The sequence below is a fragment of the Paenibacillus sp. JNU01 genome, assembly GCF_059130585.1.
Map to the genome: position 1 here is coordinate 346,028 of NZ_CP169723.1, position 57,671 is coordinate 403,698.

General features: G+C 43.9%; 51 protein-coding genes and 2 pseudogenes (2 of these 53 running past the window's edge). 36 read left to right on the top strand and 17 right to left on the bottom strand.

Annotation, left to right across the window (positions count from 1 at the left end; translation table 11 throughout):
* Nucleotides 1–565, bottom strand: the beginning of a protein-coding gene (metE, locus tag NLBNIHML_RS01385) for a 5-methyltetrahydropteroyltriglutamate--homocysteine S-methyltransferase (RefSeq protein WP_494353573.1). 1,730 nt of this gene lie to the left of the window's left edge; 565 of the gene's 2,295 nt are visible here — the first part of the coding sequence; it begins with the start codon at nt 563–565; its stop codon lies beyond the left edge, outside the window.
* Between the two features lie 192 nt (nt 566–757).
* On the opposite strand from metE, the gene NLBNIHML_RS01390 reads away from it, so the two are divergent.
* Both NLBNIHML_RS01390 and NLBNIHML_RS01395 read left to right on the top strand, forming a co-directional pair.
* Nucleotides 758–1,381: a DUF8426 domain-containing protein gene (locus NLBNIHML_RS01390; RefSeq protein WP_494353574.1), complete on the top strand. Its 624-nt coding sequence runs from the start codon at nt 758–760 to the stop codon at nt 1,379–1,381.
* Between the two features lie 205 nt (nt 1,382–1,586).
* The gene (locus tag NLBNIHML_RS01395; RefSeq protein ID WP_339261081.1) at nt 1,587–2,075 is read left to right on the top strand and encodes a GNAT family N-acetyltransferase; all 489 of its coding nucleotides are present in this window, start codon (nt 1,587–1,589) and stop codon (nt 2,073–2,075) included.
* Nucleotides 2,076–2,200: 125 nt separating this feature from the next.
* Here the strand turns inward: NLBNIHML_RS01395 and NLBNIHML_RS01400 are convergent, their stop codons facing one another.
* Together NLBNIHML_RS01400 and NLBNIHML_RS01405 are read right to left on the bottom strand one after the other, a co-directional pair.
* Nucleotides 2,201–2,566 (bottom strand): winged helix-turn-helix transcriptional regulator, encoded by a 366-nt coding sequence (locus NLBNIHML_RS01400; RefSeq protein ID WP_339302517.1) that lies wholly within the window; start codon nt 2,564–2,566, stop codon nt 2,201–2,203.
* A 213-nt stretch (nt 2,567–2,779) separates the two neighbouring features.
* The gene (locus NLBNIHML_RS01405; protein WP_339242573.1) at nt 2,780–3,592 is read right to left on the bottom strand and encodes an undecaprenyl-diphosphate phosphatase; all 813 of its coding nucleotides are present in this window, start codon (nt 3,590–3,592) and stop codon (nt 2,780–2,782) included.
* Nucleotides 3,593–3,803: 211 nt separating this feature from the next.
* Between NLBNIHML_RS01405 and NLBNIHML_RS01410 the strand changes: the two genes are divergently transcribed.
* A complete protein-coding gene (locus tag NLBNIHML_RS01410) occupies nt 3,804–4,832 on the top strand; it encodes an ABC transporter substrate-binding protein (protein ID WP_494353575.1) in 1,029 nt (342 codons plus the stop codon).
* A 129-nt stretch (nt 4,833–4,961) separates the two neighbouring features.
* On the opposite strand, the gene NLBNIHML_RS01415 is transcribed toward NLBNIHML_RS01410, so the two are convergent.
* Nucleotides 4,962–5,867, bottom strand: coding sequence for an AraC family transcriptional regulator (locus NLBNIHML_RS01415; RefSeq protein WP_494353576.1), 906 nt, complete (start codon nt 5,865–5,867; stop codon nt 4,962–4,964).
* Between the two features lie 242 nt (nt 5,868–6,109).
* Here NLBNIHML_RS01415 and NLBNIHML_RS01420 point away from each other — a divergent pair, with 242 nt between their 5' ends.
* Nucleotides 6,110–6,688, top strand: coding sequence for a TetR/AcrR family transcriptional regulator (locus NLBNIHML_RS01420; RefSeq protein WP_494353577.1), 579 nt, complete (start codon nt 6,110–6,112; stop codon nt 6,686–6,688).
* Nucleotides 6,689–6,840: 152 nt separating this feature from the next.
* On the opposite strand, the gene NLBNIHML_RS01425 is transcribed toward NLBNIHML_RS01420, so the two are convergent.
* Entirely contained in the window at nt 6,841–7,257 is a 417-nt protein-coding gene (locus NLBNIHML_RS01425; RefSeq protein ID WP_339242579.1) for a MerR family transcriptional regulator, read from the bottom strand.
* A gap of 192 nt (nt 7,258–7,449) precedes the next feature.
* On the opposite strand from NLBNIHML_RS01425, the gene NLBNIHML_RS01430 reads away from it, so the two are divergent.
* A complete protein-coding gene (locus NLBNIHML_RS01430) occupies nt 7,450–8,490 on the top strand; it encodes an NAD(P)-dependent alcohol dehydrogenase (RefSeq protein WP_494353578.1) in 1,041 nt (346 codons plus the stop codon).
* A gap of 186 nt (nt 8,491–8,676) precedes the next feature.
* Here the strand turns inward: NLBNIHML_RS01430 and NLBNIHML_RS01435 are convergent, their stop codons facing one another.
* Nucleotides 8,677–9,195: a hypothetical protein gene (locus NLBNIHML_RS01435; RefSeq protein ID WP_494353579.1), complete on the bottom strand. Its 519-nt coding sequence runs from the start codon at nt 9,193–9,195 to the stop codon at nt 8,677–8,679.
* 293 nt (nt 9,196–9,488) lie between these two features.
* Between NLBNIHML_RS01435 and NLBNIHML_RS01440 the strand changes: the two genes are divergently transcribed.
* Both NLBNIHML_RS01440 and NLBNIHML_RS01445 read left to right on the top strand, forming a co-directional pair.
* Nucleotides 9,489–9,962: an HIT family protein gene (locus NLBNIHML_RS01440; RefSeq protein WP_472478281.1), complete on the top strand. Its 474-nt coding sequence runs from the start codon at nt 9,489–9,491 to the stop codon at nt 9,960–9,962.
* 125 nt (nt 9,963–10,087) lie between these two features.
* Nucleotides 10,088–10,459 (top strand): iron chaperone, encoded by a 372-nt coding sequence (locus NLBNIHML_RS01445; RefSeq protein WP_339242587.1) that lies wholly within the window; start codon nt 10,088–10,090, stop codon nt 10,457–10,459.
* Between the two features lie 73 nt (nt 10,460–10,532).
* Here the strand turns inward: NLBNIHML_RS01445 and NLBNIHML_RS01450 are convergent.
* Nucleotides 10,533–11,512 (bottom strand): annotated as a pseudogene (locus NLBNIHML_RS01450) (aldo/keto reductase).
* 411 nt (nt 11,513–11,923) lie between these two features.
* Here NLBNIHML_RS01450 and helD point away from each other — a divergent pair.
* Entirely contained in the window at nt 11,924–14,341 is a 2,418-nt protein-coding gene (gene helD, locus NLBNIHML_RS01455) for an RNA polymerase recycling motor HelD (RefSeq protein WP_494353580.1), read from the top strand.
* A gap of 178 nt (nt 14,342–14,519) precedes the next feature.
* On the opposite strand, the gene NLBNIHML_RS01460 is transcribed toward helD, so the two are convergent.
* From NLBNIHML_RS01460 to NLBNIHML_RS01470, 3 genes are all read right to left on the bottom strand, one after another.
* Entirely contained in the window at nt 14,520–15,350 is an 831-nt protein-coding gene (locus NLBNIHML_RS01460) for a carbohydrate ABC transporter permease (protein WP_339242593.1), read from the bottom strand.
* 1 nt (nt 15,351) lies between these two features.
* Complete coding sequence (locus NLBNIHML_RS01465; RefSeq protein WP_339242596.1) at nt 15,352–16,224, bottom strand: carbohydrate ABC transporter permease; 873 nt, start codon at nt 16,222–16,224, stop codon at nt 15,352–15,354.
* A 68-nt stretch (nt 16,225–16,292) separates the two neighbouring features.
* A complete protein-coding gene (locus NLBNIHML_RS01470) occupies nt 16,293–17,606 on the bottom strand; it encodes an ABC transporter substrate-binding protein (protein ID WP_494353581.1) in 1,314 nt (437 codons plus the stop codon).
* Nucleotides 17,607–17,812: 206 nt separating this feature from the next.
* Here NLBNIHML_RS01470 and NLBNIHML_RS01475 point away from each other — a divergent pair, with 206 nt between their 5' ends.
* From NLBNIHML_RS01475 to NLBNIHML_RS01490, 4 genes are all read left to right on the top strand, one after another.
* A complete protein-coding gene (locus NLBNIHML_RS01475) occupies nt 17,813–19,576 on the top strand; it encodes a sensor histidine kinase (RefSeq protein WP_494353582.1) in 1,764 nt (587 codons plus the stop codon).
* A gap of 63 nt (nt 19,577–19,639) precedes the next feature.
* On the top strand, nt 19,640–21,166 hold the full coding sequence (locus NLBNIHML_RS01480) for a response regulator transcription factor (RefSeq protein ID WP_494353583.1): 1,527 nt from the start codon (nt 19,640–19,642) through the stop codon (nt 21,164–21,166).
* Nucleotides 21,167–21,409: 243 nt separating this feature from the next.
* Entirely contained in the window at nt 21,410–23,395 is a 1,986-nt protein-coding gene (locus NLBNIHML_RS01485; RefSeq protein ID WP_494353584.1) for a methyl-accepting chemotaxis protein, read from the top strand.
* A gap of 243 nt (nt 23,396–23,638) precedes the next feature.
* Nucleotides 23,639–24,394, top strand: a complete 756-nt coding sequence (locus NLBNIHML_RS01490) for a gamma-glutamyl-gamma-aminobutyrate hydrolase family protein (RefSeq protein WP_494353585.1) — start codon at nt 23,639–23,641, stop codon at nt 24,392–24,394.
* Nucleotides 24,395–24,502: 108 nt separating this feature from the next.
* On the opposite strand, the gene NLBNIHML_RS01495 is transcribed toward NLBNIHML_RS01490, so the two are convergent.
* Both NLBNIHML_RS01495 and NLBNIHML_RS01500 read right to left on the bottom strand, forming a co-directional pair.
* Entirely contained in the window at nt 24,503–26,827 is a 2,325-nt protein-coding gene (locus tag NLBNIHML_RS01495) for an MMPL family transporter (protein WP_494353586.1), read from the bottom strand.
* 20 nt (nt 26,828–26,847) lie between these two features.
* Entirely contained in the window at nt 26,848–27,495 is a 648-nt protein-coding gene (locus NLBNIHML_RS01500; RefSeq protein WP_494353587.1) for a TetR/AcrR family transcriptional regulator, read from the bottom strand.
* A gap of 236 nt (nt 27,496–27,731) precedes the next feature.
* On the opposite strand from NLBNIHML_RS01500, the gene NLBNIHML_RS01505 reads away from it, so the two are divergent.
* From NLBNIHML_RS01505 to nspC, 5 genes and pseudogenes are all read left to right on the top strand, one after another.
* Nucleotides 27,732–28,625: a TetR/AcrR family transcriptional regulator gene (locus NLBNIHML_RS01505; RefSeq protein ID WP_494353588.1), complete on the top strand. Its 894-nt coding sequence runs from the start codon at nt 27,732–27,734 to the stop codon at nt 28,623–28,625.
* Between the two features lie 70 nt (nt 28,626–28,695).
* A complete protein-coding gene (locus NLBNIHML_RS01510) occupies nt 28,696–28,818 on the top strand; it encodes a hypothetical protein (RefSeq protein WP_494353589.1) in 123 nt (40 codons plus the stop codon).
* A 60-nt stretch (nt 28,819–28,878) separates the two neighbouring features.
* A pseudogene (locus NLBNIHML_RS01515) lies at nt 28,879–29,076 on the top strand (tRNA-specific adenosine deaminase); the annotation flags it as partial.
* Between the two features lie 553 nt (nt 29,077–29,629).
* On the top strand, nt 29,630–30,868 hold the full coding sequence (locus tag NLBNIHML_RS01520; protein WP_105409674.1) for a saccharopine dehydrogenase family protein: 1,239 nt from the start codon (nt 29,630–29,632) through the stop codon (nt 30,866–30,868).
* Between the two features lies 1 nt (nt 30,869).
* Nucleotides 30,870–31,997 (top strand): carboxynorspermidine decarboxylase, encoded by a 1,128-nt coding sequence (gene nspC, locus NLBNIHML_RS01525; RefSeq protein ID WP_494353590.1) that lies wholly within the window; start codon nt 30,870–30,872, stop codon nt 31,995–31,997.
* A 196-nt stretch (nt 31,998–32,193) separates the two neighbouring features.
* Here the strand turns inward: nspC and NLBNIHML_RS01530 are convergent, their stop codons facing one another.
* Nucleotides 32,194–32,967: an SDR family NAD(P)-dependent oxidoreductase gene (locus NLBNIHML_RS01530; RefSeq protein ID WP_494353591.1), complete on the bottom strand. Its 774-nt coding sequence runs from the start codon at nt 32,965–32,967 to the stop codon at nt 32,194–32,196.
* Between the two features lie 111 nt (nt 32,968–33,078).
* On the opposite strand from NLBNIHML_RS01530, the gene NLBNIHML_RS01535 reads away from it, so the two are divergent.
* Together NLBNIHML_RS01535 and NLBNIHML_RS01540 are read left to right on the top strand one after the other, a co-directional pair.
* Nucleotides 33,079–33,435, top strand: coding sequence for a MerR family transcriptional regulator (locus tag NLBNIHML_RS01535; RefSeq protein WP_339242617.1), 357 nt, complete (start codon nt 33,079–33,081; stop codon nt 33,433–33,435).
* Between the two features lie 90 nt (nt 33,436–33,525).
* On the top strand, nt 33,526–34,398 hold the full coding sequence (locus NLBNIHML_RS01540; protein WP_339242619.1) for a YitT family protein: 873 nt from the start codon (nt 33,526–33,528) through the stop codon (nt 34,396–34,398).
* Nucleotides 34,399–34,497: 99 nt separating this feature from the next.
* Here NLBNIHML_RS01540 and NLBNIHML_RS01545 read toward each other — a convergent pair whose 3' ends face one another.
* Nucleotides 34,498–35,172, bottom strand: a complete 675-nt coding sequence (locus NLBNIHML_RS01545; protein WP_342573083.1) for a cyclase family protein — start codon at nt 35,170–35,172, stop codon at nt 34,498–34,500.
* Between the two features lie 219 nt (nt 35,173–35,391).
* On the opposite strand from NLBNIHML_RS01545, the gene NLBNIHML_RS01550 reads away from it, so the two are divergent.
* The 3 genes from NLBNIHML_RS01550 (at nt 35,392) to NLBNIHML_RS01560 (ending at nt 38,381) form a co-directional block, all read left to right on the top strand.
* Complete coding sequence (locus NLBNIHML_RS01550) at nt 35,392–35,586, top strand: hypothetical protein (RefSeq protein ID WP_339261119.1); 195 nt, start codon at nt 35,392–35,394, stop codon at nt 35,584–35,586.
* A gap of 221 nt (nt 35,587–35,807) precedes the next feature.
* A complete protein-coding gene (locus tag NLBNIHML_RS01555; RefSeq protein ID WP_342573086.1) occupies nt 35,808–36,941 on the top strand; it encodes a serine hydrolase domain-containing protein in 1,134 nt (377 codons plus the stop codon).
* Nucleotides 36,942–37,238: 297 nt separating this feature from the next.
* Entirely contained in the window at nt 37,239–38,381 is a 1,143-nt protein-coding gene (locus tag NLBNIHML_RS01560; protein WP_494353592.1) for a DUF4309 domain-containing protein, read from the top strand.
* Nucleotides 38,382–38,480: 99 nt separating this feature from the next.
* Here NLBNIHML_RS01560 and NLBNIHML_RS01565 read toward each other — a convergent pair whose 3' ends face one another.
* Nucleotides 38,481–39,455: a DMT family transporter gene (locus NLBNIHML_RS01565; protein WP_494353593.1), complete on the bottom strand. Its 975-nt coding sequence runs from the start codon at nt 39,453–39,455 to the stop codon at nt 38,481–38,483.
* Between the two features lie 271 nt (nt 39,456–39,726).
* Here NLBNIHML_RS01565 and NLBNIHML_RS01570 point away from each other — a divergent pair, with 271 nt between their 5' ends.
* From NLBNIHML_RS01570 to glyA, 9 genes are all read left to right on the top strand, one after another.
* The gene (locus tag NLBNIHML_RS01570) at nt 39,727–40,716 is read left to right on the top strand and encodes a LacI family DNA-binding transcriptional regulator (RefSeq protein WP_339261124.1); all 990 of its coding nucleotides are present in this window, start codon (nt 39,727–39,729) and stop codon (nt 40,714–40,716) included.
* The gene (gene rbsK / locus NLBNIHML_RS01575; RefSeq protein WP_339242630.1) at nt 40,709–41,587 is read left to right on the top strand and encodes a ribokinase; all 879 of its coding nucleotides are present in this window, start codon (nt 40,709–40,711) and stop codon (nt 41,585–41,587) included. Before NLBNIHML_RS01570 ends, rbsK begins: the two co-directional genes overlap by 8 nt.
* A complete protein-coding gene (gene rbsD / locus NLBNIHML_RS01580) occupies nt 41,587–41,988 on the top strand; it encodes a D-ribose pyranase (protein ID WP_339261128.1) in 402 nt (133 codons plus the stop codon). The genes rbsK and rbsD overlap by 1 nt, the downstream gene beginning before the upstream one ends.
* Before the next feature lie 14 nt (nt 41,989–42,002).
* Nucleotides 42,003–43,484, top strand: coding sequence for a sugar ABC transporter ATP-binding protein (locus tag NLBNIHML_RS01585; RefSeq protein ID WP_339242632.1), 1,482 nt, complete (start codon nt 42,003–42,005; stop codon nt 43,482–43,484).
* Nucleotides 43,485–43,494: 10 nt separating this feature from the next.
* Nucleotides 43,495–44,457, top strand: coding sequence for an ABC transporter permease subunit (locus tag NLBNIHML_RS01590; RefSeq protein ID WP_445252824.1), 963 nt, complete (start codon nt 43,495–43,497; stop codon nt 44,455–44,457).
* Nucleotides 44,458–44,471: 14 nt separating this feature from the next.
* A complete protein-coding gene (gene rbsB / locus NLBNIHML_RS01595; RefSeq protein WP_339242634.1) occupies nt 44,472–45,404 on the top strand; it encodes a ribose ABC transporter substrate-binding protein RbsB in 933 nt (310 codons plus the stop codon).
* Nucleotides 45,405–45,721: 317 nt separating this feature from the next.
* Nucleotides 45,722–46,465 (top strand): YggS family pyridoxal phosphate-dependent enzyme, encoded by a 744-nt coding sequence (locus tag NLBNIHML_RS01600; RefSeq protein ID WP_339242635.1) that lies wholly within the window; start codon nt 45,722–45,724, stop codon nt 46,463–46,465.
* Nucleotides 46,466–46,484: 19 nt separating this feature from the next.
* Nucleotides 46,485–47,690 (top strand): benzoate/H(+) symporter BenE family transporter, encoded by a 1,206-nt coding sequence (locus NLBNIHML_RS01605; RefSeq protein ID WP_494353594.1) that lies wholly within the window; start codon nt 46,485–46,487, stop codon nt 47,688–47,690.
* Between the two features lie 25 nt (nt 47,691–47,715).
* Nucleotides 47,716–48,960: a serine hydroxymethyltransferase gene (glyA, locus tag NLBNIHML_RS01610; RefSeq protein ID WP_494353595.1), complete on the top strand. Its 1,245-nt coding sequence runs from the start codon at nt 47,716–47,718 to the stop codon at nt 48,958–48,960.
* Nucleotides 48,961–49,098: 138 nt separating this feature from the next.
* Here the strand turns inward: glyA and NLBNIHML_RS01615 are convergent, their stop codons facing one another.
* Nucleotides 49,099–49,719: an NAD(P)-dependent oxidoreductase gene (locus NLBNIHML_RS01615; protein WP_494353596.1), complete on the bottom strand. Its 621-nt coding sequence runs from the start codon at nt 49,717–49,719 to the stop codon at nt 49,099–49,101.
* A gap of 44 nt (nt 49,720–49,763) precedes the next feature.
* On the bottom strand, nt 49,764–51,194 hold the full coding sequence (gene pdxR / locus NLBNIHML_RS01620; RefSeq protein WP_494353597.1) for a MocR-like pyridoxine biosynthesis transcription factor PdxR: 1,431 nt from the start codon (nt 51,192–51,194) through the stop codon (nt 49,764–49,766).
* Between the two features lie 281 nt (nt 51,195–51,475).
* Here pdxR and NLBNIHML_RS01625 point away from each other — a divergent pair, with 281 nt between their 5' ends.
* From NLBNIHML_RS01625 to NLBNIHML_RS01645, 5 genes are all read left to right on the top strand, one after another.
* Nucleotides 51,476–53,581 (top strand): serine hydrolase domain-containing protein, encoded by a 2,106-nt coding sequence (locus NLBNIHML_RS01625; protein ID WP_494353598.1) that lies wholly within the window; start codon nt 51,476–51,478, stop codon nt 53,579–53,581.
* A gap of 341 nt (nt 53,582–53,922) precedes the next feature.
* On the top strand, nt 53,923–55,368 hold the full coding sequence (locus tag NLBNIHML_RS01630; RefSeq protein WP_339242645.1) for an amino acid ABC transporter substrate-binding protein/permease: 1,446 nt from the start codon (nt 53,923–53,925) through the stop codon (nt 55,366–55,368).
* Nucleotides 55,361–56,089, top strand: coding sequence for an amino acid ABC transporter ATP-binding protein (locus tag NLBNIHML_RS01635; protein WP_339261146.1), 729 nt, complete (start codon nt 55,361–55,363; stop codon nt 56,087–56,089). The genes NLBNIHML_RS01630 and NLBNIHML_RS01635 overlap by 8 nt, the downstream gene beginning before the upstream one ends.
* A 132-nt stretch (nt 56,090–56,221) precedes the next feature.
* Nucleotides 56,222–56,584 carry a hypothetical protein gene (locus NLBNIHML_RS01640; protein ID WP_339261148.1) on the top strand — a complete coding sequence of 121 codons (363 nt, stop codon included), beginning with the start codon at nt 56,222–56,224 and terminating at the stop codon, nt 56,582–56,584.
* Nucleotides 56,585–56,716: 132 nt separating this feature from the next.
* On the top strand, nt 56,717–57,671 hold the 5' portion of the coding sequence (locus tag NLBNIHML_RS01645) for an NAD(P)-dependent alcohol dehydrogenase (RefSeq protein WP_339261150.1). It continues 80 nt past the right edge of the window; 955 of the gene's 1,035 nt are visible here — the first part of the coding sequence; its start codon is at nt 56,717–56,719; its stop codon lies off the right edge, out of view.

The window sequence follows — 57,671 nt, forward strand, 5'->3', positions numbered from 1 at the left end:
GTAATTGAGTGTAAAGTGGAAGCAAGCGATCTAGCCATGCGTCAGTCTCGGATTTATCATAGCCTTTCGAGAGCTTCAGGAAGGTTAATGGTCCAACAATGACCGGTTTTCCTTCAATGCCGAGTTTTTCTTTTGCTTCACGATAAGCGAGAAGTGGTTTGTTCTCCGTCAGAGTTGGGGAAGCCCCATCCAGTTCAGGTACGATGTAGTGATAGTTGGTGTTAAACCATTTTGTCATTTCACTCGCTGCGGCATCTTTCGTACCCCGGGCAATGCCATAATATACGGACAACGGAACGGAGCCACCATCATATGTAAAACGTTTAGGAATAATGCCGAACATCACGGCCGTATCCAGGATATGATCGTAATAACTAAAATCATTCACCGGAATGAGGTCGATGCCTTTTGCTTGCTGTTTACACAAATGATCGATACGGATCTCCTGCAAACGTGCGTGAAATTCTGTTTCCTCCAATTTTCCTGCCCAGAACGCTTCCAACGCTTTCTTCCATTCGCGATCAGCACCAATACGCGGATATCCCAATACACTACTTTTCGTCATTGTTTAAAACCCCTCTGCTTTTATGTTACACAAAATTTATCACAGATCCGGAGTTATAACGTAATTCCATTAAATTATACCTAGTTATAGCCTGGGGCTATATCAAAGAGATCATTACGTTTGAAATAGACACCACTAATGTTACAATGATTAACTATGTTCATACGAATGATTGAAGGGAAGGCGATAAGCATGAATCTGTATCACATCCAGTCTACCGTGCACGGAATCAACAGAGTAGCATCGTTTTTGGAAGAAAATTATATTGGTATCGCTTGGTCCGGTACAGGAGATCTGGAGCAAACGCCCCCGGAGCTATGGAAGGAACGGTTGGTTCAACACGCTAGCTTGGATGAAGCAGAATTGGCGAGAGCACTCGGGACATTACATATGTTTGCCAACCTCATGCAGGATGGGGATTATGTATTAATTAGCGATGATGAATGGACGTATGTGGGGGATATCGGGGATTATTATTACGACGATTCCGCTGGCACGGAAGAGGACTTGATCTGTCACCGCCGCGGGGTTACATGGTTGGGTCGTATTCCTCTCGCTGAGCTAAATGACAAAGTTCAGTCGCTGCTAAAAGATTCATCCATACTTGCAAAGTTTGAGCATCCCGTTTCACAAGCACAGCTGGATCGCGGACTTGCAATCGGCATAGCAGCTGAAGCAACACACACTCTCTCAACAGCAATAGATGAAGCTACAATTCAAGCAGCTATTCATGTGCTGAAGGAAACGTTGCACAGTGAAGAAGAAGAGCTGCGAATTCGTGCGGCTACAGCCATTTTGCAGTATGCCAAACCATAGTAGCATGCAAAAATTTGAATAGTCGTGATTTTATATAGAAATCATTCATATCAAAACAATTTAAAATCTTCCAATTCTGGAGTGAGTTGAGGCGTACTTATAGAAATATTCAATGGATGGGGGAATTGACGCTTGCTGTTGGGAATGATAATTTAGACATATCATTAAAACCAATAAGTCCAATGAGATAAAGGGGGTATGTAGGGTGACACACATCGTGCATGCAGCAGCTGAAGATATTCGCAGCGAGGATTCGTTGCAATTGATCAAGGAACTGAGTGAAGAACTCGGTTTGTTATATGGCGGTGATGGAACGGCGGGATTTCAACTTTCCGACGTTGAAGTGCCACGGGCGGCTTTTATCGTTGCGAGGATCGACGGGTACCCGGTTGGTTGCGGAGCACTTAGACCCCTTGATGAAACATCTGTAGAAGTTAAACGCATGTATACACGCAGTGGCTACCGCCGTAAGGGGATAGCCCAGGCTATTTTGGCTGAGGCGGAGCGTCTTGCAAGCGAACTTGGTTATACCAACCTGAAACTGCAAACCGGTCCATTACAGCCGGAAGCTGCAGCACTATATGAGCGTGTAGGGTATTATCGAATCCCTGTATTCAGTGGAAATTGGGATAAAGTGTTGGCCTATCAGAAAGATCTGGTACACGAAAAGGTAAATGTTACGCACGAATCATAACTTCCGTTATTGAACGGATAGAGGAGCATAATATACAAGAAAAAGTCGCCTATGGGCGACTTTTTTTAGCTTTAATATATGCAATGTACTCCAATGATTTCATCTGAACATATAGACAAAATTGTTTAATCCGTTACGCTATTATTGATCGATGTGTCTTGATATTGAGCGCCCCATTCGCACAGTCCTTCCAAAACGGGCAGTAACCTCTCAGCTTTCGCTGTCAGTCGGTACTCGACTTTAGGAGGGACTTGAGGATACTCTTTGCGCTCTACCATGCCATCTGCTTCCAGTTCTTTGAGCTGTGAACTCAATGTTTTATATGTGATGGCTCCGATCTGTCTTTTCAGCTCATTGAAGCGGACAGGCGGGTTTTCTGCCAAAAGGTACATAATCACCATTTTCCATTTGCCACCAATAACGGACAACGTATATCCAAAAGGGGTATCTTGAATGTTTTTAACTTTACCGTGGTAGTCAGCCATACTCATTATTAACACTATCCTTCCGGGTAGTACCTATTATAAAAGACCGTACTGTTTATTTGGGATCAGTTTAAACTAATCTTACCTGAAAGTAAAGTAGAACTACATGACTCAAAAAACAATACGCCGCCTCAGCTGAAGATTTAACTGATGGCTCTGCTAGATACAACAAAGGAACAACCATCGCTGGTTGTTCCTTTTGGTGTGATTAGTTTGTTTTTATAAGAAGATCAGCAACAATGTTCCTGCGGCAAAACAGTAATACGAAAAGTATTTCAGGTTGCCTTTTGCCATAATGCCCATAAACCATCTCATGGAGAAATAGGTAACGAAGAGTGTTGTGATAAATGCAATCAGATAGGGGATCGCCAGCTGTGATCGATTTGGATCATTGGCGATGTCGGATACACCCATGATGAGTCCACCAATGCTTATTGGAATGTACAGCATGAAGGAGAACTTCAGTGCCGTTTCCTGTTTCATGCCCACAGCGATGGATGCAATTACAGTCGCCCCAGAACGGCTAATTCCGGGAATAAGAGCTACTGCCTGAGCGAGACCGACCAACAATGCATCTTTTGTAGACAGATCACCGTCTTGTTTACGACCACGAAGATTACGAATCAGCCATAAGGCAACCCCGGTGATCAATAGCGCGATGGAAACAGTGTAGACGGACGAGAAAATTTCTTCAATCCGATCCTTGAACAGGACCGCAACAACAGCAGCAGGAACCGTACCAATAATTATGTATAAGCAAAACATGAAGTCTGCTCTATATTCTTCTTTACGAGTACGCAGGTAACCTAATGCACCAATAATCAACGTTTTGATATCTTCCCGGAAAATAAAAATAATAGCGATAAGCGATGCCGTGTTGGTTAAAATCTCAAATGACAATCCATTCTGCTTCATGCCCATCAGTCTCTGCGCGATGATCAAGTGACCGCTGGAGGAGACAGGAATCGGCTCCGTTGCGCCTTGAACAATACCTAAAAACAAATACTTTAACCATAACATAATTTCTTCCATGTTGTCCTCCTTGAATACGTTTCATTGGCTTTCCAATGATCTCTCTTTTTAATAAAAGTGACTTGTCTACTCTATTGATGATAGCCGCTTAAGTTAGTGACTTGCAAGTTAGAGTTCATAGAGGGAGGAAAATAAACATAGCTTGTCAAATACTTCAGAGCATGATATCGTTGATAACGATTATCAATATCAACGAAAAGGTGGGTTTATTTTGCGTAAACAGAGAAAATCAGTATGGATCATAATGGCACTCATCTTGCTGCTTGTACTTAGTGCTTGTGGTCAATCTACCGCGAGCAATAGTACAACCGGGGACAGTACGAATGAAACTGCGGGAACAGAAACCAAGACGAACTCGGATTCAGCTTCTTCAGCTGGTACAGAAGCAACTGCCGAAGAGGAACTCGTTACATACCAATCGGATGCAGGTGAAGTACAGGTACCCAAAAATCCTAAGCGCATTATTGATTTGACGTCATTTTCGACGGGGTACTTTGTTGCCCTCGATGCACCAGTAGTCGGCGCTTTATCAGGAGCGATGAACAACAAGTATATCAAGGATCAACTTGCAGAAGCTGGCACAAGTGATCTGGGTGAAAAGCCTACACCAGAGAGTCTAATCAGCTTAAAACCCGACCTCTTTATTGTGTACACAGGCACAGAGGGCATCGACAAGCTGGAGCAGATTGCGCCAGTCGTACAGATTGATTATGGTAAGCGCAATTTCAAGGATCTGATGCTTGAGATGGGTAAGCTTACCAATAGAGAAGACGCAGCTAAAGCATGGAATGCTAAATGGGAAGCAAAGATTAACGAAATGAAGCCTAAGGTTCAGGAAGCTGTGGGTGATCGCACGGTATCCATTCTGAATCCGTATGCCAAAGGATTATTTGTATTTGGTCACAACTACGGCCGAGGCGGTGAAATTATTTATGGAGAGTTTGGTCTCAAGGCACCGGCCAAGGCTCAAGCTGAAGCAATTGACAGCGGTACTGGTTGGGCTTCGATATCCATGGAACTATTACCGGAGTATGCGGGGGATATCATCTTCACCAGCCCATGGTCGGGAGACAAAACTGATCCCAAGATCGTATATGATAATCCATTGTGGAAGAATTTGCCTGCGGTGAAGGCCAATCATGTGTTCCAGCTTGACCCGACTTCAGACTCGTACAACGATCCGTTAACGTTGGAAGGTCAGCTGCAGTTTATTTCGGATAGCTTGCTTTCGGAAAAGTAAAATTGGACTGAAAAATACAGTAGAGTAACATAGGAGCATTTCCAAACGTCATTAAAAGACGGGGAGATGCTCTTTTTTAGTGATACGGAACAGTATTAGCTAGTACCATGACAGATGAGGGCAGTTGTTTTATTGATCCATACCTCTCAGGCGTTTAATATCTTCTCTGGGCGGTAAACCGAACATGCGAGAATATTCACGACTGAATTGCGACGGGCTTTCGTAACCTACCTGAAATGCTACATCTGCTGCATCGGTGGACTTGGATAATAACAAGCGCCGAGCTTCTTGCAACCTAAGTTGTTTTTGAAACTGAATCGGACTCATGGCAGTCACTTCTTTAAAGTGTCTGTGCAGCGAGGCAGTACTCATATTCGCCAAATCGGCCAGATCCTCCACCCGAAAATTTTGCTCAGAGTGATTCATAATATATTCAATAACGTCTCTGATTCGATAGGTATGGCTGCCCGCAATGGTAGCTTGTTCCAAGGCCATCCCATGGGGGCCTTTCAGAACTTTATAGAGAATTTCCTTCTTGAACAAAGGAGCGAGCAGTGGTATATCTTCCGAATGATCTTCCAACAAACGTATTAACCTGACAACTGCATCCAGCAGAGATGGCTCAGCCTGGCTTACAAATATTGCACGTTTCGTCGTTTTCTGCGGTCTTGCCGGGAAATGGGAGTGGTTCAACACCTCCAGAATCTCACTGGACGTAAATTCAAGTTTCAGGGCCAGATAAGGAGCCTCAGACGAGGCTTGAATCACTTGTCCACTAACCGGCAAGTCAACGGTTGCCACGACATAACTTCCTGGACCATATCGGAAACGATCCTGTCCCAGCAGGACCTGTTTCTCACCCTGTACGATAATGCAGAACGAAGGTTCGTTCACTCTAAATATAGGTTCAGTAACAACCGATTCACGGATTAGAAATAATGAAGGGATAGCCGTCTGGTGCACACCATTGGTGTTTGAATAACGGTCAATACGTTTGGCTAATTCGTCTTGATGCTCGTGTAATCGATCAGACATGCGTAAATCTCCTTTTTCGCACAATATAATAATTAATCACATTTTAGCGTATATTGACCCTAGGCGGTAGAAAACGGATAGGAATAGGCAAACATTTGATGTAAATGGATAAGACATGCTCATTGCTGGTTACATAATCACAAAGTGCACAATCATGATATACAACAAGTACAGAAGATGTATACGTCTTTTATTTACTGATCGTTCCCGATGTGTTAGATTGACTTTAGGAGGGAAGTCGAATGGCTAGAAGTAAAGAGTTTGAAGTGAACGAAGTGTTGGATAAAGCAATGAAGATCTTCTGGGAACAAGGTTATGAGAAGACATCGATGAGTGACCTTGTGGAGCATATGGGAATACATCGCCGAAGTATATACGATACATTTGATGATAAACATACATTGTTCTTGCAGGCTATGGATCGTTATAAAGGCAAGATCAGTGCTACATTACTTGCAGAAATTAAAGCGTCCAAGACGGCAGTGGAAGCACTTCATAACATTTATGGATTGATGATCAGTGAAGCAGAGGATACACCATCGGGTTGTCTGATCGTAAATTCGGCAGTAGAGCTGGGCACACGTGATTCGGATGTAGATACACGGTCCCTTGAATCATTTAACGATACAGAGCGGATGTTTGAGCAGATCATCGAATGGGGACAACGCGATGGAGAATTTTCCTCAGACCATGATGCGAAGGAAATGGCAGAGTATTTGCACAATATTTCTGTCGGCATTAGAGCCATGGCCAGAACCTCGACGGATAAAGTTAAATTAAATCGAATAATCAATGCATCCATAAAACTGTTGGAAAAATGATACGGCTGGCTCTACGCGCATATAGAGGCATATCTCCGAAATGTTATTCCATACGATGTGCCTAAACATATCCCAAATAGCAGCTTGTAATCCGTTATAGGATTACAAGCTGCTATTTTTGTACCTATTTACGTCATGAGAAAGATGGACCATCAATTGGTGACGGCATCGGCTGTTGTTTTTACTCTTCTGTGAATCTCTTCGGTTCCAGCTTCCAAAGCAGTTTCGTAGTATGAGCGTTTATGGTCAATAACTTCCATGGTCCTTCTTAGTTGCTCCATTTGTGCTTCAACAATGGCTTTTCGTTCCGTGAACATATCATATCTTTGCTTCAGGGTGGAATCCCCTTCAGAACACCATTCAATAAAATCCTTGATGTCTTTGATAGGCATTCCGGTCAACTTCAGGCATTGAATGATCTTTAGAAAGTCGATGTCTGAATCTTTGAACAAGCGCGTTCCGCTCGTGGTACGTTCTACAAAAGGCATAAGTCCTTCCTTATCATAGTACCGCAATGTATATACTGTAAGGTCTAATTTTTTGGCAACTTCACCGATTGAATAGGTCATTTAGAATGAATTCCTTTCTACGAGGGGTAGACTTCGAGTTAACTCTAGGATTGATCCGAGTGAATTCTATCATGTTGGATTACTGGATGTCAAAGTACGTTGGAGATAAAAAATAAGATAAACATTTGACCTAGAGTTAACTAGAGGGCGTAAGATTATTTATGTACTTACAATTACGAGGAGGTTATTCCATTGATTATAGCTAAAGCCAGAGCCGTTGACGGACCAGACCAACAATTCAGAAGTGCTGAAATTAAACGACGTGATCTGGATACCAATGATGTATTAATCGAGATTAAATATGCCGGTATCTGCCATTCTGACATCCATACTGCCCACGGTGAATGGGGTCCTGTGAACTATCCACTCGTTCCTGGGCACGAAATTGCCGGGATTGTAACTGATGTAGGAAGCGGAGTCTCCAAATATAAGGTTGGTGACCGAGTAGGGGTCGGATGTATGGTCGACTCTTGTGGTGAATGTGTTAACTGCCGCAAAGGTGAAGAGCAGTACTGTCTCAAAGGAAATATTCAAACTTACGCTGGAGTAGACAAATACGGTGAACCTACGCAAGGTGGATATTCAACACATATTGTTGTCGTAGAGGATTTTGTCGTTCGCATCCCTGATAACATTGCACTTGATGCAGCTGCACCTTTGTTGTGTGCCGGTATTACGACGTATTCACCACTTCATCACTGGGGAGCTGGCCCAGGTAAGAAGGTTGCCGTTGTAGGTATGGGTGGTCTGGGTCATATGGCTGTCAAAATCGCACATGCGATGGGTGCGGAAGTAACGGTCCTCTCCCAATCCTTGAGCAAAAAAGAAGATGGACTGCAATTTGGTGCAGATCATTACTTTGCCACAAGCGAACCCGAGACCTTCGAAAAACTTGCAGGAACCTTTGATCTGATGATTAACACGGTGAGTGCCAATATTGACATTAACACGTATTTCTCACTGCTCACGCTGGATGGTACACTCGTGAACGTGGGTGCTCCTGCAGAGCCATTAGCCGTAAACGTATTTTCTCTGATCGGTCATCGCCGTTCATTCGCAGGTTCCATGATTGGTGGCATTCGTGAGACGCAAGAGATGCTTGATTTCTGTGCAGAACATGATATTGCGCCTAACATTGAGGTTATCTCGGCTGATCAGATTGACGAAGCTTACAAGCGTGTACTGGCTTCTGACGTGAAATATCGCTTTGTTATTGATATCAACACCATGTAAGTGTGGAGTGTGATTATTGATAGGGATAGTTAAAGATAGAATAAAGCAGCTGCCTATAAGGTCAGCTGCTTTTTATCTTGTTCATTGTAGGATCCTTTTTAGCTCACCTTCCTGGTGAAAATTCATATTTAATCTTTCAGCATGATATGGTTAAGTAAAAAGAGCCGCAGCAGCAGCTCAAATAAATTAAAAGTTAAGATGCAGCAATGGCTTAATATGCTTAGCAGCGGCACTGAACTGATCAGAAAATTCTTCTGAATCGTGGTATTCTCTAGGCAAGTCATTCAGGAATAATTTGATCTGTTTGGCTACTTTTATACGTACTTCAGAATCTGTACGGTTTCCTTTTAATTGATCCTTTACAAGATAACCATATTCATTTCTAAATATTAAAAAGTCATTGATAAGAACATTTATATAATCAGAGAAATTTTCAGTATGTTCTTTGATGAGCGTTAATCGGTCATTTATTAAAATGATGGAAGTATAAACATCAAACATTTGCTCGATTTCTCCAGTAGAATGTACCTCACTGGTTTGAGAAAGTGTATCATTCAGATTCTGTACTCTCGAAACAAAACTAGTATAATAATCCGAATTGACCGCAATTTCTTTCTTGCGAGTTGAGTTTTCAATTAAAATAAAAGTTGAACCAATGATCAATAGAACCCAGAGGAATACAATGATATTAGAATATTTTTTCATGCAGTATTATGCTTCCCGTTAGTGAGAATGAAGTGTAATTCTGCAGCTACGAGAACGAATACTCCTCCCAATGAAATTAAAACTTTCAATTATGTAACCCCCATATTTTTTTTGTACAGAACATTAAAGAGGTTAACACAAAAAAAGGGAATAGATCTATCTGCATAATTTACCACTTATATAGGTTGTTTGTTATTATAATATTCTATCTTGAAATTGCTACAGACATAGGTGTGAAGCTAGCTAAATCTAATAATTACTTGAAGAAACTTGAAAGGAGTGGAAGGAGAAAGATGACAGCATCATTTTCACATCAGCCCGAAGGGTATGAATGTCCATTTTGTTGTATTTGGGGTATCGAGCGACCGGATCAGGGAACCAAACAAAGAGATATTATCTATCAGAATGAAAAGGTAACGGCATTTATAGCAGGCAAGTGGTGGCCAAACAATAAAGGACATGTGCTTATTGTTCCAAATCAACATTTCGAGAACATCTTTGAACTTCCTGCGGACTACGCTGCTGAGATTCATTACGCGGCTCAACTTACAGCATGGGCAATGAAAAGTACATATGGATGTGAAGGAATCTCTACACGACAGCATAATGAACCTGCAGGTAATCAAGATGTATGGCATTATCATCTGCATGTTTATCCCAGATACGTGAATGATCAACTTTATCTGACAAAGGGTTCTCAATCCGATCCAGATGAACGCGCATTCTGTGCTGATCAGTTGCGTTCTTGGATTAAGGAAAACATATAAAGTTTAGCAGCTACTTATCGTTTTGAGTTATCGGACAGATAGGGGTCTTGAATTTGATATTCATGATAGAATGAGTTTGAATGGGGCAAATTAAATAGTATATTTCATGATATAGGGGGAAACCAATGGAGACCTTTGCAGAATTTATAGCACGCATCGATAACCCGGAACACCAGGCACGAACGGAAGAAGTTTTGAACTGGATCACTGAAAGATTCCCGAATTTAAAACAAAAAATTGCATGGAACCAACCGATGTTTACCGACCATGATACCTTCATTATTGGTTTTAGTGTATCCAAGCAACATTTGGCTGTTGCTCCCGAAAAGGCAGGAATTAATCGTTTTTCGGAAGAGATCACTAAAGCCGGTTATGATCATACCAAAGAGTTGGTGCGAATGAAGTGGAAACAGGAGATTGATTATTCGTTACTTGAGAGAATGATTGAGTTTAATATCGCGGATAAGGCAGAATGTTCAACATTTTGGCGAAAATAAATTGCACACATAAAAGCCCCCCGACTTCCGGATGAGGAAATAGGGGGGTTCTCCATTTTTTTAGGAAAATTTACTATTGAGCACCTACTACAGGATGAGGTACATAAGGTTCTTCAAGGAATGTGACATCTTCTGAGGTCAACTTAACGGAAAGAGCACCTACAGCATCTTCCAGATGTGATAGTTTGGTGGCACCGATAATTGGAGCCGCTACAGTGTCTTTTTGCAGCAACCACGCAAGTGCGATGTGTGTACGAGGGACTCCGTATTTTTCTGCAATGGATGCAACCCGTTCAACCACAAGTCGATCTGCATCACTGGTCGCATTGTACTTGGATTTCTGAATTTCGTCTGTCTCGGATCGAAGGGTCGATACGGACCAGTCACGGGTTAACCTGCCTGAAGCAAGAGGACTGTAAGGAGTCACACCAATCTTTTCTTCCTTGCATAACGGTAACATTTCACGTTCTTCTTCGCGGTAGATGAGGTTCAAGTGGTTCTGCATAGAGACAAACTTGGTCCAACCATGTTTCTCTGCTACATGTAATGTCTTTTGGAACTGCCAAGCGAACATGGCTGAAGCCCCAATATATCTTACTTTCCCGGACTTCACCACATCATGTAAGGCTTCCATGGTTTCTTCAATAGGCGTATTGTAGTCCCAACGATGAATGATATACAGATCTACATAATCCGTTTCCAATCGTCTCAGGCTTTTATCAATCTCACTCAGGATGGCTTTTCTGGAAAGGCCAGAACCGTTGGGTCCTTTATGCATCTGTCCATGTACTTTGGTTGCAATAACGACCTCATCCCGATTAGCGAAATCCTTTAACGCCCGACCAAGGTACCCTCGCTCGTACCCAGAGAATATACATTCGCTGTATCAAAGAAATTGATGCCCAGCTCCAGCGCTTTTTTGATCACGGGGCGAGAGTCCTCTTCATTCAGTACCCACTGATGAACCCATTTACTGGCGTCTCCAAACCCCATACATCCTAGGCAAAATCGAGATACGTCCAAGCCAGTGTTACCAAGTTTCGTATATTCCATGTTATGTTCCAATCCTTTCTGATATTTATTATTGCCACCGGTCTGGTGGCCTATTTACACATAAGTATGTCATAACAAATGAACCAGCGTGTACCACATTTCTATCAAACTATTGCCTAATTCTCTCACAATCCCAGAATCCGTTAGATCGAGGACATAAAAAAAGATGCCCCTTGTAACTCAAGGAACATCTTATGCATTATCAATTATGAATGAACTCCAACTCAGACATTAAATAAAAAGATTGAACTAGAAAAAACGCCATGATATAATCTATAGCGCAATTGACATTTTGATTTGGAACAAAGGATGAATCATTATTTCTCCTAATTTAATTTTACATCCGACATTCCGATTTGTCAATGCTCTTTTTTTTGGTCCTAATAAATGGAAAAGGGAGTGGGTTCATTCATGGATAAAACCGTTGAATGGAAGTTGGAAGAGGAAAGATTAGTGCAGGTAAGGAGCAAGCTTCAGGCAAGACTCGACGACTTAGAACCGAAGGTTGAAGGACTGCATGAACAGGCTGCCGAAATTCGTAAACGGTTTTGGGAAGAAGTGACGATTAACACGGGTTCGTACACCGATTTTGAAGATGCATTCTACACCATTAATCAGCAATCGAGAGTGTTGGCCGAGAGGGAACGTGGGCACAAGCTGTTAACGCAACAATGGAAAAATACAAAGAGATTACTTCCGACACCGTATTTTGGTCGCTTCGATTATAAGGAAAAAGGCATGACATTTACTGAACAGATCTACATCGGCGTATCTTCCTTCATGGATGAAGATGGATTGAACTTTCTAATCTATGACTGGCGTACGCCAATTGCGAGTCTGTACTATGATCACTCTCCGGGGCCAGCAAGTTATGACACACCTTCAGGACAAATCGAGGGTACGATGGAGCTCAAGCGTCAATTTCAGATCCAACACGGGCAGCTTCTTAGCATGTTTGACTCAAATGAGACGATCGGTGACGAATTGTTACAGCAAGTACTCGCCAAAGGTGCAGACTCACAAATGAAAAGCATTGTAGCAACCATCCAAAAGGAACAAAATGCTATTATCCGTGATGACCGAAGCCGTATGCTCATTGTTCAGGGAGCAGCTGGCAGTGGCAAGACGTCCGCTGCGTTACAGCGAGTGGCCTACTTGTTATACAAACACCGGCAGACCGTTAAGGCAGATCAGATTGTACTTTTTTCTCCGAATCCGATGTTTACCAGTTATACATCCACCGTACTCCCGGAACTTGGCGAAGAGAACATGCAGCAGACCACTTTTCAGGAATATCTAAATTATTGGCTGGATTCCTCCTTACGACCAGAGGATGCTTTTGATCAGATTGAATATGTGCTGACAGCCCAGGGAGATCCAGGATATGAAGCTCGTATGGAGGCGATCAAGTATAAAGCTTCGGAGACATTCCTTCAAGTGCTCCAAAACTACGGGAAGTGGTTGGGAGGAGAGGGGATGCTGTTCAATGGGATTCGATTTCGGGAACGTGAGTTCATCACTGCGGACCGAATTAAGAACCAATTTTACAGTTTGGATCAAAATCTGACACTGTCCAACCGAATTCTTCTTGTGCAGGAATGGCTGCTGAGAGAACTCGTTATGCTGGAACGTCTGGAACGTGAAGCCGACTGGGTTCTGGAGGAGTTGAATTATCTGGATACCGATGAGTATGTGGAAGCTTACGGTATGCTTCACAAAGAAAAGCCTGTGTTCGATGTCGCGGAAAAGTATGCAGCACGAGATAACGGTAATAACAGCGCAGAGCAAGATGAGGGTGCTTTTGATTTTGCAGAGCGCGAAGAGGAATTGCTTCGTCAGAAACTGGTGAAAAACATGTTTAAACCTTTAAGGAAGAGTGTGCGGAAATTCCAGTTCGTGGATGTGAAAGGGATATATGAACAACTATTTGCAGATGAAGCCGCTTATCGGGAACGAACGAATGGGGCAATCCCCCCGCAGCATTGGGCTGAGATATGCAAACAAACCAGGGAGATGATCCTCCAGAACAAGCTTTTCCATGAGGATGCTACTCCTTATTTATATGTAAAAGAACTGATCGAGGGCGTTCGGACGAATAGAGAGATTCGTTATGTCTTCGTGGATGAAGGTCAGGATTATTCAGCGTTTCAATACGAATATTTCAAGAAACTGTTTCCTCGTGCTCGCATGACCGTATTGGGAGATTTCGGGCAAGCCATCTTTATGCAGGCTACGGAGTTAGCAGCGTCCAACTCGCCATTGATCCACCTTTATGGAGAAGCTGAAACCACGTTGATCCGCCTGGTACGCAGTTATCGTTCAACCCAAGAGATTGTTGAATTCACGAGACACATGTTACCCGGGGGAGAAGAGATTAGACCCTTTGAAAGGAGAGATCGGAAGCCTCTTTTAACAAGATTGAAGGACGAGAAGCAGCGTGGTGCGCGTATTCTGGCAGACGTTACTGCGCTTAAGGCAGAGGGGTTCGATTCCATCGCTGTAATAACGAAGACCGCAGCTGAAAGCCGGGAAGCCTATGAAAGGTTACAGAGTCAAGGAGGCGAAGGGTTACAACTTATAACGAAGGATACACAGATTTTTGAAAAAGGAATCATGGTTATTCCTGTGTACCTTGCGAAAGGCGTCGAGTTCGATGCGGTTCTGGTCTTTGATGCTTCATCAGAAGCTTACAGCCAGGAATATGATCGCAAGCTTCTATATACGGCTTGCACTCGAGCCATGCACCGACTTCAACTCTACACAACGAACGAGTGGTCACCGTTTGTGCAGGCGTTACCGGCGAATCTGTATGACACTTACCCCAAATAATAATCGTGAAGATATTACTGTTATTGTAAAACTTTATTACAGAACATTACTTCAAAAACAAACAAAGAAAGACCCGCCAATTAAGGTGGGTCTTTATGTTTATCTTTAAGCCTTTATAGATTGCTACATGGATTCCCTCGAATTCCTAACGTATTAGAGTTCTGCGAGAATATAGGGATTAACCTTTAACTGCACCGGCAGTAAGGCCGCTGACGATATATTTTTGTCCAAATAGATACAGAATGAACACAGGCAACGAAGTAAGCACGAGATTGGCGAAGATCAGGTTCCAGTCCCGACTATATTTGCCGTAGAAATTGTAGATCGATAGTGGCATCGTCCAAGTGGAGCTGTCTGTCAGGAAGTATACCGGAATGGTGATATCATTCCAGACGGACATGAACACCATGATCGCTACCGTTGCGTTAACGGGCAGGATGAGTGGTGTGACAATGCGGAAGAACACACCGAACACACTTGCTCCTTCCAGAAAAGCCACTTCGTCCAGTGCTCGTGGAATGGTTTTAATGAATCCACTGTACAAGAATACGCTGAAGGCTGTATTTAACGCGGCATAGATCAGGATAACGCTAGTGATGCTGCCGTAGAACCCCAGTCCCTGTACAACCCGTATGGTCGTGATAATGGACATTGGCGCAATCAGTCCCATAAAGAAATACATGTAGAGGGTGCCGGATAGTTTGGTTTCCCGACGTGCCAGAATGAATGCCGCTGCAGAAGAAGCAACGATATTAATGATGGAAGATACGCCAGTAATCAAAATACTGTTGAAGAATGCTCGCGACAGACCGCCTTCCTGGAAGACACGAACATAGTTCGAGAACTGCCATGTTTCCGGGAAACTCAGGGAGAAGCTGAGCACTTCGGCGCTGGTTTTGAATGAGCCGAAGATCAGAATGACAAGCGGCAACAGAACGATAAGAGAGGCCAGAATCAGGAAGCCTTCCACGATATAGTTACGGATGGCGAGTTTGCGTGTATAGCCCATGTTATTCGGTAACCTCCTTACGCCGCATGAAGATCAATAGCGGTATAGCGATAATGGTAACGACCACGAACAGAAGGGTGTTGACCGCTGTTCCAAGTCCCCAGTTGCCTTCGCCGAAAGACCGCAGAATGATCGTACCTACGACCTGGGAAGCGTTACCCGGGCCACCACCGGTCATGACATATACTTCGGAGAATACTTTGAGTCCACCGATCAACGTCAGCATCAGGTTAATGTTAATGGCGGGCAGCAAGAGTGGCAGTGTGATTTTGAAAAAACTTCTCCACGAACTTGCGCCATCAATCTTGGCGGCTTCGTAATACTCCTGGGAAATGGACTGCAGGCCTGCCAGATAGATGGCCATCTGGAACCCGGCACTCTGCCAGATGGAGACGATGGCAATCGTCCAGATTACAATCGATGGGTTGGTCAGCCAAGCTTGGCTTAACGAATGTAATCCTACAGATTCCAACAAATTGTTGATAGTACCTTCGGTACGCAACATGGGTGTGAACAGAATGCTGATCACGAGTATGCTGAGAATGGAAGGCGAGTAGAATATCGCACGCAGCAGGTTCTTCGTTCTTAATCGCATGTTAAGTCCTACGGCCAGCAATAGGCCGATGACATTCTTGCCGACAACGGTGACAATCGCAAATATCGCTGTGTTTTTCAACGCCAGAATCAGCGTTTTGTCTGAGAAAATTTTCTCGAAATTATCCCACCCGATGAACTTCAGCTCCAGCCGGTCCAACCGCCAATCCGTGAATGAGTAATAAAAAGCGGCGAGAGCAGGCACAACGAAAAAGATGGAGTAGATCAATAGTGCGGGAAATATCATGTAATACGAGTATAGATTTTTAGTCCTTTTCATGTCTCACACTCCGTTATAGCTAGGCAGCATAACAATTGATCATGTTATGCTGCCTTATATTTCACTCTTTAGAAACCTTCTACGCCTTTATCCTGCATCAGCTGACTGAACTTCTCATCCCAGGATTTCAGCACTTCTTCTGGTGACAATCCACCAGCGAATTGATCCTGCAACAATCGGTACAATTCACTGCGATCCACCAGCATGTATGCATCCGTTGTTAGCACGGTTTTCTTCGGCGTAATGTAATTGTCTACAATATCCTGTTTGTATGCCGGCAGTGCCGGAGTAGTAACGTCACTGAAATTGGATACGTATCCTTTGGAATCCACGATCTGTTGTGCGACATCTTTGGAAGCGATATAGTCGAGGAACTGTTTGGCTTCATCCAAATGTTTGGATTTCTTCGGAATGAACAGTTGTCCGCCGAGCGGACTTGCACCCAGACTGGCATTATCCGACGATGGAATCGGGAATACACCCAGTTCCATATTTGGATCTTGCTCGGCCACGCCTTCAATTAACCAATCGCCCATAAACATCATGGCAACTTCCTTGTTCAGGAATTTACCTACTGCCATGTCATAGCTGTCGCTAAGTACATCGGTGTTGGTGTACCCTTTGGTGTACACTTCATACTGTTGTTCCAGGAATGTTTTGAATTCGGGAATATCGGACCATTTTTTCTTGTTACTGTTCAACTCATCAAAAAACGTCGGATCATTTTTGGCTACAAAATCGGCAAAAGCTGCAGCGGGCCAGATGTTGGCAGCCCAGGCATCTTTGTATGGCATGAATACAGGTGTAATGCCACTTGCTTTGATTTTTTCACAGATCGCTAGGAATTCTTCGTAGTTCGTTGGAATCGACAACCCGAGTTCTTCAAAGATTTGTTTGTTGTAAACTACCCCTTGCATCCCCGTATCCTGACTGACATGGAAGCTGTAGAGATGACCTCCGGAAGAGAGGACGTCCTTGTTCACAATTCTGCTTGCCCAAGGTTCGTTGTCCAGAATCTCGAAGTTTCGTTCAAGGTTCAGGTCCGTGACAGCACTCGCCAGATTGTACTGAATGATATCAGGCGTTTCATCTACTGCCAGTTTGGTTTGCAGTACTGTCGTCGTTTGTTCCGCAGGAATCAGCTGCAAGTTGACGCGAATGTTCGTTTGTTTTTCAAATGCATCGAGAATGTCCTGCTGGATGAAGGCAGAGTCCTGAGAACTTTTGGAGATTGCCAGCTCCAATGTGACCTTGCCACTCTTGCTGTCCCCGCCAGCAGCTGTACCTGAATCCGTATCTCCTGAACCACAAGCGGTTAATGAGATGGATAATAAACTGGCCAGAATAATGGAAATCGCCTTTTTTCTTTTTATTGTTTTCAATGCAAATCCCCCTCTAAAACATGTAGTGAATCCGTTTACAAGTCCGATTATAGATTTTTTTCTCTCCCCGGTACATGTCTGTGCTTGAACGTTGATGTGTAAAATCCTGAACTTGAAATCGCTATCATTTCATGGAGTACCGTGATAGAGTAGACATCAATGTAAGGGATTTCACATCATGTCAGAACAGGAGGGTATCTCTAATAATGGCGAAGTTCATACATAAAACAACTCAATTCAGTTTGCAGACGAAGGTGTTTTTGACGTTTCTGGCTCTGCTTTTGTTTGTGCTGGGCTGTTTTATCGTTTATGTGAATGTGATCGTTGTCCGTCCGCTCAAATTGAAAACGGAGCAGGATACGCTCGTGACCGCTACGAAGGTAAGAGAGCAAGTTGATCTCTATGTGGAGCAGCAGAACCAGATGTCACAGCGAATATTATCCAGCAAAAATATTTTTGCAGCCATGGAGAAGAGCTCCTCAGCGCATAGTAATTATGAAAGACTGAAACAGATTCGGATCATTAAAGACATCATGTTCCAGGCCATCGGTCCGAGCATGAATATCAAGGACATGTCCATCTATGACAATCACGGCGTTCTCCTGACGTCATATCTGGGTTCGGGTAATCCAACCGCCATCCTGAACACCCTGATGGAGAGTAGTCAGATCGGACGAGAGTGGACGGAAAGTGGTTTTGTTCTGCTGCGCCAAGTCGATACCATTTCCTTTGTTCGTACGATCAATGATCAGAATGGCAAGGTGTACGGTTATCTTAGCATTCAGATGGAACAAGCTTATATACAGAACCTTACGGAAGGCATTACAGCAGGGGAAGTCTATATTCTGAATGAACAAGGAGAGCAGATGACAGGTACGGAAGCTAGTGAGACATTTGCGAATTGGACAAAGCCTTCATCAGACGAGGGGTTAGATGTCGACAAAGACGACAATTACGTCACACATTCTATTTCACCGAGTACAGGTTGGATTACATACATCATAACGCCCAAAAAATCTGTCCTAGGCTCGATCCATTCTGTTCAGACGATGTCCATCCTGCTGATTACAGCACTGATGCTGGTGTCGTTCGTGTATATCTTCCTGTCGACGCGTAACCTGCTGCTGCCTATCCGCAAGCTACGTAGCCAGATCTGGCGAATGAACTACAGCAATATGAATCTGAAAGTGGATGAAACGCCGAAGAATAACGATCTATTGTTGCTGAATGAAGCCTTTCGGGATCTGATGGAGAGGCTTCAACAATCCATTGACCGGGAAAAATCGGCGCTTCATGAAGAAGTAAAGGCGCGTAATTCTGCGCTGCAAGCCCAGATCGCACCTCATTTTATTCATAATGTTCTATATCTGATCAGTATTGCCGCCCAAGAGGGGAAGACCAAAGTTGTATCCGATATGTGTAAACATCTCTCGGACAGTCTGCGTTATATTGTCTCTTCACCATACGCGCATGTGACTTTGGCTGAGGAGCTTCAACATACGAGACATTACCTGTCCCTTGTACAGCAAAAGTACGAGGAGGATCTGGAATGGGACATCTGTGCTGACGAACTGGCAAACGAAATCCGGTTGCCACGGTTGGTCATTCAGCCGTTTGTGGAAAACTGCATTGAACATGCCTTTGCCAACACTGCGCCGCCTTGGCATATCCGGATTACCGTGAAGCAATATAACGGATTATGGGCTTTGGAGATCAAGGATAACGGAGAGGGGTTTCCACCCGATAAGATCCAGGAGATTGTAGCCAATATTCAGGCATCGGGCTCCGGAATGAACCAGACGGCCGATCGTGCTACAGCCCTTGGTAATATGGGGATTATCAACAGTGTCAATCGACTCAAACTAATGTATAACAACCGACTCTTTATTAATATATTTAACAATCATGCGGAAGAGGAACGTGGAGCAACAATTCAGATCATCGGCTCACTGACAAAGGATTTTTACTAGGGCGTGTCTGAAAACTCCGAAGGAAGCAGATTTGAGACACGACATAACTAGGAGGCATAGGCGATGTATAATGCGATGATCGTAGAGGATAGCAAACCGATATTACGTAATATTAAAATGCTCTTGGAAACGCTGAGCTTCCCGATTCGTGTAGCGGCTACGGCCACAAATGGAGAGGAGGCTTTGGCGGCGATAAAGCAGTCATCGATTGATCTGTTGTTGACGGATATTCGAATGCCAAAAATGGATGGCTTGTCCCTGATTGAGCAAGCCAAACTTGCCAACCCGGATCTGAAGGTCATTCTAATTAGCGGGTACAGCGATTTTGAATACACAAGAAAAGCATTGAACCTGCAAGTGTTTGACTATTTGCTAAAACCTGTCGAACGAGAGGCGCTTGAAGAAGTCATGGGTCGGGTAATTGACCAACTTGATCAACAGATGTCCAAGGAACTGCTGGATCTGCAAGAAATCATTCATCCCCAATGTGAGACTACGCCCAAAAAGGGGGAGGATTTTCCGCCCTTATTCAGCCAGATGATGATGATTATGAGCAAACAACCCTTCACCGCAGGGAATGAACGATGGGTGCAGCTGGAGCTTGAGGCGATGGTGAAGGATTTCTTCCCATTCTATTCTTGTCGTGTGTATACCAGCCAAACGCCATATCAATTTATTGCTTTTGTTAACAAGAGTGCACTTGAGGTGTATTCTTCCGTACACGAATGTCTTGAATCCTTGAGACGGCATTTGGTTGCGCATGACATCAATGCGATTATTGGAGGACAACTTCTATTGGCTGAGTCTAGTAATCTGCCTGAGCTCTATCACCGCATGTCATCCATTATGTCTGAGCAGCAACGGTTGAAACAAGGAATAGTGTTGGATACCGGGAATCCGGTGTCAATGGCTAGATCCGAGACAGGCTGTCTGGATTCGGTGCTGGAAACTGTTTTTGTACAGATGATACAGGCCCGGCAGAAAGAAAGGTTTACTCTTAAGTTATCTGAATTGTTGAATCAATGGGCAGAGGAAAATGTACATATGACTGAGGTGGAACGGTTTATTGGATTGATCGTAGACACGTTTGCTCATCTGTACGAGGAACAGGGATCGGGCATGAGATTGGGGTTGGAGCTTCGGGCAAAACAATTCGTCCAGGCACAGTCCTATGCCGATTTTTGCCGGGAACTGACGGAATGGACGGGACAGTGTTTCGATATGCTGCAATCCCACGTCCGCAAAAGCAAGGCGATCCTGTTCGAACAGATTGACGATTACGTAAAACTAAATAAATACTCTCCATTGTCGATCAACGACATTGCCATGAAGTTTCACGTAAGCCCGTCCTATGTCAGCAGAGTGATCAAAAATGAAACACAAATTACGTTTGTTCAGTATTACACCCAGCTTCGCATTCAGGAAGCCTGCAGACTGATGGAAAGCCAGCCGGACATGAAGTTTAAGGAAGTATCCGATTTGCTGTCGTTTAGTGATCAGCACTATTTCTCCAAGGTGTTCAAAGAGTATACAGGGCTAAGTCCTACGGAATATAAACAACAGATGCTTGGTATAAAGAACCAATCATAGCTAACAAACCCTTTTTATTTATGCTATAATACGAAACAAATACGGCTTGTTACTGAATTCATTCAGGCAATACCTATGTATATACATGCTCAACGTTTCTTTGGGTGTGTACATATATGGGTTTTTTTGCGTTTACTTGCCGGTTGATTCTACTAAAAATGGATACAGAGAGGAAGATTCACTTTGGAAAAAGAAAAGAAAAAAAGGTCATTTTATAAGAAAGGAGGAGCCAATTTACGATTAATGAGTACTAGGCTGATTGCAGCTTTCCTTGCGGTGCTTATTATCCCAACTGCACTTATCGGTTATTTCTCGTATCATAGTGCCAAAGATCAGGTGCAACAAAAAATGACAGAACCCATCAACACAATATTAACGATGACAGGACAGCATATTAACAATCTGGTAGGGGAAAAAGCAGAATTATTGAGTTATATAGACCGTATCTATAGATCCTCGCCCGGTAAGGTGAACATCGAAGCGGTACAAGTAGAAATCGAGCAATTAGCTGATACATATCCTGATATTCTTGGCATAACTGTGGGCAGCGACCAAGGAAGTGTTATATCATCTCCAGCAATAGAGGATGCAACATATGATCCACGCAGCACGGAATGGTATTCCAATGGTATGAGTAACAATGGATCACTCTATTTTTCGAGTATTATGACAGATTCAGTATCCGGGAAGATTTATGTAGAAATTTCAAAGGCAATTTCAAATCAACAAGGTGTAGCAAGTATTAAACTTGATCTGGAGCAATTAGCCAAAGAAATATCTGATGTGGATGTAGGAGGTAATGGGAGCCTGATTGTGGTTGACGCCAATCGAACAATCGCGGCTTGGTCAGGTGCCATTGTAAAAGGTGGGGGAGGAGAACTTGGCGGAGCGCTCATCGAAGGAATTCCAGTTCATCCGAATACGGCTTCAAGTTTCGAAGAACCGATGGCATTCTCCCAATTTGTTAGAACGGATCTGGCGTATGATTTGGAGGTGTATAACGGTGTTAATGCTTTGACGGGATGGAATGTCATTGCTTTGATGGGCCATGAGGATTTTATCGCCGCAGCGAAACCCATCATGGTATCGAGTCTAATCGTCATTGCTGTATCTGTAATGATTGCCGGAGTTATTATTTTCTTCATTCTGAGATCATTTATTGTACCCATGCAAAAACTGCGAAAGGCCACTCGCAGCGTAAGAGAAGGGAATCTGTCCGAGCGGGTTAATCTTAAAACTGAAAATGAATTTGGTATATTAGCCAATGATTTTGACCAGATGACCATTTCCCTTCAATCGGTGGTTGCCGAACTTCATCAGACGTCATCGTTGTTAAGTCACTCTTCCCAAATGATTCAGGAAAGCACAGAACAAACCACCCAATCGGTTCAACATGTGGCGGAAACCATGCACCAGACTGCGGAATCAGCTGTCGTTGGGGCGGAAAACTCGGAACAAACCGCGAATGCCGTAGAAGAGATGGCGAGAGGCATCAGTACAATTGCAGAATCTGCGAGTGCCATCGTTGATTCGGCTGAAGAGACGGAGCGCGCTGTTGCTAATGGTGGAAAAACCATTAACCAGGTCAGAGAACAAATGCAACATATTATCGGAGCTGTTGAAGAAACCTCGGCATTGATTAATGAGCTGTCCAGTCTGTCCGCCGAAGCCAATCGAATGAATGAAGCGATAGCGGATATTTCTCGGCAAACCAATCTTCTATCACTGAATGCCTCTATTGAAGCATCAAGAGCAGGAGAACACGGTAAAGGTTTTGCTGTTGTTGCTGGTGAGGTGCGTACGTTATCCATGCAATCCAAACAAAGTGCGGACGACATTGGCGCTACCATTGGCAAAATGCTTGATCTGATTGCAAAATCCACCTCCCTTATGAATGATAAAGTTCGCAATCAAGTTGGTGAGGGAATGCGGATCAGCCAAGAAGCTTCTGCAACCATATCCAACATTGAACAATATACAACTCATATCGTGGATCAAATTCAGGATATATCTGCTGTCTCAGAACAGTTGTCAGCCAGTACGGAGGAAGTCTCGGCTACCGTTGCCGCGATGAGTCACATCTCTAAAGTGTCGGCTGATAGCGCTCAGACAACTTCAGCAGCAGCCCAAGAGCAAATGGCGGCAATGGAGGAGATATCCGCATCTTCTGCACAGCTATTCAAAACAGCAGAGAATATGCAAGAACTGGTTCGCCGGTTTAAGCTCTAGATTAGAAGTAAGTAAGTTTGAAACGAAACGTGTTAAGCAAAAGGCGTTCCCCAAAGGGAGCGTCTTTTGTGCGCTTAGCTGAGAGAGAGGAGTAGGAATGTGATCACTCATCCTCAACATATCCTTTCCAGCATTCCGGATGAAACGAGTTCGCAGACAATAGAGGTAGGATAATGCAATAATTCAGTGAATTTATATATGAAGAGATCTGATAAAATGAATGAAAAGCTGGGAGGTAAAGCCATGAAAAAGCCCATGATCGGTGTACTGCCTTTATATGATACTGACAAAAAAAGTTACTGGATGCTTCCTGATTATATGAACGCAATAGAGGGAGCAGGCGGGATTCCGATTATGCTGCCTTTGACAACGGATACCGAGATTATAGGAACATTGGCTAATGAATTCGATGGCTTCTTGTTCACCGGGGGACATGATCTCAATCCGGAGCTGTATCATGAGCATGTAGAGGTCACCTGTGGAGAGCTATGTATTGAACGCGATATGATGGAGTCGTTATTATTACAAAAGGTAATTGAGCTTGATAAGCCAGCCTTTGGCATATGCCGTGGACTACAATTATTTAACGTTGTTTTGGGTGGTACGTTGTATCAAGACATTCCGACTAGCCTTCAACTTCATGTGAACAAGATCGTTAATCATAAGCAAAGTCCGCCGTATACGAATCTTGTACATGATGTACATATTGAGAAAAATAATATCCTATACGATATTTTGCAAACAGATACGATAAAAGTAAACAGCTATCACCATCAGGGGATCAAAATGTTAACGGATAAATTAACGGCCGTGGCAGTCGCTGAAGACGGACTCGTCGAATCCGTAGTCATGCCGAACCGTTCATTTGTTTTGGCTGTGCAGTGGCATCCAGAGTACAGCTACAACGTAGATGACTGTAGTCAAAAGTTATTTGCGGCGTTTGTTAATGCTTCTCAATCCCCGCGCTATAATGTCCATATTGAAGATATCACTGCATAATCTGGAGCAGAGAAAAGACCTCCTGTTTATAAAACAGAAGAGGTCTTTGTATTGGTGAATCTAGTCGTGATGATGAGTAATCCTGGTATTAGCATTGAAGTGGACTGATTATTTTAATCCAGACTTGGTGTTGGCTTGTTCTTCAGCATGAAGGGAAGCAATCAGCTTCTCGCCTTCAACATCCAGGTTTGGCAGAATGCGATCCAGCCATTTCGGAAGGGCCCAAGCTTTGTCTCCGAAAATAGCCATGATAGCTGGAACCAATCCCATACGGATGATGAAAGCATCAATCAAAATGCCTACCGCCAAGGTGAAACCAATCTGCTTGATCATGACATCATCGGTGAAGATAAATCCTGCAAATACAGAGACCATGATCACTGCTGCGGCAACAACCACGCGACTGACCTGATTGTACCCATGAACGACGGATTCGGTTCCGCGATGACCGTGGACATATGATTCACGCATGGAGCTAACAAGGAAGACTTGATAGTCCATTGCGAGGCCATACAAAATACCTGTCACAATGATCGGCATAAAGCTCAGCAACGGTCCGCCGGTATCAAAACCAAAGAGCGAATGCAGCCAGCCCCATTGGAATACAGCAGTCGTAATCCCGAATGTAGCCAGGATACTAAGCAGGAAGCCAATTGTTGCTTTGATAGGAACGATGATCGAACGGAATACGAGTAACAGGATGATCAGCGATAGCAGGATGATAATACCTACATAAATAGGGAATACCTGCGCGAGTTTAGCAGACATATCAATGTTAACAGCCGTAAGACCCGTAACTCCAAGCTTCACATCATAGGTCTGTGCGATACTCGAATCAGTCGATCGCAGATCACTGACCATTGTTTTAGTGAGCGTATCGTTAGGACCCGTTTTTGGAATGAGACTAAAGATAGCCAAATCTTTTGTCATTCCAAGCGGTGTAACCTGTGCTACGTTGTTTTGACCTTGCAGCTCCATCATCAGACCACCCAAGAGTTCCGGCGTGACTTTGGCGGAAGATTGATTAGGCTCTGCGACCAGAATAAGTGGTCCGTTGAATCCTTCTCCGAAGCCTTCCGAGATAGCATCATAGCTCTGTCTTGCATCCGTATCCAGATTCGCTGAGGAAGCGCCAGGGATACCCATTTCCATTTTCGAGATAGGTAACGCGGCAAAACCAAGAATGATGATAATCGCGATAATGGTAGCCCAACGATTCTTGATAATGAATTTCACCCATCTATCCGCAACTCCGTGACTAGCGGCTTTAGGATGTTTCGTGCTTTTCTCACGAGCTTTGGCTGAACAGATGCGTTCTCCTACCAATCCCAGCAAAGCCGGCAACAGGGTTAAAGCAACAAATACGTTGATGAGTACAGTGGCTGCTGCAACCAAAGCCATCGTAGACAAGAATGTGAGACCAATGACGAGCATACCACATAATGCAATAATGACGGTTAACCCGGCAAAAAATACTGCGCTGCCCGATGTACCAATGGCTCTGGCTGTTGCTTCTTTGGCGCTCAAGCCTTGATCAATGATCATTCGACGTTGGCGATTAACAATGAAGAGAGCGTAATCGATTCCAACAGCCAATCCAACCATGAGAGCCAGAACGGAAGTGACACTTGGCATTTCGATGAATTTGGAGATTGAGAATGCTCCACCTACTCCGATCGCAACACCCAGTAGTGCAGTAATCAGAGGCAGACCTGCTGCAACAACGGAGCCGAGTGTGATCAGCAATACGATTACAGCAATGACCAGTCCAACAATTTCTGCGGAGCCGACCCCAATCGATACCGCTTTGAGCGTTTCGCCTGGCAAGACCGTAATGTTGGTTCCTTTCTCTACTGTCATAACGGATTGAATAACAGAATCAAATACATCCTGCGTTATGGCAGACTGCTCGATTGTAAATTGGAACTGGAACAGTGCAATACTGCCGTCTGAAGAGATCAGCATACCAGGTACAGGAACACCATCCACCATCAAAGGTCCGTAGGGAGGAGGCGTGGTTGTTGCGGGTTGAGCCGCACCCGCAGACTGAGCATTCTGAGCCATCTCAGCAGAAGCCCCTGAATTACTCGCTTCAGCTGCATAATCGGCAGGGTTAAGGACTTTGTCTAATGCGTAAACTTCATTAACACCTTTCATCATGGCAGCCAAACGTTCAGGTGTATCCAAACGCTCGTTGTCCGGTGCCTTGAACACAACACTTCCTTGACCGCCGGAGGCGGCTGGCAATTCTTTTGCTAATTGATCCAGAACCTTCTGCGACTCTGTGCCTTCAATCTTCATTTCAGAACTGATGTGAATACCATTGATACCAATCATGGAGATGACAATTCCCAGAATTAATACCCAGCCAATGATAAAGTAGGCAGGTTTGCTAAAAGCGGTTTTCCCCACTCTGTATAATAATGTAGACATTTATCTATTTTACACTCCCTCTATGATGAATGTGGATGGTTGGCATGTTCGAATCCTGCCCGCAAATGACTAAACGTCGTTTCTAAAAATTGATCGAAGGTGATAGCACCGGGCTTGGTATCTTCAGTAAAGACTTGTCCGGGCAGCAGCACATTGAGTCTTCCATCAATTAATGGCAGTATCGTTCCATATAGTGCGTTAATTAGAAGATAAGTATAGATCTCGTCATACTTCCCGTTGGATAAGTCTAATAAGGTATCTTGTGCCTGCGTCTGCATCCGGTGCATGGCTCCGAGGTAATGAGGTTCAAGCACGGGATAGGTCTGGGATAGCGATAGTAGCTGATGAAGTCTTCCAATTAGTTCTGTTGTAAGTTGCATCTTGATCAGGTTATAAAGCACGTCTAACAAGGAGGCATGTTCAGGCATTTCGGTAAGTAACTCTTCGAGTTCCGTTGTATTCTGAACGGATATTGCGCCTCTTGCTACGGCTTCTTCTTTACATGTGAAGTAGTTAGCAAATGTTCTACGTGAACAACCCACTTGATGCACGATATCTTCGACCGTAAAGCCATCAAGCCCGTGTTCAAGGGTAAGTTCAAACGCTGTAACAGCAAGCGCTTTTTCAGTTGCTTCTTTCTTCAAATGTCGCAAGTTTCGTTTAATCATTGTTCTCCGCTTATGCGTTCACCTCCCACACCATGACTATGGTTTAATTCTTTTTAAGAAGAGTACACTTACTGAATATGCACTTTGTGAGGTTTATCATAACAACAAGTTGCCCATTGTGCAAATTTACTCATTGTGCAATTATTTCACATGACGTTTATACTGCGAATCAATGCTTCAACTCCTGAGGAATTGAATGGTATAATCAATAGAAAAACTTGGGGCGATAACAAGATATGAGTAGTCGTAGACAAAGTTTATTGGAAACAGCACTTGCACTATTTTTAGAGCATAGTTATGCAAATACAACAATCCAGATGATCCTGGATCAATCGGGTGTATCCAAAGGCACATTCTACAAATTCTTCAATTCTAAAGAAGATTGTTTATATTCAATTATTGATCAGCGCATGCAAGAGGATGTGTTCATTCGCAAAGAACTTGAACAAAATCACTATACATCGGATTACGACTTGCTCGTAGATCAGATTGCGATTCCTATGTCTGTACCTAATAAAGAGCGAGTATGGGAATTATATTGGACGGGGTTTTATTCCGGAGAGATTAATTCAGCCAAACTGGCTACAGTTCACCTCAAATGGCTGTCTACACGCTTGATTCAGGTGTACGGGAATGACATTAGCTTATATGCCAACGAAGGGGCAATATTGTGCTACGGCATATTACATCAGATTGCCAACACCTCAAGAAGTCTAAATACGCAAAAACCAGTATGGAGCGAAGTTGTTCCAAAAGTGTTAACCTACATTGAAGTGATCCTAAGAACGATGCACCAGAGAAATGAACATATTTTCGATTTTCAGTCACTCTATTTCCTGAATGCTGATGAGCGCAACCATGATATGGGTCTGGACATCGATGATATATTAAAAGATTTTGATGAGTTCAACAAACGCGTTCAAAAATCCAAGGAATCGGAATCCTTGAAGCAACTTTCGAAGGGACTTTTAGGGCTTTTACAAGATAAAGAGGATATAAATATTCCTGTGATCGAAGTGGTGCTTCAAGCGTTTCACAAAGAATACAAGTCCAGTGCATTTCAATCCGAAGCTAATAGAGTGACCGAAGCCTGTTGGTGGTATTTGGAACTGGTGAAACAACGTTATTAATATGGGGGGTGGCTAATGGCAGACCTCTTTTTTATGCTTTTTCCGCCTGAATGAGGATGAATTAATATCCATGATCACATTATTAATATTTGCTGGACATGAGACAACTTCCAATCTGATTACAACCGGCTCTTATTTTCTCCTGACACATTCCGAACAACTGGAACAACTTAAACAAGATCTGAATCATTGAGAAATGATTATAAGAAATGATATATTTGAGAACATCATTTTTATATTGGAGGTAAACAATATGAATAAAGATGAACTTTTTATGCATAAAGCCATTGGGCTTGCTCTGCACACTTTTTGTGACCCTACGCATCATGCAGAAATTGGGCTTATCCGAAAATATGTTCCGAACATCATATTTGACCTCAGCGAGTACACTCTGTATACAAGTTGTGAACCGTGTGTAATGTGTTCCGGTGCGATGGTTTGGTCGAATCTGAGGAGGCCGGACAAAAATTTTTTTTGATAATTGCTTGATTTTTTTTTCAACGTCTGATAGTGTAAGACCTGTGATTTTGGGAAGTTGATTTATCAATATGAATTAGAGCTTTCCAGCAGATAATTTTTGACCACTTCACCAGGAAGTTAAGGCCATACGGACAGCCGGGTCAAACGCCGATTGGCAACTTACGTTGCTTTATTGATTGAGTTCAAAGCTCAAATTTTATAAGTTGGTTACTTTACAACCAGTGCAATTGCACATCAACTTGTGAAACGGTCAATAAGAGTGGTAAAGGCGAATTATTTGCTATATAGACTCTGATCCAATATTGATATACATGAAGGAGCTTTCCGCCAAAGGAGTTCTTGTGAACTTTTTTGGTCATGGAGACTTCACGTCTTTTTTATGATGTATATCGATAAGCAAGTGTGATGATGCGCGATTGCGGGCATTTTTCACCTTGCTTTTTTTGTTGTCTTGTTGTCGTCACTGTATCAAACCAAATTAAACCAATTAAAAAAAAATACATATTGGGATAGGAGAATGTAAAATGGGAAAAGCACTAATCATCGGCGCCGGTGGCGTTGCTTCCGTGGCAGTACACAAATGCGTTCAAAACAGCGAAGTTTTTGAGGAAATCTGCATCGCGAGTCGTACAAAATCCAAATGTGATGAACTCAAAGCCAAGCTGGACGGCGGAAAAACTAAAATTACGACAGCACAAGTAGATGCTGACAATGTTGACGAACTGATCGCTCTGATCAACGAAGTTAAACCGGATATCGTGATGAACCTTGCTTTGCCGTATCAAGATCTGACCATCATGGATGCTTGCCTTGCAACGAAAACAAATTACATGGACACAGCAAACTATGAGCCACATGATACAGCGAAGTTTGAATACAGCTGGCAATGGGATTACAAAGAGCGTTTTGAAAAAGCAGGCATCACTGCTTTGCTCGGAAGTGGATTTGACCCAGGTGTGACTGGTGTATTCTCCGCTTATGCCCTGAAACATTACTTCGACGAAATTGAGTACATCGACATTCTCGATTGCAATGGTGGCGACCACGGTTATCCGTTCGCTACGAACTTCAACCCGGAGATCAACATTCGCGAGGTTTCTGCGAACGGAAGATATTGGGAAAATGGTGAATGGATCGAAACGAAACCGATGGAAATCAAACGTGTCTACGACTTCAAAGAAGTTGGCGAGAAAGACATGTACCTGTTGTACCATGAGGAATTGGAATCTTTGGCCAAAAACATGCCAGGTCTGAAACGTATCCGTTTCTTCATGACATTTGGGCAAAGCTACCTGACTCACTTGAAAGCTCTTGAAAATGTAGGCATGACTTCAATCGAGCCTATTGAATATGAAGGCAAACAAATTATTCCACTGCAATTCCTGAAAGCAGTACTGCCTGATCCAGCATCCCTTGGACCACGTACTGTAGGTAAAACAAACATCGGCTGTATTTTCAAAGGTAAAAAAGATGGTCAAGACAAAACATATTATGTGTACAATATCTGTGATCACCAAGAGTGCTACAAAGAAGTGGGTTCCCAAGCGATCTCTTACACAACAGGCGTTCCAGCTATGATTGGTGCGGCCATGGTCATGACAGGCAAATGGAACAAACCAGGCGTATACAATGTAGAAGAATTCAACCCGGATCCATTCATGGAAGAGTTGAACAAATGGGGTCTCCCATGGGTAGAAGACTTCAACCCGGTACTCGTTGATGAGCTGCCAGAAGAAGTTAAAGAATCGGAGCTTGTTCGTTAAAATGCGGTTCGAGCAATTACCGACGCCATGTTTTGTTGTTGACGAGGGGCTTATCGAGAGAAACCTGAAAATCCTGAACGGTGTTATGCAGCGTACAGGTGCCAAAATCGTGCTCGCTCAAAAAGCATTCTCCATGACTGCGATGTATCCGCTGATTGGAGAATACTTGAGCGGTGCTACGGCGAGCGGTCTGTATGAAGCACGTCTGGGCCACGAGGAAATGGGCAAAGAGAACCATGTCTTTGCTCCGGCATACCGCGCAGAAGAGATCGACGAGATTATCTCCATCTGCGACCATATTATTTTCAATTCTTTTTCACAGCTTGCCAAATTCAAGGATAAGGCGCTTCAGGCTGGCCGTAAGGTCGGCTTGCGCGTCAATCCTGAATGCTCTACCCAAGAAGGGCACGAGATCTATGATCCGTGTTCTCCGGGTTCACGTTTTGGCGCGAAACAAGAGGATTTCCAAGCAGATCTGTTGGAAGGTGTCTCCGGACTGCACTTCCACACGCTGTGTCAGCAAAATTCTGACGATCTGGAGACTACGTTGAACGCGGTTGTCGAGAAGTTCGGACAATGGTTGCCGCAAATGGAATGGATCAACTTCGGTGGTGGACACCATATCACGCGTGAAGATTATGATATTCCAAGGTTGGAAGCTTCCATCAAGCGTATGCAGAATGATTATGGCCTGGAAGTATATCTGGAGCCGGGAGAAGCTGTTGCGCTGAACGCGGGTTATCTAGTGACCTCTGTGCTGGACTTCCATAAAAATGGCATGGACATCGCCATTCTGGATACTTCAGCTACATGCCATATGCCGGATGTGCTGGAAATGCCATATCGCCCGCCGCTGATCGGTTCGGGAGAAGTGGGCGAGAAAGCTCATCTGTATCGCCTAGGTGGACAAACCTGTCTGTCTGGGGACGTGATTGGGGATTATTCATTCGATCAGCCTTTACAAGAAGGTGACCGTCTGGTATTCGAGGACATGGCGATTTACTCTATGGTGAAAACCAACACGTTCAACGGCATGCCGCTTCCAGCGATTGCAGTCAAAAGAAAAGACGGCGATTGCGAAGTTGTTCGCGAATTCGGATATCAGGATTTCAAAATGAGGCTGGCATAAACGTTCATTATATAGAAGGTATTAATACAGAATTGTTTATAAAAAAGAAGGGAGCCTGGAGACAGGTTCCCTTTTTAACGTCCAATGATGTTTTAATGACTAGATGATGCAATGATGTTTATCATCGATGTCTATCAGTAAGGTTAGGTGATGTCTAAATGGAATCAGGCGACTCGGTTTAAACATCAGCTTCGGGTTAATTTTGTGGTTTTGAGGCTGCTCTTGCGGCGTAAGGAAAGATCGGTTCTCTTAGCTCAAAGTCATAGGTCATGCCATCCACAATGCCGACTACACGCTCACTGTCATACAGCTCCAACAGAAAACCAGCCATTTGTTCCGCCGTATGGAATTTAGGAACTCTGCCCTCATATTCAAACTCGTCTACATTAAAGGAATGTTTCGCAAATTCCGTCTCGGTTGCAGCCGGAGCGAGCACTTTGGCTTGCATTGCTGCATTCTTGCCTTTCAACTCCTGCGCAAGCCCTTCTGTAAAGGCACTTACATAGAACTTGGTTGCACAGTAAGTTACTGCATCGGCTACAATGGTATATCCTCCACCAGAGGAAATATTAATGATCTGTGTGCCATCGACATCTGCATAATCACGTACATACAGGGAAGAAAGAATCGTAAGAGCTTCTATATTTAGATGAAGCATCTGCTCAATTTTGGGCAGGTGTTGTTCGCCAATGGAAGCAAAATTCCCGAATCCGGCGTTGTTAATCCACGTCTCAATGGAATAAGCTTTAAGACTTTCATAGAATTCATGCACATTAGTGCCAATGGATAGATCCACTGTACGAATGACAACATCTAGATCAGGATTGATTTCAGCCACTTTTCCTTTTAACTTGTCCAATTCATCCGTTCTGCGTGCTGCCAGGATCATATTTTTGCCACGAGCTGCAAAAGCTAAAGCCGCTTCATATCCAATACCTGAACTGGCACCGGTAATCACTGTGTATTTCATGGGAATTCCTCCTGGATCTGATTTCATTTTTTATTGTGATGTGAGCACGAGTTGATTATACTGATTAGAGCTTACTCTAAGTCAAGCTCGAATATAGAGGGGAGGTTAACCATGCATACCATTGGTGAAGTGGCCGAGTTACTCCATATCAGTGCACATACGTTGCGTTATTATGAGAAAGAACAGATTGTAACACCTCTCCGAGATGCGAGTGGAGACAGGCGATACAACGAGTCCCACCTGAAATGGCTTCAATTTGTGATCAAATTAAAAGAGACTCAGATGCCTATTGCTACCATTAAGAAGTATGCATCCTTATTCCAGGAAGGGGAGCATACAGCGGGAGATCGGCTAAAGTTGCTGGAGGATCATAAAGAGTCGATTCAAAAACAGATGCATATCCTTAACACAGCCGATGAGATGCTTGAGCATAAAATCTCGTCGTACCGCACGTTCATCGGGCAATGATGTAACACACACAATACCGATCTATTTGCCAAATCAGTGATTTTTATTATAGACTGTTTTTTATCGGTTGTTCATCAAGGAGGAAATGGAATGCATCAAAACAGAAAACAAAAGTCAAACAAGTTAAAGATCCTCTCCAAAGTATTATTGATTATCATTGGGGGATTTATAACGGCTTATGGCCTGGAAGCCATATTGATCCCGAATAATGTCTCAGATGGTGGTGTCACAGGTCTGAGTATCGTAGGATCACAGCTGTTTGGATTACCGCTGGGGATGCTCATCGGGATTATTAATATTCCGTTTGTATGGCTTGGGTACAAGCAGATTGGTAAAAGCTTCGCGTTATATTCAATCATCGGTATTGCTTCACTGGCGATCAGCACCAGTCTGATGCACCATGTACCAACGATCATCGAAGGGGATACCTTGCTCGTTACGGTGGTCGGCGGGATTATCATCGGTTTCGGTATGGGTCTTGCATTACGTAATGGCGGGGCATTGGATGGCATAGATATGCTGGCTGTACTTCTTTCGCGCAAAGTCCCTTTTGGAACCAGTGATCTCATTCTGTTTCTCAACATGTTTGTCTTTATTGTCGTTTCTACCGTGTTCGGTCTGCAAGGAGCGATTTTGTCAGGACTTGCGTATTTTATTGCTTCCAAAGTAATACATATTGTTGAAGAGGGATTAAGCGGCTCCAAAACGTTTAAAATTATTACCACTCAACCTGAGATCATGGTTGAAACCATTCGTGACCGTCTAGGCCGTGGTGCAACGTACACCGAGGCGTACGGTGGATATTCCAATGAACAATTCAAGGAAATTACTTGTGTCATTAACCGGATGGAAGAGAGCAAAATTAAAGATATCATTCATGAAATTGACCCATCTGCTTTTGTAGTTGTATACGATGTAGCTGAAGTAAGAGGTGGCAATTTCAAAAAGAAAGATATTCACTAACAACGTAATCACTATAAAAAAACGCGCCAGAGAGGATCTCTTGGCGCGTTTTTTTGGTATACACTACATATTGTTTATGAATACTTCGGGCTGCTCCAGCTAACATTTTTCAGTGAAAATGGTACTGAAACTGCTGTCAACCCCTTCAACAAACAAAGGCACAGCATAAACAACACCGATATCTGATAAATCCTGGTTTAAATTCATATCCTCAATGACTAGAATAAATTTGCCATCCACACGATCTTTTCCCAGGATCTTCTGATGAAAAGCGATAGCTTCATCCTCATGAAGTGAAGATCCCGCAGAGATCATATCCATGCCGATTGCTCGTAGTGAATCAAACACCATGAGGTAACTGGCAGCTGATGCGGCAAACCCAGGGTTATGATCACTATAACGAACAGGGTCTGAGGAACGAAGCTTCCCAAAACCTGTACGTATGAGCAGCAAATCAGAGCCTGCAATCAGGTGCTCATAGGGCTCCAGGTCGGCTTTGGTAATCAATTCGTCATCACTTTTGGGAATGTCGAGGATCGTAGGATGAGAGAAAATAAAATCGTCTAATGGAAGCTCACTCAGTTTTTGGCCTTTGGGATTAAAGTGCCAAGGCCCATCAATATGAGTGCCGCTATGGTTGAGGGATGTGATGATAAATTGGTTATACGGGTCCCCTTGAGCTATGCTTGATTGCTGCTGGATCTCAACTGGGGGATTATCTTTATATACGGGAGTATTTACGCTAAGCGGATAGGATAAGAGCAGACGTTTCATTAGTTGTTCTCTCCTCTGTAATCGATGTGCACAGGTCTGAACAAGCACCCTCTCCATAGTGAAACGGCTAAACATGCTCTTTCACTTATTGATTGCTAATGGAAGCTTGAGCTCATTTTATGTAAGGATTCTGAACCTCATGCATAACTACAGTTCACTTATGGAAAACTTCTGTAGTGCGAACAAATAATATGGTTTCATTAATGGGAGGTTAGTATAGTGACAAATCAGGACCCGCAAGAGCTTCTGAAGCAAAAACACGAGCTGGATGAGCAAAAAAAGCAATTCACTAATTTTTCCCGAAATATCTCAGGTCATGGTGAGGTTGAAGCTGGCCAAGAGTTCAGTGTTGACCGTGTACCAGATGATCAAAACCGTATGAAATCGGTTGAGAACAGACGCGGCGAAGTCTAAAAGTTCCAACTTAAGCTGATCCTTTAGGGGATCGGCTTATTCATGCGAAGCTTTGTAACAACAGAGGACTATGTATGGTAGTTGCGCAAAAGAGAGGATATAGAAGGTGGTCAATCGTTGTAAAAGGTCGTATATTATTACTATGTGGATTGTGGATTGTGGAGTGAACATGGACCACATCGCAAAATGATAAACGATTTTACATAGAAGGACGGGAAAAAATGGACTTTAAACCACTTGCTACATTTATTGACCGCATGACATCCTGGCGTATACCGTGGGCAGAGGTATTGGTGATGCATCGAAATGATACTGTTTTCCATTACCGTAATGGTTACGCCAATCTGGAGGACAAAACGCCTATTAGCGATGGAGCAATTTTCAATCTATACTCCATGACCAAAATCATGACCTGTGTGGCAGGACTGCAACTAGTGGAGAAAGGTGAAATACTGCTAAGTGATCCACTTTCCGATTATTTGCCCGAATATGCCGATATGACGGTGAAGAAAACGATGGTAAACGGAGAGGTTCAACTGGAAAAGGCGACAAGAGCCATTACCGTACGCGATTTGTTCACCATGACCGCCGGATTCTCCTATGACGTAGGTAGTCCAAGTATTCAGGAAGCCGTAAAAAACACCCACGGAACATTGCCAACACGTGAATTCGCGAAAGCGCTAGCGAAGGAACCGCTTTTGTTTGAGCCAGGAACACATTGGAATTACAGCATGTGCCATGATGTGCTCGGAGCCTTGGTGGAAGTCGTCAGTGGTAAAAGCTTTGGTGCGTATCTCCGGGACGAAATCACCGGACCACTTGGTATGAACGACACAACGTTCAATCTGAACGATGAGCAGCAGAAACGCCTTATTCCGCAATATGCATACAATGACGAACTTGAAAAGGCTGTACGTATGGATGGGAATGGATTCCGTGTAGGTACCGAGCTGGAGAGCGGTGGCGCTGGGTTGTTATCAACCGTTAGCGATTATGCACGGTTTCTGAACGCGCTTACTGGACGTGGTACGAGTCCTGAAGGTGTACGCATTTTGTCACAAGCTTCAGTGGAACTGATGCGAACGGATCATCTGAACGAGATGACTCGCGGTGATTATTCGTGGGATCATATGTATGGATACGGCTATGGACTAGGTGTCCGTACACATATCTCGAAAGCACGCAGTGGTTCGCTGAGCCCGCTTGGTGAATTTGGATGGAGTGGTGCTGCTGGTTGTATGGCTATTATTGATCCGGATTCAGAGCTTACGGTCATGTATGCCCAGCATTTGCTGAACAGTCAGGAAGGATATGTTCAACGACGCTTACGCAATGTGATATACTCCTGTCTATAAATTATATCGTTTTCGAATATGGAAGAAGAGCCGCTAATCAGCGGCTTTTTTATGTTATATGGATTAATAACGAAAAAATAGATTGATTTATATTTCTTTATTAGAAAGGGTATGTTATCATTCTTAGGAAAATAGTACTAGTAGGAGGATATGCTTATTGAAATATACCTATATTAATTACATAGTTTGATCAAAGTACACTCTAGCAAGACTTATTAAAATGTTGAGATTATGCACGATTAAAAATTAGAAATGAGATTTTAGATGTTTATTTTATTACTCAGAGGAGAGTCATCAATGATACACCCTAAATACAAAGCAAAATGGGCTTCACTTGCCTTACTTACCTTAATCAGCTATGTTCTGAGCGCATTGCTCCTGCTGCCGCCCAATGCCGCTGCCAAAGGAGAGCAAATCTCAGCCAAACAGCTGGAAAGTATGAGCCGACTTTCATTTACGCTTCGTGATGCCAAGCAAACGGCATACACGGTTTATATTTTTGCTTATGATGAACAGAAGAGCACGCTGACCGAGGAAAATGGTTGGACGAAAAACAAAAAAGGAGATAAAAGTTACACTGGAACCTATCGGGCGGCCTTAATGAAAAAAGGTGCATCATATGGAACAGTGCAAGCAGCAAAACTGGATCTGAATACGATTATTTTGCCTCAAACCTGGAACTTCGTTGTGAAAGGCAAAGAGGCGAGTACACCTGATATGCTGATGATCACGGACTGGGGAACTTCTAATTTCAATGAAGTGAAAACGTATATCGTTCGTTCCGGGGAATTGCGCCGTGTCACATATGTCGATAATAAAGGAAAAAAAATTGACGATGCATACTCCGCGATCAGAGATGGTGGAATTCGTACTCTTACAGGTGCCCGAGTGCAGTTCAAAAATTACAACAACCTTCAATTCGTCTATGGCGTTAATACGTTTAAGCTGAATGTGAACAAATTGGAAATGCGGTTGGAAGATACGCGCAACCTTCGTACAAGAGATTGGCCGAACTCGGGTGTTGGCGATCGTGCTTACCTGAAAAGCCTGAAGGACGCTGCATTAAAGGGTGCATTGCCTGGGCGAACGGACATCAAGATTGGCATGACGCTTCAAAATGCACAAAAAAAGCTGGGGAAACCCAATTCTCGTTCTAACGAAGAATGGGGAGCGTTCTATTATTATTCTAAATTCGGCGTTGGATTCGATTCATATATGCACGAGCTTACCAATAAATCACGTATTGCCGTTTTCGACCTGTACAATGAGAAGCAAAATCTTTCGCCATGGAATGTGAGAATATGGATGGGGAAACCGTCTTCAGAATATTACAATGAAGTCGTAGGTGGTTATGAGATGGTATATCATTTGGGTAATCACGCCATTGTATTTAACTATGAGGAAGAAGAGGACTTGATTGACTTTACGAGTATATATTAAGGGATATAATCCAGAGAATTGAATATTCATGGGACTGTATAAACAAACAAAAGCCGCTAATTAGCGGCTTTTTTTAATGTGCATAAGATACACTATTAGTTATTTTATTGGCGTGTTATCGGCGCTTTGTACAGAACGTACACGATTAACCAAGTAGATGCCAACGGATACGAACAACAATGCGGCCAGATTCTTCAATTCCAAGATCGTTTCACCGAGGAATAACGCTGATAACAATGCACCAAACACAGGGATAAGAAAGTTGTATACGGATACTCTTCCGACCTTATTGTACTTAAGAAGCATATTCCATAGACAAAATGCAACGGATGACAGCAAGGCCAAATAGATCAAATTACTGGTGGATTCCAGGGTGAAATGAGTGACTCGTCCGCCGAGTAATAGACCTAACAGCGTAAGCACCAGTCCACCAATGAACAGGCTAACCCCTGTAATGATTAGAACATCGATGGTCGCGGTGAGACGTTTTGCGTAAAGGGCTGTAACGGAAAACACAAGGGCTGCTAAAATAATAAAGCCTTCACCTGTAAATGAAAAGGAAAAAGTAAGCAGATCGGTATGAAAATTTACGATAATGACGCCAACGAATCCGAGCAAGCAGCCAACGATTTTATTTCTGCTTAATTTGTCGTTCTTATAGATGAAATGGGCCAGAACAACACTGAAGAAGGTCGTCGTTGCGTTCATAATGGAACCTTTGACACCCGTCGTATTAGCTACGCCAACGTAGAAAAACATATACTGCAAACCGGTTTGCAATATCCCTAACATGATAAGGCTTGTCCACTGAGTCCTGGATAATTGCAGCTTTTCTTTTCGAACGATACGAGACAATAGTAATAGCAGCAAGCCCGCCAGTGTGAATCGATATCCGGCAAAGACGTATTTGGAAGCAATGTCTTCCGGCAGAATGTTAAATGCGATATATCCAAGTTTGATGGACGGGTACGCACTACCCCATAACAAGCAACAAAGGCTCGCTATAAGCATGACGAAAATGGGATCACTAAATTTACTCGGTTTGTGGTTTTCAAGGGTATTTCTGTCTGTCACTTTCAATCTTCTCCTCACATTTTATACACATATGTATGTATCTAATATCCTCACTGACCATATCACATATCGCTAATATTTGTAATGATAATTAACTCCTTAATATAGCAGAGAAGACTGAATAAGAAGGGAAGAAGCCAGGTTACTAATGAATTTTCAATGTACTTTCATGTTTACTTGGAGAAATTTCCAGAATGAAAGCGCTTGTCAAATCGAAAGTAATATGATAATTTAATATCTGTAACCGGTTACACATAGAGGAGAGCAACTTATGACAACAATTAAAGACGTAGCTCAACAGGCGGGCGTATCTGTTGCCACTGTATCCAGAGTCATCAATGATAGAGGTTATGTTCACGCGGATACACGCAAGAAAGTGGAAGATGCTGTGAAGGCACTTAACTTTTCGCCAAATGAAGTAGCCCGCTCATTATATAAGCGCAAGTCCAAACTGATTGGTCTGTTGTTGCCGGACATTGCCAACCCCTACTTTCCGCAGTTGGCTCGCGGTGTAGAGGATGGGATGCAGGAGCAGGATTATAGACTGATATTCGGAAACAGTGATGAGGATGAACGGAAGGAGCAGGATTACATCCAGACGTTTATCCAGAACAATGTGGTCGGTGTAATCTCTTCAACGAACTACCCTCATTCTTCAATATATAAAAACCTGAAGATTCCTGTCGTGTTTTTGGATAGAACATCACTTGATCGTCCATCCGTGTATGCGGATGGCAGGGAAGGTGGAAGACTAGCTGCAAGGGAGATTATCCAACGCGGCAGTCGCCGGATCACAGTTATGCAAGGACCGTCACAGATCAGACCAGCTCAGGATCGCTTTGAAGGGGCGATAGAAATTATCCGTGATGCTGGGTTAGATTACCGGGTAATCCAGACGACCTCATTTTCAATTAACGAGGCAGGTATATGGGCTGAAGAATTATTCAGGAAGTATGCGGACACAGATGGGGTGATTGCCAGTAATGATATCGCAGCCATGGCAGTACTGCATGAGGCCTCACGAATTGGAAGGAAGATTCCTGATGATGTCCAAGTGATTGGTTTCGATGATATACCGATGAGCAGCCTGTTATCGCCGGCATTGTCCACCATCCATCAGCCGGCATACGAGATGGGAAGAGAAGCGGCGGGATTACTTATCAAGCTTGTGGAACAAGCTGCAATAGAGAACAAAAACATACAGTTGCCCGTAAGCTTCATCGAACGAGGCACTACGAGAAAGGTGAGATCAGATGGCTAAAATATGTGTAATTGGAAGCAGTTCAATGGATCTGGTTGTTACTTCGTCAAGACGGCCGGGGGCGGGTGAAACCGTTCTCGGAGACAGCTTCAAAACGGTCCCTGGCGGTAAGGGAGCCAATCAGGCTGTCGCTGCTGCGCGACTGGGGGCCGAGGTTGCGATGATCGGCCGGGTAGGCGACGATGCTTTTGGCAAAGATATTTTAGAGAACTTCAGAACAAATGCTGTAAATACGCAAAATGTGAAACCGGTTACACATTTAGAAAGTGGAACGGCTCATATCATTCTGGCGGAAGGTGATAATAGTATCGTAGTGGTTGAAGCGGCGAATCGCGAAGTCACTCCTGCATATGTCGATGAAGCAGCGGAAGTGATCCGCAATGCAGATATCGTACTGATTCAGCAGGAAATCCCGGAGGAAACTGTTGTTCATGTCAGTGCAATGTGTGCTGAGTTCGGAACACCATTATTGCTTAATCCAGCTCCGGCGAGAAAATTGCCGCAAGAAGTTATTGATAATGCTGCATATATCACACCAAATGAGCATGAGGCCGAGATTTTGTTTCACGGTATGAGTCCGGCACAGGCATTGCGCCAATATGCGAACAAACTGTTCATCACGGAAGGCAGTAAAGGGGTTCGTTATTTTGATGGCACAGAGGAAATTCTAGTCCCAACTTATAAGGTGCAGGCAGTCGATACGACTGGTGCAGGGGATACGTTCAACGCCGCATTCGCAGTTGCTTTGGCTGAAGGTCAACCGTTGCAAGAGAGTATACGCTTCGCTAATCGGGCTGCATCGTTGTCAGTCACCAAGTTTGGAGCGCAGGGCGGCATGCCAACGCGTGATGAAGTAGAGGAGAGCTTGTAATGAAAAGATACGGCATGTTGAATAGTCACATCTCCAAAATTCTGTCTGATCTGGGTCATACGGACATGATTGCGATTGCGGATGCAGGTCTACCCGTACCGGACGGAGTTGTTAAAATCGATCTGGCCCTCAAACTGGGAACACCCAGTTTTCAGGAAGTCGTGGAGCTTATCGCAGAAGATATGGTCATTGAGAAAATTATTGTGGCAGAAGAAATTCACGAAGGCAATCCTGCAGCTATGCAATTCATCACGGATAAGTTCAGTGAGGAAGCCATCGATGCTTCCGTCAGTCACGAACAATTCAAAGTATTAACTCGACAGGTGAAAGCGGTCATCCGCACAGGCGAAGCGACACCGTATGCCAATTGCATTTTACAATCGGGAGTCCATTTCGGTTAAAAGGAGGTTGCGTAATGCATATTCAGATGCAAAACATTCATAAAGCGTTTGGCACCAATCAGGTGTTGAGCGGAGTGGATTTTGAACTAAAAGACGGTGAGGTTCATGCCTTAATGGGGGAGAATGGAGCCGGCAAATCCACACTGATGAACATTCTGATTGGTCTCCATGAGCGAGATCAGGGAACCATCAGAATAGACGGAGAAGAAAACTATTTTGCAAGTCCGAAGGAAGCTGAGAAGTTAGGGATCACCTTTATACATCAGGAGCTTAACGTGTGGCCTGAAATGACAGTGCTAGATAATCTCTTTATTGGTAAGGAAATGACATCATCCTTGGGACTGCTTAATACGAGACAGATGAAAGCGCTTGCCAAAGAGCAGTTTGAAAAGTTGTCCGTTGACATCCCATTGGAACGTCCTGCGGGAGAATGCTCTGTCGGGCAGCAGCAGATGATAGAAATCGCCAAAGCACTTATGACAGATGCCAAGGTTATCATTATGGACGAGCCAACAGCCGCCCTCACGGAGCGCGAGATACAGAAACTGTTTGGTGTAATCAGCTCACTGAAGAAGGACGGAGTATCCATCGTGTACATTTCTCACCGCATGGAGGAGATATTCACGATCTGTGACCGGATTACCATTATGCGTGACGGCAGAACGGTGGACACTCAGCCCATTCCACAGACAAGCTTTGATGAAGTGGTACGGAAAATGGTAGGTCGTGAACTTACCGAGCGTTATCCTGTCCGAAATCCTTCTTATGGTGAAGTTGTTCTGGAAGTAAGGAATGCCAGCAGCAAAGGGTTGTTCGAGAATATTAACTTCACGGTGAGAGCGGGAGAAATCCTCGGTTTCTCAGGACTTATGGGTTCTGGGCGAACCGAGATTATGAGAACAATCTTTGGTTTGGATACGTTGGATAGTGGTGAAATCTTCATCCGCGGCAAAAAAGCGAACATTCGTAAACCGGCAGATGCAGTGAAACATGGAATCGGATTTATTACCGAAGACCGGAAGGATGAGGGGCTGGTATTAGACTTCTCCATTCGCGAGAATATGGCGTTGACGAATCTGTTCAGTTTCTCGAGCAAAGGTTTCATCTCCGCTTCGAAAGAACAAGATTTCGTGGATACATTGATCAAACGTCTTCAGATCAAAACACAATCCTCCGAGACGGCGGCAAGGAATCTATCCGGGGGTAACCAGCAGAAGGTGGTTATTGCGAAATGGGTTGGTATTGGTCCAAGCGTACTTATTCTGGATGAACCCACCCGCGGAGTGGACGTCGGAGCGAAGCGCGAAATCTATGAATTGATGAATGAACTTACAGACCGAGGGGTTGCAATCATCATGGTTTCGTCGGAGCTACCTGAAGTGCTTGGCATGAGCGACCGGATCGCAGTTGTGCATGAAGGACACATCAGCGGCGAGGTTGCAAGGGAAGTAGCAACACAAGAACACATTATGACATTGGCCACAGGGGGACAGTGATATGACAACAATGCAGGAAAACAAAACGGCTAAAAGCGGGTTCCGTTTCTCAAGCGTGATACAAAAGTTGGGACCGCTGCTCGGCTTAATCATTCTTATTCTCATCGTATCGGTGTTGAATCCAAGTTTCTTGGAACCGCTTAATATCTTGAATTTATTGCGTCAAGTCTCGATTAATGCACTGATTGCCTTCGGTATGACGTTTGTTATCCTGACGGGTGGAATTGATCTGTCCGTTGGATCGATCCTGGCTTTATCCAGTGCTTTTGTAGCAAATATGATGTTGTCCGGTCTGGATCCAATCTTGTCCATCATTATCGGGGTAGCACTCGGTGGTGTCATGGGTATGGTGAATGGACTGATGATTACCAAAGGAAGAATGGCTCCGTTTATCGCTACATTGGCAACCATGACGATATTTAGAGGATTAACGTTGGTGTATACAAATGGTAATCCAATTACAGGACTAGGGGATAACCTGTTGTTCCAACTGTTCGGCCGTGGATACCTGCTGGGCATTCCGGTACCTGCAATCACGATGCTGATTACCTTTATGATTCTATGGATTATTTTGCATAAAACGGCTTTTGGCCGCAAAACGTACGCCATCGGCGGTAATGAGAAGGCCTCCATTATCTCGGGTATCAAAGTTAATCGCGTGAAAATTATGATCTACTCCCTGACAGGCATGCTCGCTGCTCTGGCAGGTGCAATCTTGACATCTCGGTTGAATTCAGCACAACCGACGGCCGGTACATCCTATGAGCTGGATGCAATCGCAGCGGTTGTATTGGGTGGTACAAGTCTTGCCGGAGGACGTGGACGAATTGTCGGTACCTTGATCGGTGTTCTGATTATCGGCGTACTGAATAATGGATTGAATTTGCTCGAAGTAAACTCATTTTACCAAATGGTTGTGAAAGGTATCGTCATTGCCATTGCCGTCCTGCTGGACCGCAAGAAAACAGCATAAGGAGAGAAGCGAATATGAAAAAGTGGACAATAACACTTGTAAGTGTGATGATGATTATCGTTCTGGCCGGATGCTCTTTGGAACCACCGGAATGGGCCAAACCTGACCCTTCCAAAAGTAACGGACAGAAAAAAATAGGTTTGTCGATCTCTACACTAAACAATCCATTCTTTGTATCACTAAAGGACGGGGTCATGGCTGAAGCCAAAAAACAGGGAGTACAGGTCATCGTGGTGGATGCACAGAACGATTCGGCCAAACAAACCAATGATGTGGATGATCTCATTCAGCAAGGAGTCAGTGCACTTCTGATTAACCCTGCTGACTCTGCAGCGATCTCCACAGCGGTTCAATCGGCCAATAGTGTGGGCATTCCCGTGATCACGCTGGATCGCTCCGCAGACAAAGGCGAAGTGGCAGCATTAGTAGCCTCGGATAACGTTAAGGGTGGACGCATGGCAGCGGAATACTTCGTGGAACAACTCGGTGAAGGAGCCAAAGTTATTGAACTTGAGGGTGTGCCTGGCGCTTCTGCAACAAGAGAACGGGGTAAAGGCTTCCATGAAGTGGCTGACAAGCAACTCGATGTGGTTTCCAAACAATCTGCGGATTTTGATCGGTCCAAAGGATTGAATGTCATGGAGAACTTGCTGCAAGGTAATCCGGACGTGCAAGCGGTATTTGCCCATAATGATGAGATGGCACTTGGTGCGATTGAAGCGATTCAAAGCTCAGGGAAAGATATTCCGGTCATCGGCTTCGATGGCAATGATGATGCAATCAAATCCATTAAAGATGGAAAATTGACGGCAACCGTCGCTCAGCAGCCTGTACTGATTGGTCAACTGGCGCTGCAAGCAGCTCTGGATGTGCTCAGTGGCAAGCAGGTGGAGCCATCGATCCCGGCTGAATTAAAGCTGGTAACGAAGGAAAACGTGAACGAATAAATCATGACATGCAATGTTTCTCGTCTTGTGGAGAAGAGCATAGGGATATAACCAAGCCGCTAATTTAGCGGCTTTTTTTCATTTTATAAGTGTGGACATCACATCAAATGGACCTATTGGCGTTTAAAAGCCTACAAAAGGTGCCCCAATTGAATGGTAGTTTGTTTTGGATTGCTCCAAAATAATGTTTTTGGATATGTATAACCAATCCATTGATTGATATACTAGCATGACGTTCTACACATCTTCACAATACATAAGGAGGAAGGTTATCTTAATGATTCATTCCTGTGCGGAATAGAAAGAAGGCGAATGACATGAAACATCTAGTTGAAGAAAATCTCCAATCGGTAAGACGGCAAATCGCATTGGCCTGTCAGGCCTCAGGGCGTGACATATCGGACATTACCTTGTTGCTCGCCACCAAAACGGTACCGCTAGAGAAATTACAAATGGCTATTCAAGCAGGTGAGGTCCTTTTCGGAGAAAACAAAGCTCAAGAACTTCGGGACAAATTTCCACTTATGGAACAAAACAAACAGGTAGAATGGCATTTTATCGGACATCTGCAAACAAACAAAGTAAAGGACGTTGTTAAATATGTTACGCTCATTCATTCCGTAGATCGTCTGAAGCTGGGTCAGGCGTTACATAACCAGCTTCTCAAAGAGAATAAGACTCTAGACATTCTAGTTCAAATTAACACCTCCTACGAAGAAAGTAAATTTGGGGCCTCTCCAGAAACAGCCATTGAGCTTGTAGAACAATTAACTCAATTCGAAACGTTGAACGTGAAGGGCTTAATGACCATTGGAAAACTGAATGCAACGAATGAAGAAACACGGCATTGCTTTCGTTTGTTAAACCGTATTCGCAATCAAATTAAAGAGAAAAATATTCCGCGTGTAGAAATGGATATTTTATCGATGGGCATGTCCGGTGACTTCCAGGTCGCCATTGAAGAAGGAGCTACAATGATTCGTGTAGGAACAAGTGTATTTGGGCCACGGTATTTACCAGACGAATATTACTGGAATGAAAACACACGCATCGATGATTAAGTGAGAGGTCGTGTTAAATATGAAGACAGCATCTGCTTCATTACGTGGTCGCGATCTGATCTCACCGATGATCGCCGCCTTAATATCTGTGATTGTTAATTACGGGGGTACATTTATTCTTGTGTTTCAAGCTGCAAAAGTGGCTGGTTTAAGCCCGGAAATGACGGCTTCCTGGATTTGGTCCATCTCGATTGGGGTTGGAGTAACGGGGATCTGGCTCAGTTATCGATACAAGGAACCGATTATTACAGCCTGGTCTACACCGGGTGTGGCGTTTCTCGTTTCGGCATTAGCGGTGACCCCTTATCCAGAAGCTATCGGCGCTTACATGATTTCAGCAGTCGGATTTATTATTTTGGGTATGTCAGGCATGTTTGAACGTTTTGTTCGACTTATTCCCCCAGGCATCGCTTCCGGATTGTTAGCAGGTATTTTGCTACAGTTTGGAATTTCGGCCTTTGGAGGGGCTAAGCTTGATCCTTTGCTTGTTACTGTGCTGTTTGCCGCCTACATCGTGCTAAGAAGGTTTACTTCCCGTTACGCCATTGTTGGCATATTGGCAGTTGGTTTGATTTATTTAATATGTATGGGAAAAACGGACTTCAGTACGATCCAATTGGCGGTCGCTTCTCCTGTACTTGTTTTCCCCGCGTTTTCGTTAAATGCTTTACTTGGCGTTGCTCTACCACTGTTCATTATTACCCTGACAGGGCAGTATATGCCCGGAATGCTAGTTTTGCGTAATGATGGATTCAAGACAAGTGCCAATCCCATTCTGGCGGTAACAGGTTTGGGATCACTGCTTGCAGCCCCATTCGGATCACATGCTTTTAACGTGGCGGCTATTACCGCAGCGATATGTACAGGAAAAGATGCACATGAGGATGCAACAAAACGGTACATAGCGGGGATTGCTTGTGGAATCTTTTATATTTTTGTTGGTATTTTTGGCGTAACCTTAGCTGCACTGTTTTTGATTCTTCCTGCTACCTTTATTGCAACATTAGCCGGACTGGCGTTGCTAGGAACAATTGGTGGCAGTCTCGCGAATGCATTAACGGAGCCTAAAGGACGCGAAACCGCATTGATTACCTTTCTGGCGACCGCAGCCAATGTGACCTTACTTGGTGTTGGTGGTGCATTTTGGGGACTATTTGCAGGAATGATGGCGCATCTACTAATGAATAGTAGAATTCCCAAAAAACGAGCTGGATCGAATAGATAAGTTCATTATTGAGAGGAAGATGTTCATGAAACATTTGGAGAAGCAAGATCAAGTCATAGGAAATGCTGTCCAGCAAGAGCTTGTACGGCAGCGGAATACGATTGAACTGATTGCATCAGAGAATTTTGTGAGTCAAGCTGTGATGGAAGCAACGGGTTCCGTATTGACCAATAAATATGCGGAGGGGTATCCGGGCAGAAGATATTATGGCGGATGTGATCATGTAGATACCGTCGAAGAGATAGCGAATCACCGCCTTAAAACGCTTTTTGGAGCTGAACATGCGAATGTGCAGCCTCACTCCGGTGCTCAGGCAAACATGGCTGTTTATTTTGCCTCGGTGGAGATCGGTGACACAATCCTTGGTATGAATTTATCCCATGGTGGTCATTTAACACACGGAAGTCCTGTTAATTTTTCAGGGAGATTGTACAATTTTGTTCCATACGGTGTCGATGCACAAACGGGCCGTATTGACTTTGACGAAGTACGTAAACTTGCTCATAAGTATCGTCCACGCATGATCGTTGCAGGTGGAAGTGCATACCCGCGAACCATTGAGTTTGAATTATTTGCCCAGATTGCCGCCGAAGTGGGAGCACTTTTCTTTGTAGATATGGCGCATATAGCCGGAATTGTTGCCGCAGGTTTGCATCCTAACCCGGTACCACATGCACATTTTGTTTCAACTACCACACATAAGACCTTACGAGGACCACGAGGGGGAGCCATCTTATGCGGGGAGCCGTGGGCACAGTCGATCGACAAAGCTGTATTCCCGGCAATTCAGGGTGGTCCATTCATGCACGTCATAGCGGGGAAAGCGGTGGCATTCGGTGAGGCATTACAACCTGATTTCACAACATACATGGAGAGTGTTCTGGATAACGCCAAAGTATTGGCAGAAACATTAATTAATGAAGGACTCACCCTTGTATCAGGAGGAACAGATAATCATATGGTGTTGGTTGACTTACGATCCATTGATCTTACAGGCAAAGTAGCCGAAGCTTTACTTGATGAAGTAGGGATTACGGCAAATAAAAATGCAATCCCTCACGATACGGCAAGTCCTTTGGTTACGAGTGGTATCCGCTTTGGAACACCGGCTATGACTTCAAGGGGGCTTGGAGGCAGGGAAATGAAAGAAATCGGTCAGCTTATAGCGCTTGCCTTCAAGAATCCAACGAACTCGGATGTCAAAAAACAGATATTAGGTAGTGTCCGCGAAATCACTTCGCAATACCCTTTATATGAAGGGCTTGAATAGTTTAAGAGCAGCAACATTAAAAGCCTGCAATTGATCCTGATGGATTACAATTGCAGGCTTTTAATGTTGCTTGCTTAAATTGAGAACTTATTTTTTTGAACAGAAGAGATACACCATAAGTGAAGTTTAAGACACGCCCTAATAGGCTATTCCTACACGAGACTGTATATACTCATCAGATATTAATTGCTGATAAGCAAACTCTGCCGTATCGATTACAGATATTGAAGTTCCACCGTATGGCAAGTAGTTGCGCTCAACTCGATACTTACCGGGCGATTCTCCATCATATAAATAGGTGGGGCATACAATCGTCCATTCCAACTCTGAGGCCTTGAGAATGTTGTACATTTCCAGATGCTCTTCAGCTGCGCGCGTTGACTTACGTTTGGATTCGGAGGATTGAAAACGAAACAAGCCAGGATCCGTTCGACTTTCCAATATTCCTGCTGTACCAATGGTAATGATTCTTCTGATATGCTCCTGAGCCATAGCCTCAACAATTAATTTCGTGGATTGTGATAATGTAGTCGTTCCATCTGTACCTAAGGCACTAACAACGAGATCAGCACCCTGAATGGCGTGATGAATATCCTCTTTGGCTAGAGCGTTTCCTTGAAGCAGGACGAAATGGTCATCGCTGATATGTACCTTTTCCGGGCTTCTTACCAGTGCAGTTACATGATGATTGGAACGTAGGGCACTAGCGACAAAATGACTTCCAACCCGTCCGGTAGCTCCTAACACTAAAATTTTCATCGCAAAAACATCCTTTCAAATCCAATTGGAGAGCATGTTCTCCATCATAATACAATCTTCGCAAGTCGATGTATGCCATCCTCAATCTGATCCTCATCCACTTTCGCAAAACCTAATATCCATCCTTTTCGATGACTCTCCAGGCAATATCTACTAAGCGGATACACGCGCACACCTTGATCAAGAGCAGCATTCGTCAGCGCTTCTTCATCAAATGACATTTCTGATTCTAGAAGCATATGTAATCCCGTTTCCACACCACTTAATGTAAATCGTGAGCCTAACCCAGAAGCAACAATGGCTTTAGTCATGACTTCGTGTCTGCGTCGGTATATGTTCCGAACTCTTCTCATATGGCGCATAAAATGACCACGCTCAATAAAATGAGTTAGCGTTAACTGTTCCATAATCGGAAGATGACGATAAGTCAATTCTTGAACTTGGGTAAGACGATCGATGGCTATTCTGGGCCCGATGATAGCGGATAGCCGAATGCCAGGTGCAACCATTTTGGAAAAACTCATCATATAAAGCGTATTCTGAGGTTGCTGACTGAATATAGTCGGAAGTGGATCTCCACGGTACCTAAATTCGCTATCGTAGTCATCCTCAACAATCCAATATCGATGATGAGCAGCCATGTGCATTAATTGTTGCCTGCGAGGTTCTGACATAATAACACCTGCTGCGCATTGATGAGAAGGTGTGACATATACGAGTTTTGTCTCTGGGTGAATAAGATCTACACATAATCCATACTCATCGACTGGAACAGAATCGACTTGCATCCGGCGGTGTTTCATCGCCATCCAAGCAGCAGGGAAGCCGGGATCTTCTACGGAAACTCTGTCTCCCTCACTTAAGAGGGCCTGAGCGATTAAATCAATGCTATGTTGTGCACCGGACGTTAACAAGATTTGATCCACTTCGATATGAATGCCTCGTTCAAGTGACAAATAACGCTGAATCTGCTCTCTTAACGCCAGTAAACCTCTGGCATCGCCGTAAGCCCAAAGATCCAGATTGGGTTCAGTGGAAGCTTGTAAAAAAGATTGCCTCCAGGCTTTTGTGAAACTTTCATCCAGATAAGGCTCGTGGGGATTAAAATCTATCTCGATCTTACGGCGGTCTCTATTGCCGAACCAACGATGCAGATGACCAATAGATTCGGTTAGTGCAGGCAGTTCGGGAGGAAGCGGCCCTTGGATCGTGGTTTCTTCTGATGAACGCGGGGCGTATGCCCAATCACTAACCCTTGTCCCTGCCCGACGGGAAGTTACCGTATACCCTCGGCTGAATAATTCCTCGTACACAATCTGTATGGTTGACCGTGAAACACCAATCAATTGGGCGAGTTCGCGGGATGGGAGCAATAATTCACCTGGTCTCCATTTTCCAGTTGTAATATGTTGAATCGCTTGATCCAAAAGTTGCTGCCAGATCGGGCGAGGGTCATCTCGATTCACTTTTAGCATAAATTCAACTCCAATATGGGGCATTATGGATTGCTTTTAATTATGTATTTACGGTCGTTATTGGCACTCCATTGATTGATATATTATCATGGAAAAAGTTTTTTTTGTAAACAAAACAGAGTTGTACTAAAGGGTTCTTTATCATGTGTTCAATTTATTTTGGTCGTTCCTGGCTGGTTCATACTCGATTCATATTCAAGCCATAGACAGTTCATCATGTTCGGTTACACTACTGGAGTACTACCACAGAGATTCCTAATCCATAGACTAGACAGGAGAAGATGAGATTGACACGAAAGAAACGAAGTTCTATCGCAGCCATAACCTTGGTGCTTGCGATGATGTCCCCAATGTCGGCCATGGCCACACCCGCTACCAGTGATGGTGGTAGACCTACGTATGATGTAACTAAAAAGGCAGCAAGTGAGAAGGCGAAGATACTTACCGAATCATACGCTACGACAAGTGTACAGTACGCACTGATGGATGGGGGCGAGATTGTAATTTCCGGTCAGGCCAGCAAAGATGGCTTAAAAAACAACATTCCGCTTTCGTCTGATACCATGTATGGCATTGGTTCAACCAGTAAAATGGTGCTTGCTACCGCCGTAATGAAGCTGGTGGAACAAGGTAAAATCGATCTTGATGAGCCTGTCGTGAAGTATATCCCGGACTTTAAAATGAAAGACAATCGTTACGATAAGATTACACCACGTATGCTCCTGAATCATTCATCCGGACTTCTCGGAACGTCAAGTAACAGTGCAATTCTGTTTGGAGATCATGATACCTATGCACATGATACGTTACTGGAACAATTGGCGACGCAACATCTGAAGGCCGATCCTGGTGCATACTCGGTGTATAGTAACGATGGTTTTACATTAGCTGAAATTCTGGTTGAACGGGTCAGCGGCATGAGTTTCACCACGTTCATGCACCGTTACATAACGGAACCACTTGGGATGGATCATACTAAAACACCGCAGGATATTGTGGACCTTAGCCAAATGGCAGCAACATATTCCTCGTCGCAAGAGGAGAAACTTCCATTAGAGACTACCAATATGATTGGGTCGGGAGGTATCTATTCCACCGCAGAAGACCTAGTCCAATTCTCGAAAATCTTTACAGGTGAGGTTGAAACGGTTCTTTCACAGCAATCTGTAGAGGCCATGCAGCAAGAAGAATACAAAAGAGGCATGTGGCCGGAAGAAGGCGATTCGTCCATTGGCTATGGCCTGGGATGGGACAGCGTGAACCTGTTTCCTTTTAATGATTACGGCATTCAGGCAGTAAGCAAAGGTGGCAATACGATAACCTATCATTCCTCATTGATTGTGTTACCGGAATATAACATGGCTGCTGCCGTAACCTCTTCGGGTGGTCATAGCTCAACCGATCAATTGCTGGCAACTGAGCTGTTGCTTGGCGCGCTTGAGGAAAAGAATATTATTCTAGAGCGTAAGCCGGAGAAGTCACATGGTGTACCGGTAAAAGCAACCATGCCGAAGGAACTTACAAAGCATACGGGTACGTATGGCGGTGGTGCAAACATGTTATTGAACTTGGCCGTGAAGGATGGTGGACAATTAACGCTATCTAACTTGTCGTCTCCTAACAGCCAAGATCAGACATATACTTACAGCGCTGATGGCTCATTCATTAATGATGAGGGTACGGAAAAGCTCAAATTCGTTCAGGAAGTCAACGGAAACACATACTTGTGGTCTCGCTCGTATCAGTCTGTTCCCGGACTTGGACAAGTTGCTTCTTCTGAATATAAAGCAGAAAAGCTTGAAACTAATGAACTGTCTGCAGAAGTAAATGCAGCATGGCAGAAACGGCAGGGCAAAGCATACGTGTTGGTCAATGAAAAATACACATCCACATTGTACAATGCAGCTATGCCGATCATTCCCATTCATACTTTTAATGAGCTGCCTGGTTATATCTACACCAATAAAATTATGGGAGCTAACCAAGCCGTAAACCAATTGCAAATTCCTGGATTAGCAGGACGTGACACAATGGAGTTCAATTTATATGAAGAAAATGGTGTGGAATACGTTACAGCCGGAGGCAATGTCTATGCCGCTCAAGATATCATAAAACCGATCTATGCGGGAAGACATTCGAAGACAACAATTCAAGCGAATGGTCATGCTACATGGTACTCAATTCCTGCATCGGCCGCAGGTAAAGAAATGACGGTCAAGATGTCTTCAAACAGCGCATTTGCTGTATATGACCAAGCAGGTGTAGGTATTAATCATACAGTGGTCAGTGGAAAAAATGAAATTGTATTGCCTGAGAACGGAACCATTGTGTTTGCGGGTGAAGCTGGTTCTAAGTTCGAGATTGTATTGACAACCAGAGAAAATTAATAGATGATAAAAAAACTGTACAACAAGAAGTCGCGGAAATCGCGGCTTTTTTGAGTTTTAAATTTTAAATAATACGTTTTAAAGTAAATGTACCTTTTTCAGATTTGCGATGTAATATTGGGTTTCGTAAAGCTTACCTAAAGGGTAAGTATAAAGAGGGCTTTTACTGGTTGGAAAAAAATGATGGAGGAAAATGTTGCAAGTGGAAAGGCAAAGCATTGATTGTTAATATACAGTAAATAATAACAATCAAATAAGCAGAAGATCGACAAAAAGGTTAACAGCAATACGGATTTCAAAGAAAATAATGATTATTCGGACAACCGAGACGGGGAGGACACATGAAAACAACGAAGATCTCATTTTTTATACTTTCACTGATGCTGCTCCTGGTGAGCGGTCTATCAGGGTGGGTTGGGAACGCTGCTGCAGCATCCGATTCAGGTAAAACTTATATTATCGGAACCGATATCACATTTGCTCCATTCGAATATCAAGACGAGAATGGTGATTATGTAGGTATTGATATGGATTTGCTGGATGCCATCGCCAAAGACCAAAATTTCAAGTACCAAATCAAAGCTCTCGGATTTAACGCAGCTGTACAGGCACTTGAGGCCAATCAGGTTGATGGTGTCATTGCAGGGATGAGTATTACGGATGAAAGAAAAGCAAAATTTGATTTCTCAGAGCCATATTATGATTCAGGCGTAGTCATGGGTATTAGCGCGAATAATGATACCATAAAGAGCTACGAGGATCTTCGTGGTAAAAAGGTCGCCGTGAAAACGGGTACAGAGGGGTACAGCTTTGCTGAATCCATCGCTTCGAAATATGGATTTACCATTGTTCCATTCGACGATTCTTCCCAAATGTATGATGATGTTAAGACCGGTAATTCCGCCGCCTGTTTTGAAGATGAACCTGTACTAAGATTCGGGGTAAAACAGAATAATGGTCTGAAAGTGGTTACTGACAAAGAAGACGGGGCTTCCTACGGATTTGCGGTAAGTAAGGATAAAAATCAGGAGCTTCTGGAGATGTTCAATGCTGGTCTCGTGAATATCAAAGCTAATGGTGAGTATGAGCGCATTATTGCGGAATATGTTGGAGAGAATGCCCAAGTCGCCAATCAAGGTCGCTGGGAGCTCATTCAGAAATCTCTTCCTGCCTTGTTTAAAGGTCTGGGGAACACACTTATATATACGATTGTGTCACTGTTCTTCGCGTTTATTATTGGTTTGATATTCGGATTCATGAAGGTGGGACAGAACAAATTCCTACGTGGTGTTGCCACTGTATTTGTAGATATCTTCCGCGGTATTCCGCTGATTGTCCTGGCATTCTTTATCTATTTCGGGATTCCACAGGCGATGGGCTTCACGATGCCATTGTTCTTGGCGGCTATTCTGACACTTAGTTTGAACGCAGGAGCATATGTAACTGAGATTATCCGAGGCGGGATTCAATCGATTGATCGTGGTCAGATGGAAGCTGCCCGTTCATTGGGACTTCCTTATCGCAAAGCAATGATTAAGATTGTCATTCCGCAGGCAGTGCGGGTTATGATTCCATCCTTTATTAACCAGATGGTGATCACGCTGAAGGATACGTCCATCCTATCCGTTATTGGTCTTGTAGAGTTGACACAATCGGGTAAAATTGTCATCGCAAGAACGTTCTCCTCTTTTGACATTTGGTTAACGGTTGCGGTTATGTATCTGATTGTTATCATCACATTGACCAAAGTTGCTGATTATCTGGAGGTGAAGGTTCGTCGTGGCTAAAATTAAAGTTGAAGGTTTGAAGAAAAGTTTCGGCTCGAATCAGGTTCTCAAGGGAATTGATGTAGCGGTCAACGAAGGAGAAGTCGTCTGTGTCATCGGACCTTCCGGCTCAGGAAAAAGTACCTTCTTGCGCTGCATCAACCAATTGGAGGATATCACAGCAGGTCGAGTTATCGTGGATGATCAGGACCTCAATGATCCTAAAACCAACATTAACAAAGCGCGTGAAAATATCGGCATGGTATTTCAACATTTTAACTTATTCCCTCATTTTAACGTCTTGAAAAATATAACGTTTGCGCCAAGAGAATTAGGGGTTTTAAACGCAGAAGAGGCTCGAAAAACGGGCCTTAGCTTACTCGATCGTGTCGGGTTGTCTGATAAAGCGGATAGTTTCCCCACTCAACTCTCGGGCGGGCAAAAACAACGGGTTGCTATCGCTCGTGCGCTTGCCATGAACCCGGATGTGATGTTATTTGATGAACCAACTTCGGCACTTGATCCAGAGATGGTAGGCGAAGTTCTGGGGGTTATGAAAGATCTCGCCAGCGAAGGTATGACGATGATCATTGTTACACACGAGATGGGTTTTGCACGTGAAGTAGCTGATCGCGTCATCTTCATGGACGGTGGATATATTGTCGAGCAGGGTACCCCTGAACAAATATTTGGAAATCCGAAGAATGAACGGACGATCAGCTTTTTGGAAAAGGTACTCTAGAACTGATGAAGACTATACAGTTTTCACATTGAAAGTCGCTAGTTTTAGCGGCTTTTTTTGTTATATTTATGAGGTGATTTAATTTAATATATTTGAATACCAAATCAAGCAAGAAAGCGAGGTCTGTACTCCATGGAAAATGTGTCACAGGAAGACAAACTGGAATCCATCAAAGCCTTTCAATCAACCATCCGCAAATCGGAAAATGCCTTAGTGAATATGACTCAGAATAGTAATAACACAACATTGCTACAGAAACGTCTCCAAGCTTTTTACATTGGTCTAGCTTTGTTGGATAAACAGTGGAATCAAAAAGCTCATTCATACACGAAGGAAGATATAACAGAAGCCCGTCTTGTCTTGATTGGATTGTTTCCATCCCTTGAGAGCATGTATGCCAAGGCCAAAGAAGGTAGCCCTCAAAAGACTCTTCTGGAAAGAAGAATGAAAGCATTTCATCTTGCCGTTCATGCCATGGATGATCTCGCATTTTAAGTATTCCAACATTACAAATCTTCTACAAGTGAAACCGCTGAATATATATCAACGTATCCGTTGTTTGACAGGAAGATTGGGTATGCGTAATGGACCATGGATACAACTATGTCTATCGAATGGAGACTGATCATGGGCGGAAAAACGTATCATGCTGGATTACCCCAAAAATCGGGAAATAACTTCATGAATGCATTGGTATATGATACCTATGGAACACCAGAAGTCCTGCGATTGGAAAAAGTATCTGTCCCTATGCCCAAGGATCATGAAGTGTTAATTGAGGTCCATGCGACTTCGGTAAATTCATGGGATTGGGATCTCCTTCGTGGGAAGCCATTTGTTAACCGCATCGGCGCGGCAAGGCAGCCGCGTTATCGAATTCTTGGCGCAGACGTCGCAGGGCGCGTAATCGCCGTTGGAGCATCTGCTACACGGTTCAAACCAGGAGACGAGGTGTTCGGAGATCTTTCCGGTTGCGGGTGGGGGGGATTCGCGGAATATGTATGTGCGGCTGAGGAGGCCTTGACACTCAAGCCAACCGGTATCGACTATGTGCAGGCAGCGGCTATTCCTCAAGCAGCCGTTCTGGCTTTGCAAGGTCTACGTGATCGGGGAAAGCTGCAAAAGGGGCAGCGTGTTCTGATTAATGGCGCCGGTGGCGGAGTCGGAACATATGCCATCCAATATGCCAAATTGCTTGGGGCTGAGGTGACTGGCGTTGACAGTGCTGAAAAGCTCGACATGATACTTGCTGTGGGAGCTGACTATGTGTTGGATTACAGGAAAGCGAATTTCACTGCTGTAGGTGTACAATACGACCTGATTCTGGATGTCATCGGAAAGCACTCGGTTTTTGCTTTGAAACGTGCACTAGGTAGTGGAGGCAGGTACGTAATGATCGGAGGCCCAATGCCCCGTATTCTTCTCAATCTGATATGTGCACCGTTCATTGCCAGACTTGAACATAAGAAAATAATGCTTCTTATCCATAAACCGAATCATGAGGATCAAGAGGTGTGGAGAGAACTTGTTGAATCAGGAGAAGTCGTGCCGATTGTTTATCGGGAGTATGCGTTAAGCGAAG

What these genes read in the sequence shown, in the direction of transcription:
- NLBNIHML_RS01390 (WP_494353574.1), top strand. Translation starts at nt 758, where the DNA reads ATGAATCTGTATCACATCCAGTCTACCGTGCACGGAATCAACAGAGTA.
- NLBNIHML_RS01400 (WP_339302517.1), bottom strand. Translation starts at nt 2,566, where the DNA reads ATGAGTATGGCTGACTACCACGGTAAAGTTAAAAACATTCAAGATACC.
- NLBNIHML_RS01405 (WP_339242573.1), bottom strand. Translation starts at nt 3,592, where the DNA reads ATGGAAGAAATTATGTTATGGTTAAAGTATTTGTTTTTAGGTATTGTT.
- NLBNIHML_RS01415 (WP_494353576.1), bottom strand. Translation starts at nt 5,867, where the DNA reads ATGTCTGATCGATTACACGAGCATCAAGACGAATTAGCCAAACGTATT.
- NLBNIHML_RS01420 (WP_494353577.1), top strand. Translation starts at nt 6,110, where the DNA reads ATGGCTAGAAGTAAAGAGTTTGAAGTGAACGAAGTGTTGGATAAAGCA.
- NLBNIHML_RS01425 (WP_339242579.1), bottom strand. Translation starts at nt 7,257, where the DNA reads ATGACCTATTCAATCGGTGAAGTTGCCAAAAAATTAGACCTTACAGTA.
- NLBNIHML_RS01435 (WP_494353579.1), bottom strand. Translation starts at nt 9,195, where the DNA reads ATGAAAAAATATTCTAATATCATTGTATTCCTCTGGGTTCTATTGATC.
- NLBNIHML_RS01440 (WP_472478281.1), top strand. Translation starts at nt 9,489, where the DNA reads ATGACAGCATCATTTTCACATCAGCCCGAAGGGTATGAATGTCCATTT.
- NLBNIHML_RS01445 (WP_339242587.1), top strand. Translation starts at nt 10,088, where the DNA reads ATGGAGACCTTTGCAGAATTTATAGCACGCATCGATAACCCGGAACAC.
- helD (WP_494353580.1), top strand. Translation starts at nt 11,924, where the DNA reads ATGGATAAAACCGTTGAATGGAAGTTGGAAGAGGAAAGATTAGTGCAG.
- NLBNIHML_RS01460 (WP_339242593.1), bottom strand. Translation starts at nt 15,350, where the DNA reads ATGGGCTATACACGCAAACTCGCCATCCGTAACTATATCGTGGAAGGC.
- NLBNIHML_RS01465 (WP_339242596.1), bottom strand. Translation starts at nt 16,224, where the DNA reads ATGAAAAGGACTAAAAATCTATACTCGTATTACATGATATTTCCCGCA.
- NLBNIHML_RS01475 (WP_494353582.1), top strand. Translation starts at nt 17,813, where the DNA reads ATGGCGAAGTTCATACATAAAACAACTCAATTCAGTTTGCAGACGAAG.
- NLBNIHML_RS01480 (WP_494353583.1), top strand. Translation starts at nt 19,640, where the DNA reads ATGTATAATGCGATGATCGTAGAGGATAGCAAACCGATATTACGTAAT.
- NLBNIHML_RS01485 (WP_494353584.1), top strand. Translation starts at nt 21,410, where the DNA reads ATGAGTACTAGGCTGATTGCAGCTTTCCTTGCGGTGCTTATTATCCCA.
- NLBNIHML_RS01490 (WP_494353585.1), top strand. Translation starts at nt 23,639, where the DNA reads ATGAAAAAGCCCATGATCGGTGTACTGCCTTTATATGATACTGACAAA.
- NLBNIHML_RS01495 (WP_494353586.1), bottom strand. Translation starts at nt 26,827, where the DNA reads ATGTCTACATTATTATACAGAGTGGGGAAAACCGCTTTTAGCAAACCT.
- NLBNIHML_RS01500 (WP_494353587.1), bottom strand. Translation starts at nt 27,495, where the DNA reads ATGATTAAACGAAACTTGCGACATTTGAAGAAAGAAGCAACTGAAAAA.
- NLBNIHML_RS01505 (WP_494353588.1), top strand. Translation starts at nt 27,732, where the DNA reads ATGAGTAGTCGTAGACAAAGTTTATTGGAAACAGCACTTGCACTATTT.
- NLBNIHML_RS01510 (WP_494353589.1), top strand. Translation starts at nt 28,696, where the DNA reads ATGATCACATTATTAATATTTGCTGGACATGAGACAACTTCCAATCTG.
- NLBNIHML_RS01520 (WP_105409674.1), top strand. Translation starts at nt 29,630, where the DNA reads ATGGGAAAAGCACTAATCATCGGCGCCGGTGGCGTTGCTTCCGTGGCA.
- nspC (WP_494353590.1), top strand. Translation starts at nt 30,870, where the DNA reads ATGCGGTTCGAGCAATTACCGACGCCATGTTTTGTTGTTGACGAGGGG.
- NLBNIHML_RS01530 (WP_494353591.1), bottom strand. Translation starts at nt 32,967, where the DNA reads ATGAAATACACAGTGATTACCGGTGCCAGTTCAGGTATTGGATATGAA.
- NLBNIHML_RS01535 (WP_339242617.1), top strand. Translation starts at nt 33,079, where the DNA reads ATGCATACCATTGGTGAAGTGGCCGAGTTACTCCATATCAGTGCACAT.
- NLBNIHML_RS01540 (WP_339242619.1), top strand. Translation starts at nt 33,526, where the DNA reads ATGCATCAAAACAGAAAACAAAAGTCAAACAAGTTAAAGATCCTCTCC.
- NLBNIHML_RS01545 (WP_342573083.1), bottom strand. Translation starts at nt 35,172, where the DNA reads ATGAAACGTCTGCTCTTATCCTATCCGCTTAGCGTAAATACTCCCGTA.
- NLBNIHML_RS01555 (WP_342573086.1), top strand. Translation starts at nt 35,808, where the DNA reads ATGGACTTTAAACCACTTGCTACATTTATTGACCGCATGACATCCTGG.
- NLBNIHML_RS01560 (WP_494353592.1), top strand. Translation starts at nt 37,239, where the DNA reads ATGATACACCCTAAATACAAAGCAAAATGGGCTTCACTTGCCTTACTT.
- NLBNIHML_RS01570 (WP_339261124.1), top strand. Translation starts at nt 39,727, where the DNA reads ATGACAACAATTAAAGACGTAGCTCAACAGGCGGGCGTATCTGTTGCC.
- rbsK (WP_339242630.1), top strand. Translation starts at nt 40,709, where the DNA reads ATGGCTAAAATATGTGTAATTGGAAGCAGTTCAATGGATCTGGTTGTT.
- rbsD (WP_339261128.1), top strand. Translation starts at nt 41,587, where the DNA reads ATGAAAAGATACGGCATGTTGAATAGTCACATCTCCAAAATTCTGTCT.
- NLBNIHML_RS01585 (WP_339242632.1), top strand. Translation starts at nt 42,003, where the DNA reads ATGCATATTCAGATGCAAAACATTCATAAAGCGTTTGGCACCAATCAG.
- NLBNIHML_RS01590 (WP_445252824.1), top strand. Translation starts at nt 43,495, where the DNA reads ATGCAGGAAAACAAAACGGCTAAAAGCGGGTTCCGTTTCTCAAGCGTG.
- rbsB (WP_339242634.1), top strand. Translation starts at nt 44,472, where the DNA reads ATGAAAAAGTGGACAATAACACTTGTAAGTGTGATGATGATTATCGTT.
- NLBNIHML_RS01600 (WP_339242635.1), top strand. Translation starts at nt 45,722, where the DNA reads ATGAAACATCTAGTTGAAGAAAATCTCCAATCGGTAAGACGGCAAATC.
- NLBNIHML_RS01605 (WP_494353594.1), top strand. Translation starts at nt 46,485, where the DNA reads ATGAAGACAGCATCTGCTTCATTACGTGGTCGCGATCTGATCTCACCG.
- glyA (WP_494353595.1), top strand. Translation starts at nt 47,716, where the DNA reads ATGAAACATTTGGAGAAGCAAGATCAAGTCATAGGAAATGCTGTCCAG.
- NLBNIHML_RS01615 (WP_494353596.1), bottom strand. Translation starts at nt 49,719, where the DNA reads ATGAAAATTTTAGTGTTAGGAGCTACCGGACGGGTTGGAAGTCATTTT.
- pdxR (WP_494353597.1), bottom strand. Translation starts at nt 51,194, where the DNA reads ATGCTAAAAGTGAATCGAGATGACCCTCGCCCGATCTGGCAGCAACTT.
- NLBNIHML_RS01625 (WP_494353598.1), top strand. Translation starts at nt 51,476, where the DNA reads ATGAGATTGACACGAAAGAAACGAAGTTCTATCGCAGCCATAACCTTG.
- NLBNIHML_RS01630 (WP_339242645.1), top strand. Translation starts at nt 53,923, where the DNA reads ATGAAAACAACGAAGATCTCATTTTTTATACTTTCACTGATGCTGCTC.
- NLBNIHML_RS01640 (WP_339261148.1), top strand. Translation starts at nt 56,222, where the DNA reads ATGGAAAATGTGTCACAGGAAGACAAACTGGAATCCATCAAAGCCTTT.